The organism is Winogradskya humida (assembly GCF_016862215.1).
GTDB classification, from domain to species: Bacteria; Actinomycetota; Actinomycetes; order Mycobacteriales; family Micromonosporaceae; genus Actinoplanes; species Actinoplanes humidus.
In genome coordinates this window covers 1-56599 of record NZ_BOMN01000037.1, presented here as the reverse complement: position 1 = coordinate 56599, position 56599 = coordinate 1, and the positions used below count along the sequence as shown (strand labels likewise).

At 68.3% G+C, this 56599-nt stretch carries 53 protein-coding genes, 2 tRNA genes and 2 pseudogenes (1 of these 57 cut by a window edge); 31 read left to right on the top strand and 26 right to left on the bottom strand.

The genetic code is table 11. The annotated features are described in order from the left end of the window. Positions 1 to 1485: the 3' portion of an ATP-binding protein gene (locus tag Ahu01nite_RS15665; protein WP_203837251.1), read on the top strand. 948 nt of this gene lie to the left of the window's left edge; 1485 of the gene's 2433 nt are visible here — the last part of the coding sequence; its start codon lies beyond the left edge, outside the window; the stop codon is at positions 1483 to 1485. Between the two features lie 322 nt (positions 1486 to 1807). Here the strand turns inward: Ahu01nite_RS15665 and Ahu01nite_RS15660 are convergent, their stop codons facing one another. Continuing rightward, positions 1808 to 2317, bottom strand: coding sequence for a MarR family winged helix-turn-helix transcriptional regulator (locus Ahu01nite_RS15660; protein ID WP_203837250.1), 510 nt, complete (start codon positions 2315 to 2317; stop codon positions 1808 to 1810). A gap of 94 nt (positions 2318 to 2411) precedes the next feature. Here Ahu01nite_RS15660 and Ahu01nite_RS15655 point away from each other — a divergent pair, with 94 nt between their 5' ends. Next, entirely contained in the window at positions 2412 to 2981 is a 570-nt protein-coding gene (locus tag Ahu01nite_RS15655) for a YceI family protein (RefSeq protein WP_203837249.1), read from the top strand. 88 nt (positions 2982 to 3069) lie between these two features. On the opposite strand, the gene Ahu01nite_RS51360 is transcribed toward Ahu01nite_RS15655, so the two are convergent. Continuing rightward, positions 3070 to 4587 carry a DUF2339 domain-containing protein gene (locus tag Ahu01nite_RS51360; RefSeq protein WP_203837248.1) on the bottom strand — a complete coding sequence of 506 codons (1518 nt, stop codon included), beginning with the start codon at positions 4585 to 4587 and terminating at the stop codon, positions 3070 to 3072. 108 nt (positions 4588 to 4695) lie between these two features. On the opposite strand from Ahu01nite_RS51360, the gene Ahu01nite_RS15645 reads away from it, so the two are divergent. Beyond that, positions 4696 to 5523 carry a PASTA domain-containing protein gene (locus tag Ahu01nite_RS15645; protein ID WP_203837247.1) on the top strand — a complete coding sequence of 276 codons (828 nt, stop codon included), beginning with the start codon at positions 4696 to 4698 and terminating at the stop codon, positions 5521 to 5523. A 103-nt stretch (positions 5524 to 5626) separates the two neighbouring features. Here the strand turns inward: Ahu01nite_RS15645 and Ahu01nite_RS15640 are convergent, their stop codons facing one another. Beyond that, positions 5627 to 5926, bottom strand: a complete 300-nt coding sequence (locus Ahu01nite_RS15640; protein ID WP_203837246.1) for a hypothetical protein — start codon at positions 5924 to 5926, stop codon at positions 5627 to 5629. A 465-nt stretch (positions 5927 to 6391) separates the two neighbouring features. Between Ahu01nite_RS15640 and Ahu01nite_RS15635 the strand changes: the two genes are divergently transcribed. The 3 genes from Ahu01nite_RS15635 (at position 6392) to Ahu01nite_RS15625 (ending at position 8820) form a co-directional block, all read left to right on the top strand. Further along, a complete protein-coding gene (locus tag Ahu01nite_RS15635; RefSeq protein WP_203837289.1) occupies positions 6392 to 7273 on the top strand; it encodes a helix-turn-helix domain-containing protein in 882 nt (293 codons plus the stop codon). Continuing rightward, complete coding sequence (locus Ahu01nite_RS15630; RefSeq protein WP_203837245.1) at positions 7237 to 7461, top strand: DUF397 domain-containing protein; 225 nt, start codon at positions 7237 to 7239, stop codon at positions 7459 to 7461. Before Ahu01nite_RS15635 ends, Ahu01nite_RS15630 begins: the two co-directional genes overlap by 37 nt. Positions 7462 to 8340: 879 nt before the next feature. After that, entirely contained in the window at positions 8341 to 8820 is a 480-nt protein-coding gene (locus Ahu01nite_RS15625; protein WP_203837244.1) for a hypothetical protein, read from the top strand. 1 nt (position 8821) lies between these two features. Here Ahu01nite_RS15625 and Ahu01nite_RS15620 read toward each other — a convergent pair whose 3' ends face one another. From Ahu01nite_RS15620 to Ahu01nite_RS15605, 4 genes are all read right to left on the bottom strand, one after another. Continuing rightward, positions 8822 to 9490 carry a hypothetical protein gene (locus Ahu01nite_RS15620; protein WP_203837243.1) on the bottom strand — a complete coding sequence of 223 codons (669 nt, stop codon included), beginning with the start codon at positions 9488 to 9490 and terminating at the stop codon, positions 8822 to 8824. Between the two features lie 327 nt (positions 9491 to 9817). Next, complete coding sequence (locus Ahu01nite_RS15615) at positions 9818 to 10624, bottom strand: WecB/TagA/CpsF family glycosyltransferase (RefSeq protein ID WP_203837242.1); 807 nt, start codon at positions 10622 to 10624, stop codon at positions 9818 to 9820. A gap of 55 nt (positions 10625 to 10679) precedes the next feature. After that, positions 10680 to 11753 carry an NAD-dependent epimerase/dehydratase family protein gene (locus Ahu01nite_RS15610; RefSeq protein ID WP_203837241.1) on the bottom strand — a complete coding sequence of 358 codons (1074 nt, stop codon included), beginning with the start codon at positions 11751 to 11753 and terminating at the stop codon, positions 10680 to 10682. A gap of 424 nt (positions 11754 to 12177) precedes the next feature. Then, a tRNA-Leu gene (locus Ahu01nite_RS15605) sits at positions 12178 to 12260 on the bottom strand. Between the two features lie 168 nt (positions 12261 to 12428). On the opposite strand from Ahu01nite_RS15605, the gene Ahu01nite_RS15600 reads away from it, so the two are divergent. The 7 genes from Ahu01nite_RS15600 (at position 12429) to pknB (ending at position 21300) form a co-directional block, all read left to right on the top strand. Then, the gene (locus Ahu01nite_RS15600; RefSeq protein ID WP_203837240.1) at positions 12429 to 13211 is read left to right on the top strand and encodes an FHA domain-containing protein; all 783 of its coding nucleotides are present in this window, start codon (positions 12429 to 12431) and stop codon (positions 13209 to 13211) included. A 5-nt stretch (positions 13212 to 13216) separates the two neighbouring features. Continuing rightward, positions 13217 to 13702, top strand: a complete 486-nt coding sequence (locus tag Ahu01nite_RS15595) for an FHA domain-containing protein FhaB/FipA (protein WP_203837239.1) — start codon at positions 13217 to 13219, stop codon at positions 13700 to 13702. Next, complete coding sequence (locus tag Ahu01nite_RS15590) at positions 13699 to 15123, top strand: PP2C family protein-serine/threonine phosphatase (protein WP_203837238.1); 1425 nt, start codon at positions 13699 to 13701, stop codon at positions 15121 to 15123. The genes Ahu01nite_RS15595 and Ahu01nite_RS15590 overlap by 4 nt, the downstream gene beginning before the upstream one ends. Before the next feature lie 82 nt (positions 15124 to 15205). Next, complete coding sequence (locus Ahu01nite_RS15585) at positions 15206 to 16654, top strand: FtsW/RodA/SpoVE family cell cycle protein (protein WP_239158867.1); 1449 nt, start codon at positions 15206 to 15208, stop codon at positions 16652 to 16654. After that, positions 16651 to 18144, top strand: a complete 1494-nt coding sequence (locus Ahu01nite_RS15580; RefSeq protein ID WP_203837236.1) for a peptidoglycan D,D-transpeptidase FtsI family protein — start codon at positions 16651 to 16653, stop codon at positions 18142 to 18144. Before Ahu01nite_RS15585 ends, Ahu01nite_RS15580 begins: the two co-directional genes overlap by 4 nt. A 1-nt stretch (position 18145) precedes the next feature. Continuing rightward, entirely contained in the window at positions 18146 to 19495 is a 1350-nt protein-coding gene (locus Ahu01nite_RS15575; protein ID WP_203837235.1) for a serine/threonine-protein kinase, read from the top strand. Further along, positions 19492 to 21300 (top strand): Stk1 family PASTA domain-containing Ser/Thr kinase, encoded by a 1809-nt coding sequence (pknB, locus tag Ahu01nite_RS15570; RefSeq protein ID WP_203837234.1) that lies wholly within the window; start codon positions 19492 to 19494, stop codon positions 21298 to 21300. The genes Ahu01nite_RS15575 and pknB overlap by 4 nt, the downstream gene beginning before the upstream one ends. A gap of 54 nt (positions 21301 to 21354) precedes the next feature. On the opposite strand, the gene Ahu01nite_RS15565 is transcribed toward pknB, so the two are convergent. Continuing rightward, positions 21355 to 21987 (bottom strand): winged helix-turn-helix transcriptional regulator, encoded by a 633-nt coding sequence (locus Ahu01nite_RS15565; RefSeq protein ID WP_203837233.1) that lies wholly within the window; start codon positions 21985 to 21987, stop codon positions 21355 to 21357. A gap of 81 nt (positions 21988 to 22068) precedes the next feature. Here Ahu01nite_RS15565 and Ahu01nite_RS15560 point away from each other — a divergent pair, with 81 nt between their 5' ends. Then, positions 22069 to 22827, top strand: a complete 759-nt coding sequence (locus tag Ahu01nite_RS15560) for an MBL fold metallo-hydrolase (RefSeq protein ID WP_203837232.1) — start codon at positions 22069 to 22071, stop codon at positions 22825 to 22827. A gap of 64 nt (positions 22828 to 22891) precedes the next feature. Further along, entirely contained in the window at positions 22892 to 23329 is a 438-nt protein-coding gene (locus Ahu01nite_RS15555) for a nuclear transport factor 2 family protein (RefSeq protein WP_203837231.1), read from the top strand. 160 nt (positions 23330 to 23489) lie between these two features. Here the strand turns inward: Ahu01nite_RS15555 and Ahu01nite_RS15550 are convergent, their stop codons facing one another. Both Ahu01nite_RS15550 and Ahu01nite_RS15545 read right to left on the bottom strand, forming a co-directional pair. After that, complete coding sequence (locus Ahu01nite_RS15550) at positions 23490 to 25631, bottom strand: (Fe-S)-binding protein (RefSeq protein WP_203837230.1); 2142 nt, start codon at positions 25629 to 25631, stop codon at positions 23490 to 23492. A 285-nt stretch (positions 25632 to 25916) separates the two neighbouring features. Further along, the gene (locus Ahu01nite_RS15545) at positions 25917 to 26180 is read right to left on the bottom strand and encodes a cell division protein CrgA (RefSeq protein WP_203837229.1); all 264 of its coding nucleotides are present in this window, start codon (positions 26178 to 26180) and stop codon (positions 25917 to 25919) included. 202 nt (positions 26181 to 26382) lie between these two features. Between Ahu01nite_RS15545 and Ahu01nite_RS15540 the strand changes: the two genes are divergently transcribed. The 4 genes from Ahu01nite_RS15540 (at position 26383) to Ahu01nite_RS15525 (ending at position 31002) form a co-directional block, all read left to right on the top strand. Next, positions 26383 to 27192: a DUF881 domain-containing protein gene (locus Ahu01nite_RS15540; protein WP_203837228.1), complete on the top strand. Its 810-nt coding sequence runs from the start codon at positions 26383 to 26385 to the stop codon at positions 27190 to 27192. A gap of 1289 nt (positions 27193 to 28481) precedes the next feature. After that, on the top strand, positions 28482 to 30044 hold the full coding sequence (locus Ahu01nite_RS50375) for a class E sortase (protein WP_239158866.1): 1563 nt from the start codon (positions 28482 to 28484) through the stop codon (positions 30042 to 30044). Between the two features lie 9 nt (positions 30045 to 30053). Then, positions 30054 to 30335: a hypothetical protein gene (locus tag Ahu01nite_RS15530; RefSeq protein ID WP_203837227.1), complete on the top strand. Its 282-nt coding sequence runs from the start codon at positions 30054 to 30056 to the stop codon at positions 30333 to 30335. 19 nt (positions 30336 to 30354) lie between these two features. Continuing rightward, positions 30355 to 31002 carry an aminodeoxychorismate/anthranilate synthase component II gene (locus Ahu01nite_RS15525; protein ID WP_203837226.1) on the top strand — a complete coding sequence of 216 codons (648 nt, stop codon included), beginning with the start codon at positions 30355 to 30357 and terminating at the stop codon, positions 31000 to 31002. Positions 31003 to 31023: 21 nt separating this feature from the next. On the opposite strand, the gene Ahu01nite_RS15520 is transcribed toward Ahu01nite_RS15525, so the two are convergent. Beyond that, positions 31024 to 31686, bottom strand: a complete 663-nt coding sequence (locus Ahu01nite_RS15520) for a GOLPH3/VPS74 family protein (protein ID WP_203837225.1) — start codon at positions 31684 to 31686, stop codon at positions 31024 to 31026. An 89-nt stretch (positions 31687 to 31775) separates the two neighbouring features. Between Ahu01nite_RS15520 and Ahu01nite_RS15515 the strand changes: the two genes are divergently transcribed. Genes Ahu01nite_RS15515 through Ahu01nite_RS15490 form a run of 6 tightly spaced genes read left to right on the top strand, consistent with a single transcriptional unit; the run spans position 31776 to position 36625 of the window. Next, positions 31776 to 33101: a hemolysin family protein gene (locus Ahu01nite_RS15515; protein WP_203837224.1), complete on the top strand. Its 1326-nt coding sequence runs from the start codon at positions 31776 to 31778 to the stop codon at positions 33099 to 33101. Further along, the gene (locus Ahu01nite_RS15510) at positions 33094 to 34107 is read left to right on the top strand and encodes a hemolysin family protein (RefSeq protein ID WP_203837223.1); all 1014 of its coding nucleotides are present in this window, start codon (positions 33094 to 33096) and stop codon (positions 34105 to 34107) included. Before Ahu01nite_RS15515 ends, Ahu01nite_RS15510 begins: the two co-directional genes overlap by 8 nt. Before the next feature lie 45 nt (positions 34108 to 34152). Continuing rightward, entirely contained in the window at positions 34153 to 34962 is an 810-nt protein-coding gene (locus tag Ahu01nite_RS15505) for a LamG-like jellyroll fold domain-containing protein (RefSeq protein WP_239158872.1), read from the top strand. A gap of 19 nt (positions 34963 to 34981) precedes the next feature. Continuing rightward, positions 34982 to 35776 carry a calcium-binding protein gene (locus tag Ahu01nite_RS15500; RefSeq protein WP_203837221.1) on the top strand — a complete coding sequence of 265 codons (795 nt, stop codon included), beginning with the start codon at positions 34982 to 34984 and terminating at the stop codon, positions 35774 to 35776. Positions 35777 to 35798: 22 nt separating this feature from the next. Then, positions 35799 to 36128 carry a hypothetical protein gene (locus Ahu01nite_RS15495; protein WP_203837220.1) on the top strand — a complete coding sequence of 110 codons (330 nt, stop codon included), beginning with the start codon at positions 35799 to 35801 and terminating at the stop codon, positions 36126 to 36128. Positions 36129 to 36184: 56 nt separating this feature from the next. Next, positions 36185 to 36625, top strand: coding sequence for a hypothetical protein (locus Ahu01nite_RS15490; protein ID WP_203837219.1), 441 nt, complete (start codon positions 36185 to 36187; stop codon positions 36623 to 36625). Between the two features lie 15 nt (positions 36626 to 36640). Here Ahu01nite_RS15490 and Ahu01nite_RS15485 read toward each other — a convergent pair whose 3' ends face one another. From Ahu01nite_RS15485 to Ahu01nite_RS15465, 6 genes and pseudogenes are all read right to left on the bottom strand, one after another. Beyond that, a complete protein-coding gene (locus tag Ahu01nite_RS15485; RefSeq protein WP_203837218.1) occupies positions 36641 to 36829 on the bottom strand; it encodes a hypothetical protein in 189 nt (62 codons plus the stop codon). A 168-nt stretch (positions 36830 to 36997) separates the two neighbouring features. Further along, positions 36998 to 38071 (bottom strand): threonine aldolase family protein, encoded by a 1074-nt coding sequence (locus Ahu01nite_RS15480; RefSeq protein ID WP_203837217.1) that lies wholly within the window; start codon positions 38069 to 38071, stop codon positions 36998 to 37000. 9 nt (positions 38072 to 38080) lie between these two features. Beyond that, entirely contained in the window at positions 38081 to 38959 is an 879-nt protein-coding gene (locus Ahu01nite_RS15475; RefSeq protein ID WP_239158876.1) for an XRE family transcriptional regulator, read from the bottom strand. A gap of 150 nt (positions 38960 to 39109) precedes the next feature. After that, positions 39110 to 39292 (bottom strand): annotated as a pseudogene (locus Ahu01nite_RS50370) (helix-turn-helix domain-containing protein); the annotation flags it as partial. Between the two features lie 773 nt (positions 39293 to 40065). Then, positions 40066 to 40136 (bottom strand) — tRNA-Gly (locus Ahu01nite_RS15470). Positions 40137 to 40763: 627 nt separating this feature from the next. Next, positions 40764 to 41171 (bottom strand): annotated as a pseudogene (locus Ahu01nite_RS15465) (pyridoxamine 5'-phosphate oxidase family protein); the annotation flags it as partial. Positions 41172 to 41246: 75 nt separating this feature from the next. On the opposite strand from Ahu01nite_RS15465, the gene dcd reads away from it, so the two are divergent. Both dcd and Ahu01nite_RS15455 read left to right on the top strand, forming a co-directional pair. Next, the gene (gene dcd / locus Ahu01nite_RS15460; protein ID WP_203837215.1) at positions 41247 to 41825 is read left to right on the top strand and encodes a dCTP deaminase; all 579 of its coding nucleotides are present in this window, start codon (positions 41247 to 41249) and stop codon (positions 41823 to 41825) included. Between the two features lie 19 nt (positions 41826 to 41844). After that, entirely contained in the window at positions 41845 to 42132 is a 288-nt protein-coding gene (locus Ahu01nite_RS15455; RefSeq protein ID WP_203837214.1) for a YciI family protein, read from the top strand. Here Ahu01nite_RS15455 and Ahu01nite_RS15450 read toward each other — a convergent pair. Then, complete coding sequence (locus Ahu01nite_RS15450) at positions 42129 to 42659, bottom strand: phosphoribosyltransferase family protein (RefSeq protein ID WP_203837213.1); 531 nt, start codon at positions 42657 to 42659, stop codon at positions 42129 to 42131. The genes Ahu01nite_RS15455 and Ahu01nite_RS15450 overlap by 4 nt on opposite strands. Before the next feature lie 83 nt (positions 42660 to 42742). On the opposite strand from Ahu01nite_RS15450, the gene Ahu01nite_RS15445 reads away from it, so the two are divergent. After that, a complete protein-coding gene (locus Ahu01nite_RS15445) occupies positions 42743 to 43870 on the top strand; it encodes a PP2C family protein-serine/threonine phosphatase (protein WP_203837212.1) in 1128 nt (375 codons plus the stop codon). A 496-nt stretch (positions 43871 to 44366) separates the two neighbouring features. Then, positions 44367 to 46223, top strand: a complete 1857-nt coding sequence (locus Ahu01nite_RS15440; RefSeq protein WP_203837211.1) for an acyl-CoA dehydrogenase — start codon at positions 44367 to 44369, stop codon at positions 46221 to 46223. Positions 46224 to 46291: 68 nt separating this feature from the next. On the opposite strand, the gene Ahu01nite_RS15435 is transcribed toward Ahu01nite_RS15440, so the two are convergent. Beyond that, positions 46292 to 46807 carry a SixA phosphatase family protein gene (locus Ahu01nite_RS15435; protein WP_203837210.1) on the bottom strand — a complete coding sequence of 172 codons (516 nt, stop codon included), beginning with the start codon at positions 46805 to 46807 and terminating at the stop codon, positions 46292 to 46294. A 103-nt stretch (positions 46808 to 46910) separates the two neighbouring features. On the opposite strand from Ahu01nite_RS15435, the gene Ahu01nite_RS15430 reads away from it, so the two are divergent. Further along, positions 46911 to 47210, top strand: coding sequence for a DUF6458 family protein (locus tag Ahu01nite_RS15430; protein WP_203837209.1), 300 nt, complete (start codon positions 46911 to 46913; stop codon positions 47208 to 47210). A 121-nt stretch (positions 47211 to 47331) separates the two neighbouring features. On the opposite strand, the gene Ahu01nite_RS15425 is transcribed toward Ahu01nite_RS15430, so the two are convergent. After that, positions 47332 to 48177, bottom strand: coding sequence for an SDR family oxidoreductase (locus Ahu01nite_RS15425; protein WP_203837208.1), 846 nt, complete (start codon positions 48175 to 48177; stop codon positions 47332 to 47334). Positions 48178 to 48299: 122 nt separating this feature from the next. On the opposite strand from Ahu01nite_RS15425, the gene Ahu01nite_RS15420 reads away from it, so the two are divergent. Next, positions 48300 to 48656 (top strand): winged helix-turn-helix transcriptional regulator, encoded by a 357-nt coding sequence (locus Ahu01nite_RS15420; RefSeq protein WP_203837207.1) that lies wholly within the window; start codon positions 48300 to 48302, stop codon positions 48654 to 48656. Between the two features lie 2 nt (positions 48657 to 48658). On the opposite strand, the gene trhA is transcribed toward Ahu01nite_RS15420, so the two are convergent. From trhA to Ahu01nite_RS15390, 6 genes are all read right to left on the bottom strand, one after another. Continuing rightward, positions 48659 to 49336: a PAQR family membrane homeostasis protein TrhA gene (trhA, locus tag Ahu01nite_RS15415; RefSeq protein ID WP_203837206.1), complete on the bottom strand. Its 678-nt coding sequence runs from the start codon at positions 49334 to 49336 to the stop codon at positions 48659 to 48661. Positions 49337 to 49397: 61 nt separating this feature from the next. After that, complete coding sequence (locus Ahu01nite_RS15410; protein ID WP_203837205.1) at positions 49398 to 50270, bottom strand: CU044_5270 family protein; 873 nt, start codon at positions 50268 to 50270, stop codon at positions 49398 to 49400. Further along, positions 50263 to 50841 (bottom strand): RNA polymerase sigma factor, encoded by a 579-nt coding sequence (locus Ahu01nite_RS15405; RefSeq protein WP_203837204.1) that lies wholly within the window; start codon positions 50839 to 50841, stop codon positions 50263 to 50265. The genes Ahu01nite_RS15410 and Ahu01nite_RS15405 overlap by 8 nt, the downstream gene beginning before the upstream one ends. Before the next feature lie 66 nt (positions 50842 to 50907). Then, complete coding sequence (locus Ahu01nite_RS15400) at positions 50908 to 52683, bottom strand: NHL domain-containing thioredoxin family protein (RefSeq protein ID WP_203837203.1); 1776 nt, start codon at positions 52681 to 52683, stop codon at positions 50908 to 50910. Between the two features lie 66 nt (positions 52684 to 52749). Beyond that, a complete protein-coding gene (locus tag Ahu01nite_RS15395; RefSeq protein WP_203837202.1) occupies positions 52750 to 53700 on the bottom strand; it encodes a hypothetical protein in 951 nt (316 codons plus the stop codon). A 51-nt stretch (positions 53701 to 53751) separates the two neighbouring features. Further along, positions 53752 to 56599, bottom strand: a 2848-nt coding sequence (locus tag Ahu01nite_RS15390; RefSeq protein WP_203837201.1) for a hypothetical protein, incomplete at its 5' end; no start/stop codon positions are given.

Here is a 56599-nt window from a genome sequence, read left to right as displayed (position 1 = left end):
GAGATCCTTGATCGGTACGGTGACCGCGTCCTCGACCTCTCCGGGCGCCCCGAGGACGGCGGCGTGGTCTCGGTGCGCGACGCCGTGGCAGCCAGTTACCGGTTGCTCTCCACCGACGAACAGGCCGCGCTGCACCGCGTCGCCACGTTCAGAAACCGCTGGTCGCTGGACCTCGCCGAGCAGATCGTCGACGGGCGCCCGGCCACCGACGTCGTGCACCTGCTCGACCGCTTCCTCGAGTTGGGCATGCTGAGCGCCCGGGGCGCCCGGGCGTTCCGTTTCCGGCTGCTCGACGTGGTCGGCGACTACGCCCTCGAACAGGCCGCGACCCAGGGCGATCTGCACGCCGCGCGCAGCCGGCATGCGGAGGTGATGGCCGAGATGGTCCGCGGCATCGCCCCGGAGCTGAAGGGCGCCCGGCTGGCAGAAGCCGCCGCTCGCCTCGACGACGTGGCCGGTGACCTCGGCGCGGCGCTCAACTGGGCGGCGAAGGAGGACCCGCACACCGCCCTGCGCATCGCGGCCTGCCTGCCGAGGTGGTGGCGCTTCCGCGGCCGGGACGTCACCGGACGGCAGTGGCTACGACGGCTGCTGGCAGACCCGCGGACGGCCGACGCCGACCCGGCCACCCGAGCCTGGGCCAAGGTGGGGCTCGCCCAGCTGGCCCTGGAGCACGGCTCCGGCGCCGAGGAGATCGGCTCGGCGGAGGCGGCGCTGGCCGACTTCCGTGACCTGGGTGACGTCTCCGGGCAGCTGACCGCGCACACCCAGCTGGCCGCGCTGTGGATGACCACCCGCGTCTTCGACCGGGCCAGGGTGCACGGCGAGGCGGCCCTCGAGCTGGCCCGCTCCAGCGGGCGCATCCGCGACATGGCGGTCGCCGAGAACAATCTGACCTGGCACGAGATCCGCCGCGGCGACCTGGCCGCCGCCCGGGCCCGGCTGGCCGAGGTGGATCGCCTGGCCAGCCGCTGTGGCGAGCATCGGTTGCGCGCGGTCGCCGCGGCCAACCTGGCGGAGGTGGAACGTCTCGACGGTCACCTCGAGGAGGCCGCCCGGCTGGGCCGGCACGCCATCTCCGAGCTGGAGGACGTCGGCGACCCCGGGCATCGTCGCCGGGTGCTGGCCTCGATCGGCCAGGCGCTGGCGGAGTCGGGTCGCGACGACGAGGCCGCGGAGGTGCTGGAGGACCTGCACCCGGGCGACTCGCCGCTGCCACCGGACGGCCCGGCTGCGATCGTCGAGGCGGCCCTGGCGCTGCATCGCGGGGAGCAGAAACGCGCGGCGGAAGCATTTGCCGCCGCTGCGGACGCATACGCCAATGCCTACGATCCGAGGGATGTCGTCGAGGCGTTGATCGGTCAGGCCAGGAGCACGCCGGATCCGCAGGAACGGGCCGACGTGCTGCGACGGCTGGAGGAGATCTGTCGCAGCGGGGGTATCGAGCTGCTGCCGCGCGAGAAGGAGTGGCTCGGCCTGTCGTAACGTGCGTGGACGGCCGGTGTTTTACGTGCCCCCCACAACACCGGCCGTCACAGCGCCCCAGTTAACGCGGCGAGAACGAGGGCTCCCCCGATGTGCCCCGCCCCGGCCTCGGCCGCGCCGCGTCCCCCTGCGGAGATCACCCTATCCGCGCGGTGCGGGTGAAATGCCTGGATAGACGGGTTTCGGCCTGGGTGCACGGCGGTTCTGCCGGTAGTTCTGCCGGTTACTCACGCGTCAGTGGCTGTGGACAGTTACTCGCTGTGGAGGCGAATCGGTAGCGCCCGCCGCTCACATCCCGCAGTCTGGGGAAGTCGGCTCCGAGTCAGGCTGCTGACGCGGTGCTTTCGACCTCTGTTTCGTCACTGCCGGCGGTGGCACAGGGGTTGACCGCGTCCCGGATCCGGCGCAGCGATTCCATCATCTGGTCGAGCTCGGCCGGAGAGAGCTGGCCGATGAACCACTGCTGCATGAGGTCCAGGTGGCCCGGGAGCACTTCCTCGAGGCGCTTGATGCCGGCCTCCGTGATCACCGCGTATGAGCTGCGCCGATCGCTGGCGCAGGCCTCGCGCCGGATCAGGCCCTCGCGGTCCATGCGGTCGACCACGCGGGTCACGCCGCTGGTGGACAGCGAGGTCTGCCCGGAGAGGTCGGTCATCCGGAGCCTGTTCTGGGGTGAGCGGGCCAGGCGCAGCAGCACCTCGAACTCGACCGAGGAGAGCCGGTGCTGCTCGAACTGCGCGGCGAAACGGTTGGTGAGCCCGGTGAACGCCTCGGAGAACAGTCCGAAGGCGGTGAAGCGGGGGTCGTCGAAGTCAGGTGCCACGCGGCCCATGGTAGCGCGTTCTCTTGACAGGTGGAATATTGCTTGGCATATTGTTGCTCCGTCAGACAACTACTGGCTCTGCCCCAGGAACGAGGATCCAAACATGAGTGACATCCGCACCTTCGAAGGCCTCCAGATCCCCGCCGCCGGCACGTACGAGCTGGACGCGGCCCACAAGCGCGTCGGCTTCATCGCCCGGCACCTCATGGTCAGCAAGGTCCGCGGCCAGTTCGCCGAGGCCACCGCCACCATCACGATCGGCGAGGACCCGCTGCAGTCCTCGGTCACCGCTGAGATCAAGACCGCCAGCGTCGAGACCGGCCAGGTCGACCGCGACAACCACCTGCGCACGGGCGACTTCTTCGAGGCCGAGAAGTACCCCACGATCGTCTTCCGCAGCACCGGCATCAAGTCCCACTCGGGCGCCGAGTTTGTCCTCGACGGTGAGCTCACCATCAAGGACGTCACCAAGCCGGTCGAGCTGGTCGTCGAGTTCGAGGGTGCCGCCACCAGCCCCTACGGCCAGTCGGTCTTCGGCTTCAGCGCGAGCACCGAGATCGACCGCGAGGACTGGGGCCTGACCTGGAACGTCGCCCTCGAGACCGGCGGCGTGATGATCGGCAAGAAGATCAAGATCGAGATCGAGGGCGAAGCCATCCGCCAGGCTGCCTGACCTCGGCTCGAAGTAAACAAAAAGCGCCGCCCGATCCGGGCGGCGCTTTTGGCGTACATGGAGCCTTTGTGCAGGTAGAGCAGTCGCTTTACGGGTTGTCGCTCGTGCCGTCGGTGGCGGGGTTCTCCGGCGGGACGTCGCTCGGCTTGGCCTTCCGCGGCGCGCTCTTTCTTGCGGGGGTGGCTTTGGCCGGTTGCCCCGGAACAGCAGGCTTGGGCTGCGCACCCGGGGCGGCCGGGTTCGCCTTCTTGGCCGGGGTCGAAGCACTCTTTGACGGAGCGGTCGCCGGCCTGGCCTGCCGGGGTGTCGTCGTGGTCGCCGCGGTGTCGGGCACGGACATCGAGGTCTGCCCGGGCGCGGCCTTCTTGGCCGAGACGGTCTTCCTCGCCGGGGCCTTGTCAGCTTCCACCGGGTCGGTCTGCCCCCGTCCGGCAGCCTTCTGGGCAGGCGTCGCAGACCCGCCTGAGGCCGACGACGCAGCGGAACCGGCTCCGGAGGGCAACGGCGCGGATCCGGCTTTGGCGGACGACGGAGGGTTGATCTGGGCGACGGTGGGCGAGTCCGGGGGTGGGGTCACCGTGGAGGTGCGGGGGCGGGGAGTCACGGGTCCGCCGGCCCAGGCGGGGCGTTCGGCGGGGGATTCCGGGGCCTTGGCGCGGCCGGTCACCACCGCGGGGCTCTCGGTGCCCTTGGAGCGGCGGGTTCGTCGCTGGCGGGGTGGCTGCGGCGGGCGGTTGGCGCGGGCTGTGCGGCGTTCCGCGGCGCGGCGGCCGACCGAGACGGTCAGGGCGGAGCCGGCGAGGCCGGCGAGGACTGCGTACGGTGCAGTCAGGTAGGCCGATTCGAGCGGGCCGAGTGAGCCCGTGAGCTGGGGGGCGAGCACGAAGAACGCCGTAGCCACCAGCAGGGGGCCGACCGCGCCGGAGGATGCTGTGCCGAGCCCGAAGTCGCCGCGCCGGGTGGCGGCCCAGGCGCCCAGGATGCCGAGCACGAAGGCGGCGAGGAGCGTGAGCAGGGCGCTCGGCCAGTAGATGGTTCCCACGACCGCGCCGGGGTCCGTGCCGGTGAACTGCCAGCTGGTCAGGTAGGTCGCCGAGGGTTGGTGCCAGAAGACATCCATCACCACCGCGGCGATTGCCAGGGCCCACAACCAGGTCGCCGTGGCGATGAGGTTGGCGGCGACCGGGCGTGTGAAGACTGCCCAGTAGGCGAGTGCCATTCCTAGAAGTACGCCGATCAGGGCGTACCCTCCGGCTGTTGATTGGGGGGTGTACTCGTCGGGGTGCACGGCGGCGCGGGCGGGCAGCGCGACCAGCGCGACCGTCAGCAGTGCCCCGACCGACGCTGAGGCTGCGAGCGCGAAGCGCCACAGACCGCCCGAGACCTGACCCAGCCGGCCGGCGATCACGGCACCGAACACCGTGGCGCTCGCCGCGATCCACGTTGCCCAGCCGAGACTGCCCAGCCAGACGCTGTCGTCCGGGGTCGCCGTCGCGGGCCACACCACCACGCCCAGGCCGTAGCCCAGCCCGAGCTGGGCGGCACCTGTCCCCGCGGCCACCCCGGCCGCGGCTGCCACCTGCGTTATCCAGCCCTTAGCGGCCATGCCGGGCACTGTAGCGGTCGTTGACGATGCCTGCGAATCGATGAGCGAATGCTTCAAGATTGGTTAAGTTGATTTCTTAGAGGGCGGACCAGGGAGGAAGGTACGGCGATGTCCGATGACACCGGCGAGTTCTTCCCGTTCCGCGACGAGGATGAGATCAAGCCGAACGGGCGTACCGGAGCGGGTGACAGCGGGGCCGACGATGAGACCCGGGTCCTGCCGCCTGTCCCGGCAGACGCCGACGTGACCTCGGTTTTTCGACCGGTTTCGGACAACGACGCGACGTCGGTTTATGCGCCGGCCAGTGGGGGCGCGTCCGGCTGGGACGACGAGGACCAGATCTGGGCGGGCCGGGCCGGGGTCCGTGCGCCAAGACCCGCCGACGATGCCACGCGTACGGACTGGGCGGCCGTTCCGGAGGATGAGCCCCGCGGCAGATGGTGGACGCCGATCCTCGTGGGGATCGTGGCGTTTGTGCTGCTCGCGCTGCTCGGCTGGGGGATCTATCTGATCGCGAAGTCGAATGGTGGAACCGATCAGGGGACCCCGGTGGTGACCGCCACGGCGACGCGCGCACCGGCTGCGACCGCTACCACCGAGCCGACGGCGAAGCCATCGTCGGCCGCTCCGACCTCGGCAACCCCGTCCAGTGCGGCGCCGAGCACGGCCAGCGACATCACCATTCCCGCGCTGCGGGGGCTGTCCCTGGACGAGGCCAGAAACGCGTTGAACCGTAAGGGTCTCAACTACCGCCTGCGCTACGTGGCCAGCACGGATGCCCCGCCGGGAACGATCATCGGCAGTGACCCGGCCGAGGGTCAGCAGGTGCCCGGTGACACGATCGTGAACCTGATCATCGCGAGTGAGCCGACCGCCACCACGACGCCGCCGTCCACTCCTACCACCACGCCGTCCGTCGACTACGACGAGGACTGACTTCGTCACCCGGCCCTGAGTTACACAGCTACGAGTTACACGGCCATGAGTCACCCGGTCGTGGGGCACTGGGCCGTGGGGCACCCGGTCGGCAGAGGTGAGCTCAGCGGTTGGCGCGCAGGGCACGGGTCGGGATCGCACCCGAGGTCAATCCCGGCTGACGGGCGTTGCGGGCGCGCGGGTCGGGCGCCTTGCCGACCTGGCGCAGACCGCCGACCTGCACAAAGATGGAGCGGCGCTCGACGGCGTCGCCGCCTGCGTTGAGCTCGTAGCCGTCCAGCCAGATCCAGCCGTCGTACGTCGGCCAGTCATGAACTCGGATGACGCGGAAGAGCATGGGCGATGAGAATTGGACACTCGCCGCCTTCGTCACATGGATGACATCGCCGGACCGAGGAAGCACGCCATCTCCTGTCCTGAACCCAAATTTGGGGGCAAACACCGATTTGCCACACGGTGAACACAGATGCTCCAGTGTGCCCGGCTCGTACGTCTTGGCAACCTTGTGAGGATGCCAATCATCACAATGGTGCCGTAACGACGCGACCGGTCCGCTGGTAGCCGGTGGAGTAAACCCCCGCGACTTATCGGAGTCCACGTAGGACAATTGAGGATCAGGCAGGCCGCGATCGAGATCTGGACGTTCATGGACTGCCGGGCAGGGCACCGTCACCGTTAGTGCGGTGACGAGCGCCATACCCGAAAGATTGCACCACGCCTGCAATCGATGCAAGTTGCATGTCAGCCGTCCGTGACGAAGTGATCACTGTCGACGCTTGAAGGATCAAGAGATCAACAGCCAGACTGGAGCCGACAAACGCCGTACGGCGGAGCAACTTGCCGGTTCCGCCACCTACCGGAGGTGAGCGTGAATCCGCGCCGAAGCCCAACCATCCGTCGTCGCCGACTCGGCGCCGAGCTGCGCAAATATCGCGAAGCGGCGGGCGTGACGATCGACGTGGTGGCCGACCGCCTCGGCTGCTCGCCGTCCAAGGTGTCCAGGATCGAGACCGGCCACACCAGCGCCACCCCACGTGATGTGAAGGACATGGTGGACATCTACCGCGTGGACGGCGCGGTGTCCGACGAGCTCGTCCAAATTGCCCGTGAAGCTCGGCAAAAAGGCTGGTGGCACCCGTTTAGCACGGTTCTGACCGGCGCTTATGTGGGGATGGAGGCCGCCGCCCGATCCGTTCGGGCGTACGAGCAGCAGGTGATTCCCGGACTCCTCCAGACCGATATGTACGCAGATGCTTTGATTCGGGGCGCCCGACTGAGTGACACCGACCAACAAATCGAGCAACGGGTACGAGTCCGAATGGCGCGCCAAGCGTTATTGATTCAGGACGATCCGATCGATCTTTGGGTGGTGCTCGATGAGGCGGTGGTGAGTCGCCCGGTCGGCGGCGACGACGTGATGAGAGATCAACTTTTCCGTCTGGCCGAGATGGCCATGCTGCCGAACGTCACTCTGCAGATCCTGTCCTTCGCGGCAGGGGCGCACGCCGGCATGGATGGCACTTTCGCGATCCTCGACTTCCCGGATGCCGAGGACCCGGACGTGGTGTTCGTGGAGAACGCGACCGGCGGGCTGTTTCTGGAGAAGGTCGACGAACTGAGCAAGTACAACTCAATCTTCGATGCCATCCGATCGACGGCCCTCCCCCCGGAGGAGTCCAGGAACATGATCGCATTGCTGGCAGAGGAGCCATTGTGGAAGTCGAAACCAAGGGTTTCCGGATCAATCTGAGCCGTGCACAGTGGTTCAAGAGCACCCGTAGCGGTCCTAATTGCGACAACTGCGTAGAAGTAGCATTTGTTGACAAGGCGATCGCGGTGCGCGACTCGAAGAACCCGACCGGCCCCGCGCTGATCTTCACCGCGGACGAGTGGGACGCGTTCGTGGGTGGCGCCAAGGACGGGGAGTTCGATCGGTAACCCTGCCTGGTAAAACGCCGGCCCCACGGCCGGGGAGTAGTACGCCGGTCCCGCACGGCCGGCAACGCAACGTCGGCTCCGCACGGTCGACGGCACGACACGACACCGGCCCCGCACGGCCGGTTGCAACACCCGGGCCCCGCACGGCCGGTTGTAATACGTCGGCTCCGCACGGTCGGCGGTACGGTGCCGGCTCTGTATGGCCGGTTGTCATACGTCGGCTTCGTATGGTCGGCGGCACGGTGCCGGCTCCGCACGGCCGGTTGTCATACGCCGGGCTTTGGGTGCCGGTGGCAGTTCGCCGGCGCTGTACGGCCGGTAGTAGTGCATCCGGTCTCGCGCGGCCGGTTCAGCAACAATCGGCCGGTCGGCCTCGAAAGGGTGCAGCGCTCTGAGGGATTCCGGGTCCTGAAAGCGTCCGGGCCTCGATGAGGTGCAGACCGGCCCACCAGGTCCATGTTCGCCTGACCTGGACGCGCGACCAGGTCAGGCGAGCGACCAGGGGCAACCTGCCGGTGGCCATCGCCGACTTGGAAACGGCGAGTGACCGCTGGCAACCAGCCGGTGTTTGTTGCCGGCCCAGAAAGCCCGGGCCGATCCTGGACCCGATCTCCCGGGTGGGGCTGGAGGACGGCTGAGTGTGGCCATGAGCCCACGCCCGCAGCTTTCGCGGGCCGTGGGCTGTTATGCGTAATTTAAGGATTTTGTACCGTCGCCGTATGCGCGTCACCTCGTTGAACGCCTTAAGTGCGGGCCGGACTGCACTGACGTACCGCTGTCGCCCGTACGGCTGACTGTCTCCCTCGCGTGACGGTGCGGGCAGGGCCACCTCGTGACGGTGCGGGCAGGGCAATTCAACGAGCGAGGCAGGGCGAACACATGACGATCGGTTCCGACAACCTCAGCAGCGGGAACCCGAGCGCGCAGGACCGGTTCAGCGGGGGTGTGAGCGCGTACCGGCAGAATCGGCGTGAGGGGTCCATGTCGGGGGAGCACGGCGAAGCGGAGCTGATGGGGCGTGGTGGGCACGGCCCGCTGTCGGCGGCCGGTCTGCCGACGCGTAATCCGATGGACCAGGACCGCACGGGGCAGATGCCGGCGCTGGACATGCAGGGTCTGACCGAGCCGGTCTTCCCGCCGGGTGGCTGGATCGACTCGACGGCGACCCCCACCCCGTTGCCGCCGCAGCTCGGCTCGGCGCAGTCGATGGCTGACCACCCGTTGCTGCGGGGTCTGTTGATGGAGCTTCCGGGGCGTGGCGCGATGCCGGCCTCTGACTGGCTGGACCGCTGGTTCGAGGCGGCCCGGTCGATCCTCGAGCTGCTCTACGTGCAGGAATCCAACCGCGGCAAGCAGTAGGTCAGGCGGCCAGATCGACCGCGCCCGCACCGATGGCGCGGTCGGTCGGCGTCTCCTCGGGCAGCGGGGTGTAGCGCTCGGTGCGCAGGACGGGCGCGTGGCGCATCCGCCCGAGCGGGGCCAGCACCGCGAGGTTGAGCCGGCTGTGCCGGATCGCGTGCCGCAGGACCAGGGCAAGGGCCGCGACCCCGACGATGCCGATCGCGATGCCCGCGAAGTCGGCACCGGGCACTTCCACAAGATCAGCAGCGATGGGTACGCCCAGCAGCGCCGCCAAACCGGTCACCTGCAACGGAACGGCGACCAGCGGGTGTGCGGCGGCAGCACGCAGCGCGGGCGGGGCCGGTGCGTGCGGCGCGGAGGCGAATGCGCCGGCACCGCGCCGGACCTGGCCGAGGCGCCGGGCGGTCATGGTCAGCACGAACAGTGCCGGGACCGCCGGGAAGAGAGCCGCGGCGGGCGCGGCCGTGTCGCCGGGGAACAGCCCGGTCATGACGAGCACCGCGACGAACAGCCCGGCACCGACACCGACCACAGTGGAGAGCAGCCGGGCGCGCCGACGGAGCTCGCGGGCTGTGCAGGCAACCGGGAGCGCGTCGGCGAGCAGCCCGGCGGTGAGCCAGACCACGGCGAGGGCGCCGATGAGAATGAGGTCCGTCGTGGTGTTCACGTCCACAGACTTCACCTGTCGCGCAACTCGCAAAACCGGGAAATCACCGGACCGGAAACCCGTAGGGGTCACGCTCTGACTCTGCGTCGCCAGATGATCACGGTACGCCCTCAGCCCAATGGGCGAAGTGGACAATGCCCCCTGTTGCGACCGTGACGCGTGTCCTAGTGTCGGGTGTCAGACGACCGGCACGGGTGCTCGCAGAACGTTCACCGGTCGTTGCGTGCTCGACCTGGGGAGGTCGGCCGGGATCCCCTCAACTCCGCAAACGCGATGGGGTCCCGGCACTCCCTCAGACGCTCAGGCCGCTCAGACCGCTCAGACCGCTCAGACCGCGAACTTCTGCACCTTGTCGGTGGTCGGCGCCGGCGGGGTCGCCTTCCACAGCCCGGCCTTCTGCGCCGCGAGCCGCGACACGTAGGCGGGGTTGAGCAGGATGTAACGCTTCCACAGCCGCTTGGGCTCGAGACCAAGGCGCCACAGCCACTCGAGGGCGTACTTCTGCATCCACGCGGGCGGGTTCTTCAGCAGACCGGCGTGGTAGTCGAAGGCCGCGCCGACGGCGAGCAGCGGCATGTCGAGCAGCGGGCGCATGGCGTACGTCCAGATCTCCTGCCGGGGGCAGCCGAGGCCGACCAGCACGATCCGGGCACCGGAGGCCTTGATCCGGTCGGCGATCTCAACGTCTTCGCCGGGCTCGTTGCCGCGGAACTTGGACGCCTCGACGCCCGCGAGCTTCAGCGCCGGGAACATCTGCTCCAGCGCCGGGACCAGCTTGTCGAGGGTGGGCTGCGTCGACCCGTACAGGTAGACGGGCAGGCCCTCGGCCGCGGCCTCGCGCAGCACCCGCAGGGTCAGCTCGGGTCCGTAGACCCGGTCGGCGAGGCCTGCATGGTCGAGCAGGTTCATGGCTCCTCGCACGGGCTGGCCGTCCGGAGTCACCAGGTCGAACGAGTTGAGCCGGGCATTGTGGGCCTTGTCCTGCACGCCGGTCATCACGCCGTGCACGGCGAGGGCCGTCACCGCATAGTGCTTCCGCTCGCGAGCCGCCTCGATGATCTTGGCGGTGGCCGCCTCGTAGTCGACCGCGTCGACGAGCACGCCGAGGACGTTCTTCTTCCCCAGGTCGATCATGCTGTGCCTCCTGGGCATGCCTTCTTGGCCCTCCGCTGCGCTCCGGTGCAGTCAGTCATGCCGCTGGCACCCACTTGTCCACGTTCGCGTCGTGAATCTCCTGCAGGATCATCGGGACGTCGTAGACCTGCTTCCACTGCGGGTAGTCGGCCTGGAACGCCGCCATCGAGCCGATCCACCACTGGTGGTCGCCGATCCGGTTGTCCTCGACGTACTCGGTGATCATCTCGGTGCCGCTGATCCGGCCGGCGATCGCGAACGCCTCGAGGTTCGACACGTTCGAGTGCCGCCCGCCACCCAGGTTGTAGACCTTGGCGGAGCCGGGGTTGCGGAAGAACGCCTCGAACGCGCTGAGCACGTCGTGGCTGTGGATGGCGTCGCGTACCTGCTTGCCCTTGTACCCGAAGATCCGGTACGTCCGGCGTTCCATGTTCGCGCGCATGACGTACCCGAGGAAGCCGTGCAGCTCGGTGGCCGAGTGCGCCGGCCCGGTCAGCGTGCCGCCCCGGAAGATCGCGGTCTTCATCCCGAAGTAGCGGCCGTACTCCTGGGCCATCACGTCGGCGGCGACCTTGGACGCGCCGAACACCGAGTGCAGTGTCTGGTCGATCGACATGTCCTCGGTGATGCCCTCGTAGTAAGGGTGCGCCGAGTCGAGCTCCCAGCGCGTCTCCTGCTCGACCAGCGGAAGCCGGTTCGGCGTGTCGCCGTACACCTTGTTGGTGGAGCAGTGGATGAACGGCGCCTCGATGCAGTGCTCGCGCGTGTTCTGCAGCATCGTGAGCGTGCCCCCCGCGTTCACATCAAAATCAGTGAACGGGTCCCGCACGGCCCAGTCATGCGAAGGCTGCGCCGCCGCATGGATGACAACGGCGATGTCCTTGCCGTACTTCTCGAAGATCCTGGCCACGGCATCCCGGTCCCGGATGTCGACCCCGTGGTGCGAGTACTGCGACCCGAGGTCAGCAGTCAACCGCTGCACGTTCCATGCAGTAGACGCCTCAGCCCCAAAAAACTCCTGCCGCATGTCGTTGTCGATCCCCACGACATCCAGCCCAAGCCCAGCAAAATGCCGAACAGCCTCGGACCCGATGAGCCCACCTGATCCAGTCACCAGAGCAACGCCCACGAGCAACTCTCCAAAGCCCTCGACACCAAGAAATCAGTCGAGAGCATAACGCCCCCCGGCCCACCCGCTCTTCCACAACCCACAGCGCCCCCGCCGCCCAACTTCACCCAAACGACCCCCCGGCACCGACGCCGCGCCCGGCCGCCCCCAACTCGGTAACAACTTGATCCCGCTCGAAAACCGGCAAAAGGGACCCCGCGGCCAAAGGATGTGACGCATTCGGCCCCCGCCAACAAGGATTTTGATCGAGACTCAGCGACGCCCGCGAGCACTTCGAGGTTCAACGACCGCGCGGGCGCGACCACCGCAGGGGGTCACCGGGACCACCGCACCGCGGGGCTTCCGGGGGCTCGGCCCCCGGAGCAGATATGACGAGGGGCCCCCGGCTCGCGCTTTCGGCGAGCATGGAGCCCCTGGTCACTCGTGGGGATGGGGGGAGTTGAACCCCCACGTCCTTTCGGACACACGGACCTGAACCGTGCGCGTCTGCCATTCCGCCACATCCCCGTGGCATTCAGTTAGCCGGAACAGACTACGCTGTCCCTCGTTACATCGCGAGCAGGTGTTTCCCCGCGACGCCAGGAAGACTAGCACGGCGTCGGGGGGCGTTATACGAGGGTCAGGAGCGACCGGTCGCTCGTCGCAGAGATGCGCAAGCGGCGGCCGGATACCATCATGTCCTCGGAACCCGAGGAGGAGCCGGTGAGCGTGCTGCAGCGCTTTGAGAAGCGATTGGAAGGCCTTGTCGAGGGGGCCTTCGCCAAGGTGTTCAAGGGTGTCGTGCACCCGGTGGAGATTCTGAATGCCATGCAGCGGGAGGCCGAAGCCCACAAGGCTATTCTCGCCGGTGGCCGGACTCTCGTGCCGAACCGCTACGTCATCGATCTGTCCCCCTATGACCACAGCAGGCTGGCGCCGTATGCCGCCGCGCTGGCCCAGGAACTGGCCCAGTCGCAGGCGGAGTTCATCGGCGAGCAGGCCTGGACGGTCTACGGGGACGTGATCGTCGAGATCGAGCGGGGCGATGGGCTGGACACGGGGATGTTCCGGGTCACGGCGGAGGTGTACACCGGCGGCGAGGTCGCTCCGGTGCAGCAGCCCGCCTATGACTCACAGCCCGCGTATTCGCCTTATGACCAGCAGCAGGGTGGTTACCAGCAGCAGGGGCACAACGGTCGCAGTGTCGGCCTTGTCTCCGGCGACGGGCGTACCTATCCCCTGCAGATGGGGTCGACGGTGATCGGCCGCGGCGACCAGGCCAACCTGCGTCTGCCCGATGTCGGCATCTCCCGCCGCCACGCGCGGCTGGACTACGACGGCAGTCAGGTCGTGTTGACGGATCTGGGTTCGACCAACGGCACCATGGTCAACGGCCAGCGGGTGTCGGCGGTGGCCCTCAACCCGGGCGACATGATCCAGCTGGGGACGACGACGTTGACGTTCCGAGTGGACGGCTAGGCACCTTGCCTGAATTCGTCCTCACCGTCGCTCGTTTCGGCTTCCTCATCCTGCTGTGGATCTTCGTGTTCACGGTGGTCGGGGTGATCCGTAAGGATCTCTTCGCCGGTGTCCGGTCCAAGAGCATCGTGGCTACGCCCCGGGGGGTGGGCGGCGGCGTGGTGCCTCAGGGCCGGCCGGCGAAGGCGAAACGCGGCAAGGCGGCCCGGCAACTGGTCGTGACCGCGGGTCAGCTTGCCGGCACCAGGATCACTCTGGGTGAGGCTCACATCACGATAGGGCGTGCCGAGGATTCGACCCTCGTCATCACGGACGACTTCGCGTCGGCCCGGCATGCCCGGCTCGTTCCGCGGGACGGCCAGTGGTTCGTCGAGGATCTCGGCTCGACGAACGGAACTTATCTAGATCGCGGTAAGGTCTCCGGACCTACTCCCGTCCCCCTTGGCGTGCCGATCCGGATCGGCCGCACTTCCCTTGAGTTACGGCCATGACCCTGACTTTGCGCTACGCCGCCCAGAGTGACCGCGGTCTGATCCGAGACGGAAACCAAGACTCCGTCTACGCCGGCCCGCGGCTCCTTGCCGTCGCCGACGGCATGGGCGGCATGGCCGCCGGTGACGTCGCCAGCAACATCGTCATCGCGGCCATGGCTCCGCTTGACGAGGACGTTCCCGGCGATGCGCTGGTGGACGCTCTTCGGCATGCGGTCGGCACGGCCAATCAGACGCTGCGCGACACCGTCGATGCCAACCCCGCGCTCGAAGGGATGGGCACGACGCTGACCGCTGTGCTCTTCTCGGGCAGCAAGATCGGGATGGTGCACATCGGCGACTCGCGCGCCTACATGATTCGCGCGGGCGAGTTCGCCCAGATCACCAAGGACGACACGTACGTCCAGATGCTGGTGGACGAGGGCCGGATCAGTCCGGAGGAGGCGAGCAGCCACCCGCAGCGCTCGCTGCTCACCCGGGCGCTCGACGGGCGGGACATCGACCCCGAGTATTCGGTTCGTCAGGTGCTCAAGGGCGACCGCTATCTCATCTGCAGCGACGGGCTTTCCGGTGTGGTCAGTGCCGAGACAATCGGCGAGAGCATGCGGGACATCCCCGATCCGCAGATGTGTTGCGAGCGGCTCGTGCAGCTCGCGCTCCGCGGCGGCGGCCCCGACAACATCACCGTGGTGGTGGCCGACGCGACGGACGCCGACATCGTCGAGCAGGCGCCGATCGTGGGTGGCGCTGCCGCCCTTGACCGGGGCAACTCGACCGTGGCCGACAGCTCCAGCGCCGCCGCCCGTGCGGCCGCCCTGCAGTCCCCGCCCCGTCCGGCTCAGCCCGAGGGGCCGGCCTACGAGCGGGACGAGCAGGAGCAGCCCAAGCGGCACCCCGTGCGGACCGGTCTGCTTGTCCTGTTGCTGCTCGCCGTGCTCGGTGGCGGGTTGTGGACGGGCTGGCGTTACACCCAGGACCAGTTCTACGTGGGCGCGACCGAGACGGGCGAGCTCGCGATCTTCCAGGGTGTGCCCGGGCAGATCGCCGGTCTTGATCTCTCCAGCGTCAACGAGACCACGACGGGTCGCCTCGAGGACCTCACGACGGTCGCACAGGACCGGGTGAAGCAGGGCATCCACGCCGAAAGCAAGGCCGATGCCCAGGCCAAGGTGCGCGAGCTGACCAGCGAGGACCCGTCCAACCCGAATCTCAAGCCGGTATGTGCACCGAGCAGCGCCGCTGCCTCGATCACACCGTCGGCGAACCCCTCGGTCTCCGCTTCCGCGGGGAAGAGCTCGGGGCCCACCAAGAACACGAACTCCTCGGCGCCGACCGAACCCACCACCACGCCGGACGCACAGCCTTCGGACTCGACCCCGCCGGTCACCAGCGACCCGGTCGGGTGCCGGCCCGTCGACTGAGTGCCGTGCCCGACCGACGTCTGGGGACTCTTTCTTGACCGCGCCCGCCATACCGGCTCCCACACCCGCGTCCACGGGTGAGATGCCGCGCGTCCCGGGCACGAGGACGGGACGCAACGCGGAGCTCGGGCTGCTCGCCTTCGCAATGATCATCGTGGCGCTCTACGGCGCCATTGTGGAGGCGAACCAGCTCGGCAAGATCACCACCACGTTCTGGGTGCCGGCCGCGTTGCTGAGCATCCTGTTCCTGGGCCTGCACCTGGTGGTCCGGTTCACCGCGGCGTGGGCCGACCCCGTGCTCATTCCCGCGGTGGCGCTGATCAACGGGCTCGGCGTGGGGTTCCTGCGCCGGCTGGACATCGCGCGGACGATCTCGAAGAAGCTGCCCGAGCCGGGTGTCTTCTCCGGCATCGGCGGCCGCCAGCTCGCGTGGACGCTGGTCGCGTTGATCCTGGCCGCGGTGCTGCTGCTGATCGTTCGCGATCACAAGGCGGTTTCGCGGTATGCGTACACGCTGGGCCTGGTCGGTATCGTCCTGGTGATGATCCCGGCGGTCCTGCCGGCGTCGATGTCCGAGATCAACGGCGCGAAGCTCTGGATCAAGATCGGCGGGTTCTCGCTCCAGCCGGGTGAGTTCGCGAAGCTGGCGCTGGTCTCGTTCTTCGCGTTCTACCTGGTTCGCAAGCGCGAGGTGCTGTCGCTGGCCAGCCGCCGGGTCCTCGGCATCGACTTCCCCCGAGGCCGCGACCTGGGCCCGGTCATCACGGTCTGGCTGCTGTCGCTGCTGGTCCTGGTCTTCGAGAAGGACCTCGGCACGGCGCTGCTCTACTTCGGTCTCTTCGTGGTCACGCTCTATGTGGCCACCGAGCGGGCGAGCTGGCTGATCATCGGCCTGGTCATGTTCTTCGGCGGCGTCTACGTGGCTTACCTGCTGGGCGCGTCCGTCGGCGGGCCGTTCGCCAACTTCTACGACCGTGCCTCGATCTGGCTCGACCCGTTCGCGCCGCAGTATGTGTCGAACGAGGGCTATCAGCTGGTCCAGAGCCTGCTGGGGCTCGGCACCGGCGGGTTGTTCGGCACCGGTCCGGGTGCGGGTTCGCCGGGCTTCGTGCCCGAGGTGCAGACCGACTTCATCTTCGCCGGCATGGGCGAGGAGATCGGCCTCTTCGGCCTCTCCGCCCTGCTGGTGGTTTACCTGCTGATCGTCGAGCGGGGCCTGCGCGCGGCCATCCTGGTGCGCGACTCGTTCGGCAAGCTGGTCGCCGGTGGCATGGCGTTCACCCTGGGTTTGCAGGTCTTCGTCATCCTTGGTGGCATCACCGGGCTGATTCCGCTGACCGGTCAGACGACACCGTTCCTGTCGGCGGGCGGTTCGTCACTGATGGCCAACTGGTTGCTGATCGCGATGCTGCTGCGGATCTCGGATGCCGCTCGCAAGCCCGCGACCGGCGGCCCGGCGGCCCAGGCCGGTGGCCCCAAGCAACCGCCCGCACAGCTGCACGGCGCCATGACGGAGGTGATCAAGCCGTGAACGCACCCCTGCGCAAGGCCGGCGTGGTCGTTTTCGTCCTGTTCGGACTGATCTTTGCGAACCTGAACTGGGTTCAGGCCTACAAAGCTGACAAATACCGCACCGACGATCACAACGCTCGCGTCCGCGTGGCGGAATACAACACGCCGCGCGGTGTCATCGAGGCGGACGGCAAGGCGCTGGCCGAGAACAAGGCCACCGACGACACGTACAAGTACCTGCGCGAATACCCCGAAGGGGATCTGTACGCGCCGGTCATCGGCTACAAGGGCGTCAACCTCGCGGCCACCGGCATCGAGCGCAGCGAGAACGAGTTCCTCTCCGGCACCAGTGACAAGCTCTTCGCCGACCGGGTGAGCTCGATGTTCACCGGTGACGAGGCCCGCGGCGGCAACGTCGTGCTGTCGCTGAAGACCAAGGCACAGGAAACCGCCTGGAAGCAGCTCACGAACAACGAGCGCGGCGCCAAGTTCGGTTCCGCTGTCGCGATCGACCCGCGCACGGGTGCGATCCAGGCGATGGTCTCCATGCCGAGCTACGACCCGAGCCCGCTGGCCAGCCACGACACCGAGGATGCGGCGGCGGAGTACAACAAGCTCAACGCCGACAAGGACAAGCCGCTGCTCAACCGGGCCACGTCCGAGACGTACCCGCCGGGTTCGACCTTCAAGGTCATCGTCTCGGCGGCGGCGTTGCGGGCCGGCTACAAGCAGGACACCGAGATCCAGGCGGGCGACGAGTACATCGCCCCCGGCTCAGGCGCGCCGATCCACAACGCCGAGGCGGAGACCTGCCCCGGCTCGAAGATCAGCCTGAAGGAAGCCCTGACCGAGAGCTGCAACACCGGCTATGCCCGCCTCGGCGTGGACCTCGGTGGTCAGAAGGTCCAGGACGAGGCCAAGGCGTGGGGCTTCGAGCAGGAGGACCTCACGGTCGGCGACCTGAAGGACGGCGGCCTGCCCGTCGCGGCGAGCCACACCGGTGACCTGACGGTGGCCAACGACCAGGGTGGCCTGGCCCAGTCGTCGATCGGTCAGAAGGACGTCCGGATGACCACGGTCGAGGGCGCGCTGATGGCGGCGACGGTGGCCAACGGTGGCGTGCAGAAGCGCCCCTACCTGGTGCAGCAGCTGCTCACCGCGGACCGGCGGCCGATCTACACCGCCAGCCCGGAGACACTGCGTACGCCGGTGAGCGGATCGATCGCCGGCGACCTCAAGGACATGATGATCAGTGTCGTCGAGAACGGCACCGGTAAACAGGCCAAGATCAGCGGTTATGACGTCGGCGGCAAGACCGGCACGGCGCAGAACGCCGAGGGTGCCGACCCGCACGGCTGGTTCATCGGATTCGCCTTCAACGACAAGGGCGAAGCGGTTTCCGCGGTATGCGTCATGCTTGAGAACGTGAGCGGCGGTCATGCGAGCGCCGAGGCTGCCCGGATCGCCGGGCTCATCATGAAGGCCGCGGCCGGTGGGGGAGGGGACTGACGTGATCAGCCCTGGGGTGACCCTCGGTGGCCGCTACCGTCTGGACGAGCGGATCGCCGGTGGCGGCATGGGCGATGTCTGGCGCGGCACCGACGAGGTGCTGGGCCGGACCGTCGCCGTCAAGATCCTGCTGCCCGCGCTGCTGGACGAACCCGGCTTCGCCGAGCGGTTCCGCGGCGAGGCCCGGACCATGGCCACGATCAACCACCCCGGTGTGGTCGATGTCTACGACTACGGCAGCGACCAGCAGCTCGCCTTCCTCGTCATGGAGTACGTCGAGGGCGACGCGCTGTCGCGGACGCTCAGCCGCGTCGGACGGTTGACGCCCGCGCGAACCATGGCGCTGGTGGCGCAGGCCGCCGACGCACTGCAGGCCGCACACGCCAACGGGATCGTGCACCGCGACGTGAAGCCCGGCAACCTTCTCGTACGCCCGAACGGCACCCTGGTCCTCACCGACTTCGGCATCGCCCGCTCGGCGATAGTGGGTCAGCTGACCGTGGCGGGCTCGGTGCTCGGCACGGCGTCCTACATCTCACCCGAGCAGGCGTCCGGCGCGACCGCCACCGCGGCCTCCGACGTGTACGCCCTGGGCGTCGTCGCCTACCAGTGCCTCTCCGGCCACCGCCCGTTCGACGGCGCGACGCCGATCGAGATCGCCATGAAGCACGTCCGGGACCGCCCGCGCCCGCTCCCGGCCGACATCCCGCCGTCGGTCCGCGCGATCGTCGACCGGGCCATGTCCAAGGACCCGACGGCGCGCTGGCCCACGGCCTCGGCGATGGCCGCTGTGGCCCGTCAGGCGGCGTCGTCGCTGACCACCCAGGTGCACCAGCCGGCCGTCAACGGCTCGGCCCCGATGATCCGGCCGCAGTCCGGCGCCGGCCCGTCGAACCACCCGCAGTCCGGTGGACCGGCGGTCAACAACCGCCCCTACTCCGGAGTTCCCCAATCCGGTCCTCCCGTGCCAGGGTCGGGCCGTCCGCCCTACCCGCCCGTGCCCCGGCCTGTTTCCGGAGCTCAGGGTGCGCGCGGCGCTGCCTCGGTCCCCCCGGCGCAGCAGCAGCCCTACCGACACCCGTCGGCCCCGCCGATGTCGCACCCCCAGATGGCTCCGGCCAAGCAGGGTGACGGCTCGGGCGGCCGGCAGGTCCTCATCGTGCTGGCCGTCGTGCTGGCATTGCTTGTCCTGCTCTGTGCCGGTGTGATCTCGTTCCTTCTGAAGAACGGCAACACCAGCTCACTGGGCGCGGCCGATCAACGTGCTGCGGCGGCGTCGTACCGTCTTACGAAGCAGGCCGGTGCTCCGCACCGCCTCATCCCCGCGACCGAAGGACGACAGACGTTATGACGGCGCCCTCCCGCCTGCTCGGTGGCAGGTACCAGGTCGGCGAGCTGCTGGGCTACGGCGGTATGGCCGAGGTGCACCGGGGACGCGACCTGCGGCTCGGCCGCGACGTCGCCATCAAGATGCTGCGGACCGACCTGGCCCGCGACGCGACATTCCAGGAGCGCTTCCGCCGCGAGGCGCAGAACTCCGCTGCGCTGAACCACCCCGCGATCGTGGCTGTCTACGACACCGGCGAGGAGATCTCCGCGGCCGGGGAGAAACAGCCGTTCATCGTCATGGAGTTCGTGCCCGGTAAGACGCTCAAGGAGGTGCTCGCGGCCGAGCAGCGCCTCCAGCCGCGTCGCGCCCTCGAGATCCTCGCCGACATCGACGCCGCGCTGGAGTTCAGCCACCGGCACGGCATCATCCACCGCGACATCAAGCCCGGCAACGTGATGATCACGCCGAACGGGCAGGTCAAGGTCATGGACTTCGGCATCGCCCGGGCCCTGGCCAGCGGTGCGACCACGATGACGCAGACCAGCGCGGTCATCGGCACCGCCCAGTACCTCTCGCCGGAACAGGCGCGCGGCGAGTCCGTCGACGCCCGCTCCGACGTGTACGCAGCGGGCTGTGTGCTCTTCGAGCTGATCGTCGGGCACCCCCCGTTCGTCGGCGACAGCCCGGTCAGCGTGGCGTACCAGCACGTGCGGGAGCAGCCCAAGGCGCCCAGCGACATCGTCCACGACCTGCCGCCCGAGATCGACGCGATCGTTCTCAAGGCGCTCGCGAAGAACCCGCTCAACCGCTACCAGAGCGCCCAGGAGATGCGCGCCGACGCCTTGCGCGCGGTTGCGGGCCGCCCGGTCATGGCCCCCGCGGTGATGACCGAGGCCGAGACCATGGCGATGACCGGCGGCATGGGCGGCGCGCCGACGGCGATGACCCGCCCGATCCAGGCCGGGTACGGTCCCCAGCGCGGCGGCCCTCAGCAGCCGCAGCGCAAGACCTCGTCGTGGGTGATGGCCGCGCTGGCCGCGCTCGGCGTGCTCGCGGTGGTCGCGCTCGGCATCGGGCTCGCCCTCGCCGGCGGCAACGACGACAACAACGACGCTCCCGTGACCAAGGCCATCCCCAAGGTGACCGGCCTCTCTGAGGGTGACGCGAAGACCGCCCTGACCCAGGCCGGCTTCACCAACGTCAGCGTCGGCGACTCCATCCCGAAGCAGGACTGCAAGGAAACCGTCGAGCGGCAGACGCCGGTCGAGAGCACCGCGGTCCCGCTCGACCAGCAGATCACCATCCAGGTCTGCTCGCCGCCGGAGCAGATCCGGGTGCCGTCCGGCCTCAAGGGCAGCACGCAGAGCGTCGCGGTCGAGGCCATCGAGTCCAAGGGTCTCAAGACGGACATCGCCGAGAAGGACAGCTCGTCGGCGAGCGGCACAGTGATCGACGTCGAGAAGGAAGGCGAGAACGTCGACCCGGGGACGACCATCACGATCACGGTCTCCCGCGGCAACCTCGTCGCCATTCCGGACGTCAAGGGCCAGACCGAGGACTCGGCCAAGGCCGTGCTGAAATCCTTCGGCTTCACCAACGTGACGACCGAGGAGAGCAACGAGGACGGCACCCCGGGCACGGTGGTCAGCCAGAGCCCGAGCGCCAACAGCAAGAAGTCCAAGTCGACGAAGATCGTGCTCACGGTCATCGCCGAGAAGGAGCCGGAGCCTTCCGACCCGCCGAGCAGCGACCCGGGTGCCTCGAGCCCCCCGCCGGATGACGGCACAGGTGGCGGCGAAGGCACAGTCGACGACCTTCTCAATTAGCTTTTGGTACGCCCGGAGCCCGGCAGCTGATTCAAGCAGCCGGGCTTCGTCGTGTCATCGCTCCGGCAGGATCCGGCGGACGGCGTCGAGCTCTCCGCTGAGGTGGAGGCCTTCCCGCTCGGCGTCGTGCAACGACAGCCCTCCGGTCAAAAGCGCGGTCAGCACCTGGGGTGTTCCGGTGAGCGTTGCCGCGGGCTCGTCCACGCGGCCCGGATGGGTGTGCACGACGCCGTGGTTCACCTCGAGCACCAGGTCCTCGTTGCCTTCGGCGTGCAGCTGGATCGCGACCGGCGGTTCGTCGGGGGTCCGATCCGTCAGCGCCCGGGCGGGCTGCGCGAGCCAGTGCGTGCGGAAAGTCCCCAGGCCGGTGGACTCGTGGAGCAGGGGGACACCCCAGCGGCTGAGCTCGCGGAGCACCGACTCCAGCTCACGGCCGCGGTCGGTGAGCGTGAACAGGGTGGTGGCGACGGGTGGTGGCGCTGCCTCCCGGCGGATCAGACCGGCCTCCTCGAGCTCGCGGAGCCGGTCGACGAGCAGGTTGCTGGCTATGCCGGGCAGCCCGTTGCGCAGGTCGGTGTGGCGGGACGGGCCGAGGGCGAGGAGCTCCCGGACGATCAGGAGGGTCCACCGGTCCCCGATGAGGTCCAGTGCCTTCGCGATGCCGCAGAACTGACCGTAGGTGCGCACGGGGTCAGCCTAACGATCCTTGTTGAGAATAGAAAGTTGCTTGTTGACTTTCTCAACAACAAGGTTCTAGCGTCGTCGGGCATGAGCCACACTTTGCGCGTACGCCGGCTGGCCTGGGCCGGTCTTGAGATCAGCCTCGGTGACGCCCGGCTGCTGATCGACCCGTTGGAGAACGCCGAGCCGCTCGCGCCGGCGATGGGCGTGCCGAGGCGGCCGTTGCCGCCGATCGAGATTTCGCCGGGCACCCATGCCCTGATCACGCATCTGCACCCGGACCACTACGACCATGGGGTGCTCGCCCGGATCGGCGGCGGGGGGACCGTCGGCTGCCACGAACCGGTCGCGGCAGCGTTGATCGACGCGGGCCTCCCCGTGGTGGCCCAGGAACTCGGGCAGGCGCGGGACCTCGGCGGGCTGACCGTCACGCCGGTGACCTCGCTGGACTGGCGAGGCAACGACGCCGACCAGGTCGCCTGGGTTGTGGAGGGTGGCGGGCGGCGGATCATCCACTGCGGGGACACCATGTGGCACGGGAGTTGGTGGCAGATCGCCCGGGATCATGGGCCGTTCGACGTTGCCTTCGTGCCGGTCAACGGGGTGGTCGCTCGGTTCGAGGGGTACGAGGCGAATGTGCCGGTGACCATGACGCCGGAGCAGGGGGTGGAGGCTGCGGTGGCGCTCGGTGCCGGAGCTGTCTGCGCGATGCACTACGGGCTGTTCGACAACCCGCCGACCTACGTCGAACAGCCGGACATCGAGAACCGCTTCCGTCGCGCCGCCGCGGAACGGGGCATCACCGCGATTCTCAATGCCGAAGGCCAACTGGTCGATTTGCGCTGATCTATCGGCGTGATGCGGTGTTAACGTCGGTCGTCGCGTATCCGGCTAGGTGTATGGAGTTGCGATGGTTCTGACCGCCGATGACAAGCTGGCGATCCACGAGGTGATCTCACTTCACGGTCACCTGTGCGATGCCACTGCGTATGACCGGTTCGATCTGGTGTTCACGGCCGATCTTGTGGTTGACACGAGCGATCTCGGGCTTGCTCCGGTGCCGCATGCGGGGCCGTCCCAGGAGCGCCTCGACACGTATATCGGGGTCGCGCACAGCCGGGGGCCTGGTGACACGGTTGCTCTGCATGTCACCAATGTTCTGGTTGTCGAGGATGGCGACGGAGCCAGGGCTTGGTCGAAAGCGCTGGCGCTGGGAAGGGACGGGTCGGTTGCCAGTTATACATACGCGGATCGGCTGGTGCGCACCGATTTGGGATGGCGTATCAGGCACCGGAAAGTGTCGCCTCGGCGGGAGCCCGGGGTGGGGATCGAACCGCTGATCATTTAGCGGTTGGTGCGGGGTTTGGTTTTGGGTTTTGGGGGCGTGGCGGTCTTGGGCCGCCACGGCCGGATGCGCGCGTGACGGCCTGGGCCGGGGAATGGTCGCGGGCGATAGCCGCCGGAGGCGGGGTTCGGGGCTGGTGCGGTTGTGGGTGCGGCGGGCGTACTTATGAGATTGCTTTTTCGCCCTTGATGCTCCGGAGGAGAACGGTGGCCACATCGATGACTTCGACGTTGTCCTGCTCGCCCTTGCCGGTTACGCCGTCGCCGATCATGGTGTAGCAGAAGGGGCAGCCGACGGCGATTGTCTTCGCGCCGGTGGCCAATGCCTCCTCGGTGCGTTCGACGTTGATGCGTTTGCCGATTTTTTCTTCCATCCACATGCGGGCGCCGCCGGCTCCGCAGCAGAAAGAGCGTTCCGAGTTGCGGGGCATTTCGGTGAGGCCGCCCTCGATGGCGCTGCCGAGCACCTCGCGGGGTGCGTCGAAGACTCGGTTGTGCCGGCCCAGGTAGCAGGGGTCGTGATAGGTGACGCCGCCGTCGACCGGCTGGACCGGGGTGAGTTTGCCCTCGGCGACCAGGTGGGCCAGGAGCTGGGTGTGATGGACGACCTCGACCTTCAGGCCGAGCTGTTCGTATTCGTTACCCAGGGTGTTGAAGCAGTGCGGGCAGGTCGCGACGATGCGCTTGACCTTCGCTTCCTGCAGCGTTTCCACGTTCTGCTGGGCGAGCATCTGGAAGACGAATTCGTTGCCGATCCGGCGGGCGGGGTCACCGGTGCAGGTCTCGCCCTCGCCGAGAATGGCGAAATCGACGCCGGCCTCGTGCAGCAGCGTGGCCACGGCGCGGGTGGTCTTTTTGGCCCGGTCCTCGAAAGCGCCGGCGCAACCGACCCAGAACAGGTAGTCGAAATCGGCCTCGCCGACCCGCTTGATCTCGAAGTCGAGGCCCTTGGTCCAGTCCTCGCGGGTGTTCTGCGGTGCGCCCCACGGGTTGCCTTTGTTTTCCAGATTGCGCAGCATGACGCCGGCCTCGGCCGGGAAGCTGGACTCGATCAGCACCTGGTAGCGGCGCATGTCGACGATGTGGTCGATGTGCTCGATGTCCACGGGGCACTGCTCGACGCAGGCGCCGCAGGTGGTGCATGACCAGAGGACGTCGGGGTCGATGATCCCGCCCTCTTCCTCCGTGCCGATCAGGGGCTTGTTGCCCTCGGCCAGCGAGAGGACGTCCATGTGTGCGAGCTGGGCCGCCGTGGCCTTTTCCTCGCCCGTGAGGTCTTTACCGCCACCACCGATCAAATACGGAGCCTTTGCGTACGCGTGATCGCGCAGACTCGTGATCAGCAGTTTCGGGGAGAGGGGCTTCGCGGTGTTCCAAGCGGGACACTGCGATTGGCAGCGGCCGCATTCGGTGCACGTGGAGAAGTCCAGCAGACCCTTCCAGGTGAACTGCTCGACCTGGGCGACGCCGAACTGGTCCTTCTCGGGGTCGGCCTCCTCGAAGTCGAGCGGCTTGCCCTGGCTCATCATCGGGCGCAGCGCGCCGAGACCGGAACCGGCCGGCTTCTCCGGGGCGCGCTTGAAGAAGATGTTGAAGAACGCGAGGAAGCGGTGCCAGGCCACGCCCATCGTCACGTTCAGCGCGATGGTGATCAGCCAGCCCATCGAGATGAACAGCTTGACCAGCGCGACCCAGGTCGGACCGTCCTCGGCTGCGGGGAGCAGCGCGCCCACACCGTGGCTGAGCGGGGTGGCCCAGGCCGGGAACTCGAAGGTGTCGTTGGCGACCTTGAAGCCGCGGATCAGGAAACCGCAGACCAGGACCCCGACGATGATCGCCTCGACGAAGTACGCCTGCCACATCGTGGAGCCCGTGAAGCGGCTGCGGGGCTTCCGCCTGGCCAGCTGCCGGATCACGATCAGCACCACGATCCCGGCCAGGCCGAGGATGCCGATCAGCTCGGTGCCCAGCCCGTAGATCAGCCAGTGGCCGATGATCGGGAGCCCGCCGGTCGGGTCGACGACCTCGAAGTAGGCCTCGACCACCAGCAGGAACAGCACCATGAAGGAGACCATCACGAACCAGTGCGCCCCGCCGACGACGCCCCACTTCAGCATCCGGGTGTGACCCAGGGTCTCGACCAGCATGGTCTTCGCCCGGGTGCCCTTGTCCTCGAAGCGGGCCGGGTCTGGTTGACCCTGCCGGATCACTGCCGTCATCTGGATGACAGCACGCACCGCGAGGACGACGGCCACGAGAGTGATCGTGCCGGCCAGAACGGTGGCGATGATCTGCGCGACGCCCATCTGCGTTGTGCCTCCTCGGTCGGGTGCCGACCTATGTTACCCACGGGTAATCGCTTTGCGCGCGGGTGTCGCCGCTTTCCTTCACAGCTTGGTCCACAGCTTGGTCCACAGCTTGGTCCACAGCTTGGTCCACGGCTCGGTTCGCGGCTTGGTCCACGGCTTGGTTCGCGGTTGGGTGAGCGCGAAAAGCGCACCCCGCTGACCGCTGTGGGTCGGGGGGTGCGCGGCTTTCGCTGGTCGACGGCCGGATTTCACCGGCCGACGGTCAGCTTTCGCTGCCGGCGGTCAGCGCCAGCGGGAAAGGATGCCCAGGGAGGCGACCATGCAGCCGAAACCGACGAGAAGGTTCCAGTACTGCCACTGCTCGACCGGCCACCGCTGCTCGGAGAGGTAGTAGACCACCAGCCAGGCGATGCCGAAAACGATCAGGAAGACAGCCGTGATGGGCAGCCAGACCGGACTCGGCTTCTTGGACGTGGCCGCACTGGCCGGACGGATGTCCGTCGGCGGCGTGTAGACCTTCTTCTTGCGAACCTGTGACTTCGGCACGGCGCTCTCCTGAGGGCAACAAGTGGTGAACAACCCACCCCTGAGCGGCTCCGGGGACACCGAAAGCTGCCCTTGGCGAATACTGTTCGATAGCTAGCGTAGTCAAGGCGGCACGCTCATAGGCACCCGGCGGTTGCCTTGAGCCAAAAACATGCGGAATCAGCTCGGGAAGTCTCGAGTAGCTCGGGGAGGTAAGACCGACGTGGAGTACACCACGGGGACGCCCTCGTGGCGACTTGTCATGCGCCGGGCCATTCGCGGCCTTCGGCCCCGACGTCGCGGGCAGCGTCAGCGCGGCTGGGGAATGGTGGTGCCGCTGATCGCCCTCGCGGCCGGCCTGCTGTTCACCACGTCGGCCACCACGGCCGACGGGACGGCGCTGCGTGACGACCGCCGGCCTCAGCTCGCCCAGCTCATCACCGACAAGCGCGAGCGGCTCGACGAGCGCGACGCCGAGGCCACCGCCCTGCGCGCCAAAGTCGATGACGAGAGCCGCCGGTTCGCCGAGGTGGACGAGCCGGTCAACGAGGCCCGCAAGCGCGCCGACGCCCTGCGCGAGCAGGCCGGCTTCACCGCCCTGCACGGCGAGGGCGTCACCGTGGTCCTCAACGACTCCTCACGCCGCCCCACGGACACCGGCGCCGACGCCCCGCAGAACGACGACCTTGTCGTTCATCAGGGTGATGTCCAGGCCGTGGTGAACGCGCTATGGGCAGGCGGTGCGGAGGCAATGTCGATCATGGATGTCCGCGTCATCTCGACCAGCGCGGTACGCTGTGTCGGCAACACGCTGCTGCTGCACGGCCAGGTTTTCTCGCCACCATTCAAGATCACAGCGGTGGGCAATCCCGCGGCGATGCACCGGACCCTGGACTCCTCCGAGGGCGTCCAGCAGTTCCGGGACGCGGTCGCCGACTTCGGCCTCGGCTACACGGAAACCGTCGAGAGGAACGCGACAGTGCGGGCGTACGGCGGGTCGAGTGACCTCCGATCCGCCGAGGTCACCAAGTAATGGCCCCGGAAGCCACCCCGGGTGGCAACGCCAGCTCCGGGCGACACCGCGCGCCCGACGGCGACGCGCAGACCGCATACATCCCTCGGATCACCGACGCGGTGCCGGACGGTATCCCGGGCGGGCCGATCAACTCGGCGGCCGGCAGTGGTTGGCCTGAGCCGGTTGTTCCCGAATCTCCCGCTGCGACTTCCGTGGAGCCTGCTGCGAAAAGCGTACAATCGGACTTTTCGGGTGACTCGGGTGATGGTGGCGCTGACGGGCCGGCTGGGATTGACCCGGTGGTGGCTCGGGCGGCTGCGGCTGCTCGCGCTCGGTCTGCCACTCCCGCCGTAGGTGCGGCTGAGGGTGAGTTCGCTTTCTTCGCTGGGGGCGTTCCGCCTGCGGCTCCCTTCGCGCCGCCCGCACCTGCTGTTACGCCGCCGGCGACTTCTGCTCCATTCACGCCGCCTGCGGGTGGTCCGGCTTCGGCGCCAGCTGCTCCTTTCGCGCCGTCTTCGGGTGGTTCGGCCTCGGGGCCTGCTGCCGGCCCGGCCGATGCGCCTCGTGTTTCTGCGCCGCTGCCGACTTCTGGGATGCCGCAAGCCGCTGCGCCGATCTCGCCGCAGAGTGCCGCGCCGGGATCGCCTGCCGCGGTGCCTCGTGCTGCTGCTCCGGCGTCACCTCGTGGGGCTGCTCCCGGTTCGCCGGTCGCGTCTTCTCGGGCTGCTGCGCCGGTCTCGTCTCAGCTTGGTACGCCGGTCTCGTCTCAGGGTGCTGCGCCGGTCTCGTCTCGGGATTCTGTGCTGGGCTCGCCTCAGGGTGCTGCTCCGGGCGCTGCGCCGGTTTCGCCTCTTGCGGCTCCTACGGCGGCGCTTCCCGCGATGGTCTCGCCTCGTGTTTCAGCGCCGGCGGCTTCCAACGGAATGGCGCCTGGGTCCGGTGCGATGGCGCCTGGGTCCGGTGTGATGGGGCCTGGTCCCAATGCGGTGACGCCTCCGCCCAACTCGACGACGCCAGGGCCCAACGGGATGACACCTTGGTCCGGGGGGATGGCGCCTGGAGCTGGTGGGACGGCGTCTGGAGCTGGTGGGACGGCGTCTGATGGCGGCGGGGTTGTGCGGGAGGCGCCGGCTGCCGCTGGGGGTAACGGCATCGAGCAGGACGCGTATCGCGGTGGACGGCGGCGGGCCTCGGAGCCTCAGTCGCCGCAGGCCGCTGAGGCCCAGATGGCAGCGCGTGCACCTCAGGCCCAGTCGGCGCCGAATGCGGTGGGTCGGCAGGATCGTGGCAGTGACGCCGGGGCCTGGGTGAACGCCGGCAACGAGACCGCGGCCTGGTCCCAGACGGCCCCGGCCGGAACGCGCGGTGACTCGGGCACCGCCTGGTCCACGGGCGCCGAGACCGGAGCCTGGGCCGGCGCGAGTGACACCGGCGCCTGGGGCAGCAGCGATCTGCGCTCGGGACAGGGCAGCGATCTGCGCTCGGCACAGGGCGGTGATCTGCGCTCGGGACAGGGCAGCGACTTGCGCTCGGCACAGGGCGGTGATCTGCGCTCGGGACAGGGCGGTGATCTGCGCTCGGGACAGGGCGGTGAACTGCGCTCGGCGCAGGCCGGCGGGCTCGCCAATGACCCGCGTCTGCCTCAACCCGTGAGTGGCGATCCGCGTCTGCCCCAACCCGTCAGTGGCGATCCGCGCTTGGCGCAGCAGACCGGTGGAGTCGCCAGTGACCCGCGACTGCCCCGAACCAACCCCCAGGACCCGCGGTCTGCGCAGGTCGGGGGCGTGGAGGCTGCTGATCGGTGGAACCGGCACGGTGGGCCGGGAGTGGTGGGGCAAAATCGGGGGCAGGAACTTCGGAACGGCGACCCGTCGGCGACGGCGATCATCCGTACCATCGACGCGCCGACGGGGCTTCTTCCCGCCGTGCCGTCGATGACGCAGCCGTCGGCGAAGCAGGAGGCGATTCCGGCGGTTCGGACCCCGTTGCCGAAAGACACGGGGGACGCTGTCGGTGCGGTCTCCGTGGCCGCTGTCGCTGCAGGCGCGGCGGCCAGCCGGGAGGCCGGCGGTGAACCGGCCGAGGAGGTCAAGGCGAAGCGCGGTGAGAAGGTCGTCAAGCTCCGGCCCGAGCAGACCGGTGAGGGCTACAAGAGTGTTTACTCGGAGCTGACCCGGCCGACGCTGGGGTCCCGGATCCGGTCCGGCATCCGGGTGTCCGGCGAGTTGATGATCACGTTCGGGCTGGTGGTGCTGCTGTTCGCCGGGTACGAGGTGTTCGGCAACTCGGCGAAGGTCCAGGACGAGCAGGACAGCCTGTCTGATCAGCTGGCCGAGCAGTGGAACGACCCGACCGTGGCGCCGAGCACCGGTCCGACCAAGAAGGCTCGGGCGGCGCCCGGGGATGACCTGGTGGGGCGGCTCTACATTCCGAAGCTGGGGATGGACTGGGTTGTCACGAACGGTGTGCGGCCGCAGGACATCCGCTACTCGCCGGGGCACTACCCCGATACGGCCATGCCGGGCGAGGTCGGCAACTTCTCGGTTGCCGGGCACCGGATCCGCAAGATCTTCTGGCGGCTGGACGAGTTGAAGCCGGGTGACGTGATCGGCGTCGAGACCCAGGGCGACTGGTATACGTACAAGGTTCGCAACAGCGAGGTCGTGAAGCCGACCGCCGTCCAGGTTGTCGCGCCCGTGCCGAACAAGCCGGGCAAGAAGGCGACCGAGGCGCTGTTGACGCTGACGACCTGTAATCCGAAGTTCAACAACTATCAGCGTCTCATCGTGCACGCGGAGTTGGTGGACACCGTCAAGCGTGACAAGTCGCTGCCGCTGGACGGTAAGCCCACCGACTTCGGGAAGGCGTAGGGAGACGGCGTGTACGCCTGGATCTGGCGAAAACTTCCCTTCGGGCTGTGGGGCAAGCTGACCGGCTCACTCGTACTGAGTGTGACGATCGGCGCTCTGCTCTGGTATTGGGTCTTTCCGTGGGCGACGCCGCTGCTGCCCTTCGACGACGTGCAGGTCGGCACCGGCACCGAGCAGAGCGGCCCGGCGCAGCAGGACCCCAACGCGGTGCCGGGTGACGATTCGATCCTCGGGCCGGACGAGATTCCGTACAACACGGCGTCGAACGATCCCCACCCCTCCCCGAGCTGAGCTGAGCCAGGTGACCCCCGTGCGCATCCTCGTGATCGACAACTACGACTCGTTCGTCTTCAACCTCGTGCAGTATCTCGGCCAGCTGGGTGCCGAGTGCGAAGTGCGACGCAATGACGAGATCTCGGTCGAGGAGGTCGGCACGTTCGGCGCGGCGGGGGTCCTGCTCTCACCCGGTCCGGGTACGCCGGAACGCGCCGGCATCATGATGGACGTGATCCGGGCGTACGCGGGGAAGTTGCCCATGTTCGGGGTCTGTCTCGGTCACCAGGCGATCGGGGCGGCTTTCGGAGCGACGGTCACCCGCGCCCCGGAGCTGCTCCACGGCAAGACGTCATCGGTGCAGCACAAGGGTGAGGGTGTGCTCGCCGGCCTGCCGGATCCGTTCACCGCGACGCGCTACCACTCGCTGGCCGTGCTCCCCGACACCCTTCCGGACGAGATCGAGGTCACCGGCTGGACCGAGTCGGGCGTGGTGATGGCGATGCGGCACCGCACGCTGCCGATCGAGGGTGTGCAGTTCCACCCCGAGTCGGTGCTCACCGAGGGCGGCCACACCATGCTGGCCAACTGGCTCGCGTCCTGCGGCCTGCCCTCGGCACTCGACCGGGCCCCGGAGCTGGCGGCCGAGGTGGAGCTGCGCCGTCGCTCGGCTTTTGCGTCCTGACGGAGTCAAAGCCTGTCGGAGTTAGGAGGTCGCGGCCGCCGTGCTGGTGGCCGCGACGATCGACACCATGATCGCGGCCTGGATGCTGTCGATCGTGCTCTTCACGGCCGCGGCCGCCCACGAACCCTCGGAGATCTCCTTCAACCGCGCCTTGACCTCCTTACGGTCCAGTTCACGGAAGATCTTGCGGTCCAGGTCGGTCGCGCCGACCAGGGCACACAGCGCAGCCGTACGCGGATCCGGCACGGCAGAAGTGGTCACCGCCGCGGTCAAACGCTGCCGGGCCTCGGTCTCGGGCGTCGGCTGAACGCCGTGCGGAGCGGGATAGCGGGTGCGGTTGAAGACGAGCAGCACCTTGTCCTTCTGCTTCTCCAGCACCTCGGTCTCGACCAGGCGCTCCATGGTCCGTTTGCGCGCGTCCTTGGCGAGCTTCGACACCCAGTGGCTGGGTTTGCGGTTCTTCTCATCCGCGGCGATCCGGGCGAGCGCGTCGTCCACAAGCGGGTCGCCGGTCGGCGTCGCGTCGCGGATGACGACGTTCTTCTCCTCGATGTCAGCGCGGCCCGCCAGCGCCAGCTCGAGCAGCAGGGCGCCGGCAAGCCCGTTGTCGAGGTGAATGCCGTCCGTCACAGGCGCACCGTCGTCCCCGTACGCGAGCAGCGCGAATTCCTCGGCCAGGTTCATCCGGCGAGCCTATCGAAAATCGTGGCATCGACCGGGGGCACGCGCCCGCTGCCCGGGTCCGGCACAATAAGGGCCGAGGTGAACCGATCATGGACGGCCTGTTCCTGACCGCGGTGCTTCCGCTGGGCGCCTTCGTGCTGCTCACCGCGGGCAACGCGTTCTTCGTGGCAGCCGAGTTCGGGCTGGTCACGGTCGACCGGGCGGAGATCGAAAAGCGGGCCGGGGCGGGTGACCGGCGGGCGCAGACGGTCCGGCACGCGCTGCACGAGCTCTCTTTCCAACTCTCGGGTACGCAGCTTGGCATCACGCTGACCGCTCTGCTGACCGGATATCTGGCCGAGCCCGCGCTCTCCCGGCTTTTCACGCCGGCGATCGAGCCGCTCGCCGGCGAGCACACCGAGGCTGTCACGCACGTGCTCGCGCTGGTGCTGGCGACGCTGGTGTCGATGCTGTTCGGGGAGCTCGTACCCAAGAATGCGGCCCTTGCCCGTCCGATGCGGGTGGCCCTGGCGACGGCCGCGCCGCTGCGGAGCTTCTCCCGCACGTTCAAGTGGATGATCGGTGCGCTCAACGGCTCCGCCAACTGGCTGGTGCGCAGGCTCGGCATCGAGCCGCAGGAGGAGCTCGCCAGTGCCCGGTCGCCGGAGGAGCTGGGGTTGCTCGCCGCGATCAGCGCCCGGGCCGGCGCCCTGCCGACCGAGACCGCCAAGCTGCTGCGACGCACGATCCGGTTCGGCGAGAAACGCGCGGCCAAGGCGATGACCCCACGCGTCGACGTGGTCGGGCTCAAGACCACCGCGAGCGTCGAGGATCTGATCACGGTCGCGCGCAGCACAGGACACACCCGATTCCCCGTGTACGAGTCGACGCTCGACCTGGTCGTCGGTGTTGTCGGGGTTTCCGACGCGCTCGGCGTGCCACCCGAGCGCCGGGCCACGACTCCGGTCTCCACGGTGGCTCGCGAGCCCGTCTACGTCCCGGAGAGTCTCGGCCTCGACAAGGTGCTCTCCGCGTTGCGGGCCGCCGACGCCGACCTGGCGATCGTGGTCGACGAGTACGGCGGCACCGACGGTGTGGTCACGGTCGAGGACCTGATCGAGGAGCTGGTCGGGGAGATCGCCGACGAGTACGACGTGGATGCCGAGCCGGAGCTGACCGCGCCGGGCGGTGCGCGTACGTTCCTGGTCGACGGTTTGCTCCGGGAGGACGAGATCGTCGAGCAGACCGGTTTCCGGCTCCCCGACGGACCGTACGAGACGCTGGCGGGCTTTCTGCTGGCCAAGTTCGGGCACATCCCGGTGGCCGGGGAGACCAGCACCGATGAGGGCTGGGAATTCACCGTGCTGGAGGTCGACCGGCACCGCATCGAGCAGGTGCGCGTCGTCGCGCCGGCGCCGGAGCCCACCGATGACTGAAGTGCTGGTCACGATCGTGTTGTTGCTGGGTAACGCGCTCTTCGTCGGCGGTGAGTTCGCGTTGATCGCGTCCCGGCGTACGGCGCTGGAGCCCCTCGCCGAGACCTCGCGGCCGGCCCGCTGGGCGCTCTCCGCGATGAACCAGATCCCCCTGATGATCGCCGGTGCCCAGCTCGGCATCACGATCTGCTCGCTCGCCCTCGGTGCTGTCACCGAGCCCGCGCTCGCGCACCTGCTTGAGGGGCCGTTCGCAGCGGCGGGCCTGCCCGAGAACGCGCAGCACCCGGTCGCCTTCGTGCTCGCCCTGGTCGTCGTGGTCTTCCTGCACACGGTGATCGGCGAGATGGTCCCGAAGAACATCACCCTGGCCGGCCCGGAACGTTCCGCTTTGATTCTCGGGCCCTTCATGCTTGCTTTCTGTACGGCGACCAGGCCGCTGCTCACCGCGATGCGCTGGGCTTCCCGCCTGGTGTTGTCGCTGTGGAAGATCGAGGCCACCGACGCGGTCAAGACGGTGTTCACGGCCGAGGAGCTGGCGGGCATGGTCACCCAGGCCCGCGCCGAGGGACTGCTGGGGACAGAGCAGTACGAGCGGATCCACGCGGCTCTCGGGCTCAACGAGCGCAAGGCCGGTGACCTCGTGACCCCCTGGTCGGGTGTCACCACGGTGGCGGACGACGCGACGCCCGCGGCGATCGAGGCGGTGGCCACCCGGAGCGGGCGGTCCCGTTTTCCGGTGGTGCAGCGCGAGTCACGGCGGGTGCTCGGATTCGTACACGTCAAGGATGTCCTGGGTTATGCCGGCGCCGAACGCAGCGAGCCGATCCCCGCGGAGCTGATCCGGCCGCTCGCGGTGGTGCCCCCGGAGCGCAACCTGGCCGACCTGCTGCTGACCATGCGGCGCGACCGCCGGCACATCGTCCTGGTCAGCGACGGGCGCCGCCCGCTCGGCGTGATCGCGCTGGACGACGTCCTGCACGCCGTGGTGGGCGAACCCCCGAGTTGATCGTTTCGTTAGGTCTGGATGCGTGTCAATCGTCGGACCTTGTTCGTGGCACTCCTCGCCATCGCTGTCCTCGCAACCGGCGTGTTCACGGCCGCTCATTTCTCCCGACGTGGGGATGCCGCGCCACGGCTGGCCGTCCTGCCGGCAGCGGGCCTCCTTATCTCGGTTCCGGGGTCGGCTGACATCCTTGCGGCGGGCGACGTCGGCGTGGCGGCGGCACCGGTTTCGATCCGCTACACCTTCGACGGCGGCGTATCCCGGCCGATCACCGACGTGCACGGCGGCTACCAACTGACGCCCGTGGGCCAGAACGGCGGCGCGCTGAGCCTGATCCCGCAGGGCGCGGGCCTGGCGGTGCAGTACCCGGCGCGCTGCACGTCCGTGCCCGAATCCGACTGCCCACGGGCGATCCTCGAAGGCGTACGCGACGACAACCTGAACCCGGGAACGCGCCCGCTGCGCTACGGCGCGTCGATCCTGATGACCCACGCGGACCTCGCCGACGGCGCGAACATCGTCCAGAAGGGCTACTCGGTCGGCGGTGGCAGCCAGTTCAAGGTGCAGGTCGACCACGAGAAGGGCCACCCGAGCTGCGTCATCGCCGGCCGCAACAAGATCTACCGCGCCGAACCGCAGCTGGACGTCGCCGACGGAACCTGGCACGACCTGGCCTGCACCCGCGAAGCCGCCGCTCTGAAGTTGACTGTGGACGGTGTGGAACAGGCGTCGGTCCCGATCCCGCCCGGCCTCTCGATCGCCAACCCCGCGCCACTGCGCATCGGTGGCAAGGGCGCCAACAGGGGAAACGACCAGTACGCCGGCCAGATCGACAACGTGTTCCTCTCCATCGACTGATCCCTCTACACTCCCGGTCATGATCCTTCGCTTGGCCATCGCCGGCTCCCTCGTCGCTGCCCCCTTCCTGCTGGCGAGCCCGGCTCAAGCGGCCGCGACCGGTGCCGCATCGGTCGTCAGCAGCACGAAGGTGCAGTACACCGCGGGATCGGGAAAGACCAACAAGGTCACGATCACCCGCTCGGGACGCACGGTCACCATCGACGACAAGGTCACCATCAAGCCCGGCAAAGGCTGCAAGCGCGTCGGCAAAGACGTCACCAAGGTCCGCTGCACAACAAGCAAGACCCCCACTTGGGTACGTATCCACCTCGGCGACCGCAACGACTGGCTGCAGAACAAGAGCGACCTGGGCATCTCTGTGTACGCCGGGAGCGGCAACGACACCGTCTACGGTGGCCCGCGCGCCGACTCGCTCTACGGCGACTCCGGAAAAGACAAGCTCTGGGGCAGCGGCGGCAACGACCGGCTCGACGGCTCGGACGGTAATGATCGTCTCGACGGTGGCGCCGGCAATGACAGCATCAACGGCGGCACCGGCGCCGACTCGATCCTGGCTCGCGGTGGCGACGACAAGATCTGGGGCATGACCGGCAACGACACCATCTGGGCCGGCCCCGGCGCCGACACCATCTGGGACGACCTGCCCGGCCGCGAGTCCGGAGCCGACTACTACTCGGGTGGCGCCGGCCGCGACAGCCTCTACTACGTCCGCGACGAAAAGGTCTGGCTCGACGCGGACGGTGTCAAGGGCGACGACGGTGCCAAGGGCGAGCACGACACGATCGCCAAAGATATCGAGGTTCTTAGCTAGCTCCGTCTCATAGGCTGAGTCCGTGGCCGGATCCGTAGTTGACGTACACATCGAACACGCAGGTGGGCAATACAGCCTCTACCTGCACTGGTCCGACGGCGAGCTGACGGTCACCCGCGGCTCGGACGTCGTCGGCGGCCTGCGCCACCCCGGCGACGTGCTGCTGCACCTGCTCGCCCGCAAGGTCCCGATGCAGGACGCCGCCCGCTACCTCGAAAAGGTCGAACCGGCCTTCGACGCGTACGCCGAGCTGCAGCGCCGCTCCGACACCGACATGGCCGCCTGGCGCATGGCCGACCACCTTCGCCGCGAACAACTCAAAGAGGAATTCCGCCGTACGCGGGAGGGCTGATTTTGGCTCGTTCCGGGGCTTGACTCTCCAGTTGGTGGAGGCAGCAGGGTGGACGCATGACAGCTGACACCCTGGAAAGACTCACCGAAGCCGTCAAGGCGGGCCGAGCCGGCGCCAAAGGTCCGGCCCGTGCGGCCCTGCAGGAGCTCTGGACCGAGGTCGGGGCGGCCGGTGACCCCCTGCATCGGGCCAGCATCGCCCACTACCTGGCCGATCTTCAGGAGTCCGTCGCCGACGAGCTGATGTGGGACCAACGCGCCTTGGCCGCGGTGGCCGACCTCGGCGACGAGCGGGCCCACGCCTTTCTGCCCTCGCTCCACCTCAACCTGGCCGACGCCCATCGACGTCTCGGCGAGCGGGCCCCTGCAGAGCAACACCTGGCCGAGGCCGCGAGCCTGGCCGGCACGTTGTCGGGCGATGAATACGGCGCGCTCATTCGCACGGGCATCGACAACGTGGGCAAGTTGCTCGCCGTCGGCTCCACGGCACCGCTGTGAGCGTTGCCAGCTCCGTCAGTTCGCTTGGTCCTCGGTGGGCTGTTTGGTGCGGGGGAGCAGGAAGGTGCGGTTGTGATTCCAGCGGGCAGGTAGGCGGCCGCGGCGGCGTAGGACGTGCAGCCCCTCCTCCGTCAGGTAGATGCCGAGGATGGCGGCCAATCCTCCGACGACAGGTTCTGCGAGGTCTGCCCACGTGAGATCCACATGCGTTCCTTCCGGCTCCAAGGTCCGTTGGTCAGTGTGCCGCCCGCACGTTTCCAACACCGCCGTTTTGGTCCACGCCGAGTTCCTGCCGGCCCGGGGTGCCTCTTGGTGGCCGGCGGCGACTTCCTACCGGTCCACGCCGAGTTCCTGGCAGATTGCGGCGGCTTCTTACCGGTCCGCGGCGAGTTCCTGGCAGATTGCGGTGACGAAGGTGTCGATGTCGGCCTCGGTGGTGTCGAAGGAGGTCATCCAGCGGACCTGACGTGCTGCCCGATCCCAGTCGTAGAAGCGGAACTTCTCGCGGATGCGGTCCGCCGCGTCGTTGGGCAGCTCGGCGAAGACGGCGTTGGCCTGCGTGGGCTGGCTGAAGCTCAGGCCGGTGATCTTCCCGGCGGCGACAGCCTCGTCGAGCGCTGCCCGCAGCCGGGTAGCCATGGCGTTGGCGTGGCCGGCCGAGCGCAGATACAGGTCGTTCTCGAAGAGCGCGAGCAGCTGTGCGCTGACAAACCGCATCTTCGAAGCCAGCTGCATGTTGAGTTTGCGCAGGTAGATGAGTCCGTCGGCGACCGCCGGGGTGAGCGCGACGATCGCCTCGCCGTAGAGGATGCCGTTCTTGGTGCCGCCGAAGCTCAGGATGTCGACACCCGCATCGGTGGTGAACTCCCGCAAGGGCATCCCCAGGGCCGCGGCCGCGTTGGCGATCCGGGCGCCGTCCATGTGCAGGGTCATCCCCTTGGCGTGGACGCGCTCCGCGATCGCCCGGATCTCGCCCGCGGTGTAGAGCGTGCCCAGCTCGGTGGTCTGGGTGATGCTGGCGACCAGAGGCTGCGCCCGGTGCTCGTCACCCCAGCCCCAGGCCTCCCGGTCGATGAGCTCAGGGGTCAGCTTCCCGTCCGGGGTGGGGACCGTCAGCAGCTTCAGCCCACCGATCCGTTCGGGCGCCCCGTTCTCGTCGGTGTGGATGTGCGCCGTGCTGGTGGCGATGACGGCACCCCACCGCGGCAGCAGACTGGTCAACGCCGTGACATTGGCACCCGTGCCGTTGAAGACCGGGAAGACCTCGGTCTGACCGCCGAACTGCTCGCGGATGACGTCCGCCAGGCGCTGTGTGTAGACGTCTGCGCCGTACGAGACCTGATGTCCGCCGTTGGCGGTGTTGATCGCTGCGAGAACCTCAGGATGCGCCCCGGCGTAGTTGTCGCTGGCGAATCCCCGATATTCGATGTCATGAAGCTGCTCCACAGCGGCAGACTAACTGCCCCCGACCTGCATACGTTCGGACAACCCGCGCAGCTCGGACCCGCCGGCCTGCCGCCGCGACCGATCGAGCAGCACGCGGATGGGTTCGACGAGCTCCGCTGCTGTGCGTACGTGCTGGGGTGCGATCCGTTCCGCGGTGAGCAGATAGCGAACCGCCTCCCGATCCCGTCCCCCGATGCGGGTCAGGGCCCGGGCAGTGTCGGCGTAGTAGAAAACCTGCCGCACCCCGGCCGGGATCCTCGCCGCGTCGGTCCGCTGAGCGATCTCCACCACGAGCCCTGGGTCGCCATCGTCGACCTCGATACTCATGCGCCAGATGTCCACGTTGGTCGGCCCGAAGAACATCCCCATCGTGTTGGTCTCTCCCGTGCGCCGGGCCAGCACAGCAGCCTCGGTCAGCGACTCCCGGCTGTCATCGATTCGGTCCCGGCACCGGCTGGCCAGCGCGGCAACCAGATGCAAAGAGCCGAGCGTCTCCGGTCCCCCCGGCCGCCCAAGATGCTGCCCCAGCTGATCCACGGCTCGCTCAGCGATCGTCTGCCCCCGCTGATACGACCCGCAAGCAATGGAAGCCCTGGCCAATATGTACGCCGAGTGCCCCCGCAGCACCGGATCCCCGGACGCCTCCGCCGCGTCCCGGCACCGCTCCGCACCCAGCCACGCGTCCGCGGGAAACCCCAAACTCCGCAACACCGACGAGGCGTTGGACGCGGCATCACACAGCAGCCGCAACGCCTCCACATGATCCGGCCCAGCCGTCTCCGTATGCAGGTCCCGCAGCAGCCCCGGCAGCACCCGGGTAGCGCCGGCATAGTCACACGCCTGGTGCAGGGCCTCGACAAGAGCAACGGTGCGCTTCAACTCAGCCAACGGCGGCGCAGACCCAGCCGGCGCCTCACTCAGATCAATATCAACTAACGCCCGCCGCAACCCGAGCACCCCAGCCCTCGCGGCCGCAGTGGCCCGATCGGACGCCGGCACCCCCACCCCAACCAGATCAACCGGAGCACACTCCAAAGCCCCAGCTATGTCCGCCAACATGAACCGGTTGTCAGCCCCCTGCAGCCCCCGCTCAATCCGACTCCACGTCGCATGCGAAACCCCAGCCCGACTAGCCGCAAACCGAACACTCCACCCCCGCCCCAACCGCCGCGCCCGAATCCGCTCCCCGACCCCAGGGTCGGTCCCTCGTCGTGGGGCCATGACCCCGACGCTAACGCCCGCCCCTGATCAAGTGGTCCATCCCCGTACCACCAAACGGGCACCCCACCGTGCCCGCACGTGGCCACAGCGCAGACAACACGATCAGCCCTCGCCGCGGCCTCCTGCCCATCGCCTCCACAGCAGCAAAATTCCACAGCCACTTCAGCGCGAGCAGGCATGAACAACGCTGTCGTACCCAGCGTCTCGTTCATCGCTGCCAGCTGAAATTCGCCTTCCAAGTCGCCGGCGGTGCGGTCATCGGCGGTGCGGCCGCCGGGGGTCTGCTGATCCCTGTCGTCGATGTCGTAGAGCCGATGCTTGAGGACGGTGGACCCTGGCTCGGGCGGCCGCCCGGAATGGACTCAGGACCGTCAGCTCGAGACCCGTCGTCAGCAAGGACCAGCCCGGCCGCGAAACACAACCCGATTTGCCTTCCACGCCGACGCAGAGTTCGCGGCGCTGCAACGGTGGCGGTCGTGTCGTTCGCGCCGGACCATCCAGTGCGGCGATCGCCCAAGACAACGGCGCTCCACGCCAAGGAGGCAGCAAGCACGAACGCCCACTCAGCGATTCACGGCCGCACCCCGAACCACTGAAGCCCCCAGACCGCGCCCGCCCCCAGACCGCGCCCGCCCCCAGACCGCGGCTGCACAGAGCGCCCACCCACCCACCGCAACAATCCGCACCGTGGGGGTTTGGGGGCTCGGCCCCCATCGCAGAATGCGAAAAGTCCCCCATCTGCGCACTCCGCAGATAGAGGACCCCTAACTTTGAGCGGGTGACGGGAATCGAACCCGCGCTGTCAGCTTGGGAAGCTGATGTTCTGCCATTGAACTACACCCGCAGCGGGACCACTGTACCCGATTAGTGGGGGTGGTGTGGTTGCGGGTCGAGTAGACGTCGGCCGGGTGTGGCGCTGCCCAGCTTCCTCCTGGCCTGGCAGCGCCCCGTTTGGTGCTTGCGGGCCCGGCCGACGTCTACGTTTTGTGGTCTTTCGGTTCGAGTCTTGGGTGTTTTGCTTCCGGTTCGATCTTGTTGTGCGCTGCTCAGACCGCTCTGCGGGGCGGGTGCTCAGCCGGCCTCGGGGAGTGTGGCCGCGGGTGATCGCTCAGATGTGTGCGGTCAGCTGGGCGATTGAGCGGTCGGCCGAGGCTGAGGCCGCGGGGTCGGTGATGGTGCGGGTGACGCGATCGGGCGTTCTGCGAGCGGAGCTGTTGGGGTCGGGCGCGCTGGATCTGGCAGGGGCGGGCGCCGAGCCAGAGGCGGGCGCGGGCGAAAGTGCGGGCACGGGCACGGGCATGGGCATGGGCACGGGTGCGAGTGCGGCGGGCGTCGCTAGTGCTGGCTTCGCGCGCGTGGGGGTCGGGGAGAGGGAGACCGTGGTGGTGGAGGGGGATGACGGGTGGGTGGGGGATTGCCACTTGAGGGTGATTGGAGGGAAGCGGAGGGTCATGGCTAGGGGGAGGGCGCCGGCGGGGCCGTGGCGGCGGAGCATGGCTGAGTCGATGGAGAGCTCGAAGAGGCGCCAGTCGACGGCGGGGGAGGCGTTGAGGGCGTCGGCCAGGTGGGTGATGACGGCCGGGTTGGTGACGGGGTGGGCGTGGCCGGTCAGGTAGGCCTCGTCGTCGCTTTCTTCCGGGGGGTAGGTGTGGAGGGCGTAGCGGCCGTCGCGCTCGAGGTCGGTGCGTTTGGCGGAGTTGACGATGAAGCAGTAGAGGCCCTCGTCGGTGATGACGGGGGAGACCGGGTGGACGCGGGGGCCGCCGTCGGCGCGGACGGTGGCCAGGTAGCCCATGCCTGGGCCGTACTGCTGGAGCAGCGCGCGGATGGCCGAGGCGAGCTCGGGCTCGGCGGTGGCGAAATCGGACCAGGATGCCATGGGGTGATTCTATCGAACATTTGTTCGATTAGACCACCCGACCAGCGTTTTTCACCTCACCGGTATGGTGTTGCGATGCTGCTCTCCGACCGTGACCTGGTCTCCGAGATCAAGTTGGGCACCCTCGCTCTCGAGCCGTTCGAGCCGGAGCTTCTGCAGCCGTCCAGCATCGACGTGCGGCTCGACCGCTTCTTCCGGGTGTTCAACAACCACCTCTACACCCACATCGACCCGGCGGAGCAGCAGGATGACCTGACCGCTCTGGTGGACGTGGCCGACGGTGAGCCGTTTGTGCTGCACCCGGGCGAGTTCGTGCTGGCTTCGACGCTTGAGGTGATCACGCTCGGCGATCAGCTGGCGGGGCGGCTCGAGGGTAAGAGCAGCCTGGGGCGGCTCGGGTTGCTGACGCACTCGACGGCCGGCTTCATCGACCCGGGGTTCTCGGGGCATGTCACGCTGGAGCTGTCCAACGTGGCCAATCTGCCGATCAAGCTGTGGCCGGGGATGAAGATCGGGCAGCTGTGCATCTTCCAGCTGTCCAGCCCGGCGGAGCACCCGTACGGTTCTAGTGTCTACGGCTCCCGTTATCAGGGGCAGCGCGGCCCGACCCCGAGTCGTAGCTCGCACAACTTCCGTACCTGGAAGACCAACTGAAGCCTGGGAGAATCCCGCCATGTACCTGATGATCTCGACCTATCTGGCGCCGCTCGAGACGGTGGACGAGGCTCGCGACGATCACCTGGCGTTCGTCGCCGGGCTCGAGGAGCGCGGTCTGGTGCCTTCGGCGGGCCGGCAGGACCCGGTGACCGGCGGCATCATCCTGCTCGCTGTGGACACCCGGGCCGAGGCGGAGGCGTTGATCGCCCAGGACCCGTATGTCCTGCGTGGCCTGGCGGAGTATGACGCGATCGGCTGGCAGCCCACCCGCGGCGTGCTGGCTGATTGGAAGAGCCCGGCTTAGAGGTCGGCTCCGTCGAGCAGGCCGCGGATGTCGTCCACGGACGGGGGACATTCGTTCACGATCACGGCGGTGCCGATGACCGTGGCGCCGAGACTCCGGATGAGTGTGGACAGGGCTCGGGACTGGGCGCCGGTCGAGGCCCAGTCGTCGACGATGAGCACGCGGTCGTGCGTACCGATCAGATGGGTTCGCACGCCCAGGTGCTGGGGCTCCCCGCGGTGATCCGCGGGGATCTCCACCCAGGTCATCGGCTCGGCGATCGGGCGCCGGGCCCCTTGCCGGTACGCCTCCACGAAGCCCGCGCCCGCCGCACGCGCGACCAGCGGTCCGATGAGAAACCCCGTGACCTCGGGCGACACGACGACGGTCGGTGAGCCGGGGAAGAGGCCGGCGAGCGCGGGACCCAGGCCGTCCAGGATCCGGGGATCGCGCCACCATCCGGACCGGTCGCTGACGAGGACGGCACCGCCAGGGGGATCGGTCCAGCGGAACGCGGCGATCAACAGGGCGCGGAGATCAGCTGACACTCCGTGAGAGTGTAAAGGTACGACCGGTTAGAACCCGATCGGACAACGGGTCAACTTGGTGCCGTTGCTCAAGTCCATCAGGCATGCTGTTCGGCGTACCCATGCCTACATTGCCGTCGGGTCGTCGCCCGATCACTCCAGGTTCCCGTGCCGGTATCGGCGCGGCCCTTGTGCTGCTCGTGGTCATCGCCGGACTGTCAGCGGCGGATCACGGCCTGTCGAGGTTCGTGGGTCTCTTTGCGATAGTGCCGATCGTGGCTGCTGTGTTCGCATACTGGCAGCCCGTGGTTGGTGTGGGTGTGCTCGCCACCGTGGTGGGGGCCGTCTTCGTCGCGACCAGCGGCAACGTGGATCCGGCGGCGATGGTCAACGTGCTCGCGATCGCGCTCGGCACCGGGCTCGCGGCGGTTGTCGCGCGCACCCGGCAGCGGCAGGACCTGCGGATCGAGGAGCTGCGGCGGCTGGCCGTGGTGGCCCAGCAGGCGGTACTGCGCCCGCTGGGTCCGCAGATCGGGCCGCTGGCGGTGGCCGACCGCTACATTTCCGCATCCACGGCCGCTGACATCGGCGGGGACCTGTACGAGGCCCTGGACACGCCGTACGGCGTACGGATCATCATCGGAGACGTACGAGGCAAGGGCCTGGACGCCGTCCGCCTGGCCAGCATCGTGCTCGGGTCCTACCGGCACGTCGCCTATGAGCGGGCCGATCTGCGCGCCATCGTCACCGACCTGGACCGCGCCGTGGCCCGCAGTGTCGGCGACGAGGATTTTGTGACCGCCGCCCTCATCGAGGAGCGCGGCGGCACGCTGACCATCGTCAACTGTGGACACCCGGCGCCCCTCCTTCTGCGCCGGGGCCAGGTGATCGCGTTGGAACCGCCGTCGCCCGCGCCGCCGCTGGGCTTCATGCCCGTGGCCCGGCCCCGGGTCGAGCGGCTCGAGCCGGGCGACCGGCTGCTGCTCTTCACCGATGGCCTGGGCGAGGCGCGGCGGGACGGCGAGTTCTTCCCGACGGCGGATCGGGCGTGGCGGCTGCTCGGGCACGGCACGGTCGGCGACGGTCTTGCGTCGTTGGAGACCGCTCTCGTCGACTGGGTGCGCGGGCGGCTCGAGGACGACATCGCCCTCGTGCTGCTCGAGTACTCCGGGCCTGACGGAGGTCCGGGCGTACCGATGCCGAGCTGGGAAGTTGGCGCGGCCGGCAGTTAGGCCGCGGGCTCCTCGACCGGTTCGCCCGGATCGTGGGAGTCACTACCAACACTGGCCAGGGAAACGGGCGAATCCGGCGCCGTTGCCGGGATCGACTCGTGGGACGAGGGCGCTGCAGGGGCCGGCACGACGGCCCTGGCGGAGACGGTCTCAGGCTGCCGGTGCCGACCTACGTAGTGGCGCGGCTGGTCCGCCTGGCGAGGCTCCGGAATCAGACTCTTGATCGTGGCGAACATGACGTGACCTCCCCGGGTCTGCGTACGTCCTGCGCGTACACACGGAGAAACGAGCCTCTTCCCGCGTCGATACGTCCCGGGGGTGCGGTCGCTCGCAAATGTCCGAAAGGTTGTCGTGCCTCCCACCCGATCGGAGACGTTTAGCCCCCAAGTCGGCGCACAACCTTTTGATCGGCGGCGACTTGTCGATGACTACTGCGCGGTAATACAGTGTTAGTTACTGACGGGTAACTCGCGTCCTGAGAGCGGGGCCAGAACACATGACTCACTACAAGAGCAACCTGCGTGATCTCGAATTCAACCTTTTCGAGGTCTTCGGGGCGGATCGTGCGTTCGGCCAGGCGCCGTACGACGGCATCGACGCGGAAACCGCGCGCGACGTCCTCACCGAGGTCAACCGGCTCGCCCGGGAGGACCTCGCGGCCAGCTACACCGACTCGGACCGCAACCCGCCCAAGTTCAACCCGGCGGATCACACCGCGCCGCTGCCCGAGTCGTTCAAGAAGTCGTATGCCACCTTCATGGCGTCCGAGTTCTGGCGGCTCGACCTGCCCGAGAGCCTCGGCGGCACGCTCGCGCCGCGGGTGCTGTGGTGGGCCATCGCCGAGCAGGTCCTGGGGGCGAATGCCCCGGTCTGGATGTATTCCTCCGGCCCTTCCTTCGCGCACGTCGTCGAGGTCGAGGGCACCGAGGCGCAGAAGAAGTGGGCCAAGCTCTTCGTCGACAAGCAGTGGGGCTCGACGATGGTGCTCACCGAGCCCGACGCGGGTTCCGACGTCGGCGCCGGCCGCACCCGGGCCATCCAGCAGGAGGACGGCTCGTGGCACATCGAAGGGGTGAAGCGCTTCATCACCTCGGGTGAGCACGACCTCACCGACAACATCATCCACTACGTGCTCGCGCGCCCGGTCGGCGTCGACGGCGTGGGTGGCCCCGGCACCAAGGGCCTGTCGCTGTTCATCGTGCCGAAGTTCCACTTCGATGCGGAGACCGGCGAGCTGGGCGAACGTAACGGCGTCTACGCCACGAACGTCGAGCACAAGATGGGCCTGAAGGTCTCCAACACCTGCGAGATGACCTTCGGCGAGCACGGCACCCCGGCCAAGGGCTGGCTGCTGGGCGACGTCCACCAGGGCATCCGGCAGATGTTCATGATCATTGAGTACGCCCGGATGATGGTCGGCACGAAGGCGATCGCCACCCTCTCGACGGGCTACCAGAACGCCCTGGAGTACGCGAAGAACCGCGTGCAGGGCGCCGACCTGACGGAGAACTCCAACAAGGCGGCACCCCGCGTCACGATCACGCATCACCCGGATGTGCGGCGCTCGCTGATGCTGCAGAAGGCGTACGCCGAAGGCCTGCGCTCTCTGGTCATCTACACAGCGACCTGGCAGGACAAGGTCGCGATCGCCCAGGCCGCGGGAGACACCGAGGCGGCGAAGGCGGCCAGCCGGGTCAACGACCTCCTGCTCCCGCTGGTCAAGGGCGTCGGCTCGGAGCGGGCGTACGAGATGCTCGGCCACGAGTCGCTGCAGACCTACGGCGGCTCCGGCTTCCTGCAGGACTACCCGCTCGAGCAGTACGTCCGCGACGCCAAGATCGACACGCTGTACGAGGGCACCACCGCGATCCAGAGCCTCGACCTGATCTTCCGCAAGATCGTGAAGGACGGCGGCGTCTCGCTGGCCACCATCGCGACCGAGATGCAGGAGTTCATCGACAGCGAGGCCGGCAACGGTCAGCTCAAGGTCGAACGGCAGTCGCTGGGCAAGGCACTGGGCGAGCTGCAGGCCATCCTCGGCATCGAGATGACCTGGCTGCAGGCGGTGCAGGGCGGTGACACCCGCGAGCTCTACCGGGTAGGGCTGACCTCACGCCGGGTGCTGCTGGCCCTGGGTGACGTCACGGTCGCGTGGCTGCTGCTGCGCGGTGCCGAGGTCGCCCTCAAGCAGCTCGGCACCGAGCTGACCACCAGTGACAAGGCCTTCTACGAGGGCAAGGTCGCGGCGGCGCGGTTCTTCGCCCGCGAGGTCTTGCCCCGGATCGGCTCGGACCGCCGGATCATCGAGAACACCACCCTCGACGTGATGGACCTTCCCGAAGAGGCCTTCTGAGCAAAAGCGCAAGGACGAAAAGCCGGCGGACAACGGTGTCCGCCGGCTTTTCCATGCCTGGAAGAAGGTCAGCCGCGCGCGGTGTGCGATGTGATCAGGGGTAGCGCGCCGGGCTCGGTGTCGGACCACGAGCCCTCGAAGCGGTGCACGGCGAGACCGGACGTCTTCAGACCCTCGACAACACCGCCACCCTCGTACGGGCGTAGCAAAATAGACACATCGGACATGGTCGGATTGTGACCGATGACCAGGACCGTGCGTACGGTGTCGGGGACGGCGCGGAGCAGGTCGATGACCTCGGTACGCCCGCCGTCGTACAAGCCGGTCTCGTAATGGACCTCGGACGACCCGTTGTCCGGTGCGGCCTGAGCCAGCGCGACCGACACTCCCTGCCACGTCTGTCTGGTCCGGGTGGCCGGCGAACAGATCACCAGCCGCGGATTCAGCCGCTCGTCGGCCAGCCAGGCTCCGGCGGCGTCGGCGTCCGCACGTCCGCCGTCGGTCAGGTGACGCTCGAAGTCGAGCAGGTCACCGGGGTCCTCCGCCTTGGCATGGCGCAACAGGACAAGGGTTCTCGCGGTCATGGGTCCAAGCTTGCCTGATTGAGCCTTCCGTCACGTGGGTAGACACACGTATCGACATATTGCCGCGGCTCGAAGCGGCAGCGACGAGCCAGGGAGGTCCATCATGGGCATCGGCGGAAGCATTTTCCTACTGGCGCTGGGAGCGATCCTCGCGTTCGCGGTCAACGCCAACATCAGCGGCCTGGACATCAACGTGGTGGGCTACGTGTTGATGCTGGCCGGACTGGTCGGTCTTGTTCTCACGCTCTACTTCTGGAACAGCCGCCGCCGTCCCGCAGCGGTGGTCGACGAGCGCCCGGTCATCCGTGAGGAGCCGGTCTACCGCAACGACGGTGAGGTCGTGCAGGAATACCGTGAGACCACGCGGCGCAATCCCCCGCCGCCGCCGAGCTATGGTGCCTGAGTAGGGCGTAGTAAAACGTACGGCTGAACGAGGGGCCGGCTCAAGATGGGCCGGAAGTGGGCAGTCGTTACAAAGGGGCGTCACCGGTAATCCGGTGACGCCCCTAAAAAAATCCCTGAAGCTAGGCGAGGGCGCCGCGGACCGCCTCGGCGATCGGGGTCACCGGGCGGCCGAGGAGCTTCTCCAGGTCGGCGGTGCCGGTGTTGAGGGCGCCCTGCGATGCCGCGCGGTCGACGTCGGCGAGCACTACCGCGAATTCCTGCGGCAGGCCGACGCTGACCAGGAACTCGACGTGCTTCTCCTCGGTCAGGTTGGTGTACGTGACCTCGCGTCCCGACACCTCACTGACCTGCGCAGCCAGCTCGGCCAGCGTGACGCCTTCGCCGCCCAGCTCGTACACCTTCTGGTCGACGCCATCCGCGAGGATCGCGGCAGCGGCGGCCTCGGCGTAGTCGGACCGCGGGGCAATGTTGATCTTGCCCTCGCCCGCGCCGCCGACCAGGCCGTGGTCAAGGGCGGTCGGGAGGTTGTAGTTCTCGACATACCAGCCGTTGCGGAGGAAGACCGACGGGATGCCGGAGGAGGTCAGGGCCTCCTCGGTGGCACGGTGGTCGGTGACGAGGATCGCGTCACTGGTGGCGGCGAACGGTGCGCTCGTGTAGACGATCTTGCTGATGCCCGCGGCCTTGGCGGCGTTCACGACGTTCGTGTGCTGCGGAATGCGCCGGCCCGGCTCGCTGGCCGAGATAAAGAGCAGCTTGTCGGCGCCCGCGAACGCCGCGTCCAGCGACTCCGGCTCGTCGTACGACGCCTTCTTGACGACCACACCCTTGTCCGCCAGGTCCTTGATCTTCTCGACGCTGCGGCCCACCGCGACGATCTCGCCGGCGGGTACGCCCCGGCTCAGCAGGGACTCGATGGCGAGGCGGCCGAGGTGTCCCGTGGCTCCGGTGACGACGATGGTCATGACGATGACTCCCTAGCTCGGTGAAAGGCTTTCGATTCCCACAACGAGGCAGGTCAAGGATCACTTCCCAAAGGAGAGTGAGCACCTTGAAGTGCAGTACTCACCTGAGGGATAGTAACCAGGTGGAAACGGATGTGTACGCGAAAAACTGCCCCAGCCGCCAGGTGCTCGACCGGATCGGCGACGCGTGGAGCGTACTGATCGTGTCCTCGCTCAAGGACGGCTCGCTGCGATACACGGAGCTGGCCCAGCGGATCAACGGCGTCAGCCCCAAGATGCTGACCCAGACCCTGCGCGGGCTGGAACGGGACGGGATCGTCACGCGTACGGTGCACGCCGTGGTGCCGCCCCGGGTTGACTACGCGCTGACCACGCTGGGGCGCAGTCTGCTCAGCCTCTGCAACGCGCTGCAGGACTGGGCGGAAATGCACATCGGCGACGTCCTCGACGCGCGCGAGGCCTACGACAGCCGGGTCTGAGGCTAGGCGTAGAGCGAGAAGTAGATCGCGACGTGGTGGCAGAGCGCCGCGATCAGGGTGCACGCGTGGAAGAACTCGTGGTGGCCGAAGACGGTCGGCCACGGGTTCGGGCGGCGCAGGGCGTAGAAGACCGCGCCGACGCTGTAGATCACGCCGCCGGCCGCGAGCAGGACCAACGCGGTGACGCCACCCTTGTGCAGCACGTCCGGCAGGATCGCGACCGCGCCCCAGCCCAGGGCAAGATAGAGCGGCGCACCCACCCATCGGGGCAGGTGCGGCCAAACGCTCTTCAGTGCGACCCCGCCCAGCGCGCCGACCCAGATCAGGGTCAGCATGACCGTCGCCTTACCGGAACTCAGCAACAGGACGCAGAACGGTGTGTACGTCCCCGCGATGAAAATGAAGATCATCGAGTGGTCCAGCCGCCGCATGATCTGGTAGCCGCGTTCGGTCCAGGTCCGGCGGTGGTAGAGCGCGCTGATCCCGAAGAGCCCGCAGACCGTGACGCTGTAGATGAGACAGCTCACGAACGGTGACATCCCTGGTCGGGTCAGCGCGATCGAGCAGAGGACGACGCCGCAGACGAGTGCGACGAAGAACGCGTACTGATGCAACCGCCCGCGCAGACGCGGCTTGCCAAGATCGGCGGGCTTAATCTGGAAGGGGGTTTCGGTTGTCACGGGATAAGGCTACGACACCGTAGGTTGCCGGGAAGTAGTCCAAACGCCCTTGACAAATGACCTACCTGTCGCGAACCGCATCGACCAGGGCCACGTCGGTGGTGGTGGTCTGTGAGCCGAGGAACACGTTGGTCTCCGGGTCGAAGATCCACATCGCTTGAGCGCCGTATGTCCAGGCCACCCCCGTTCCCTTACGTCCGGCCGGATCCGTCACCCCCTCGATCACCTTGAGCCCGGGCACCGTCGCGGCGGCCCGATAGACCGCAGCCCGCTGCTTCGGCGTCAGCCAGAACTGCTCCGCGTAGTACCAGAGATCTTTGGCGATGGCGTTCGTCCGGGCCTCCTCCGTGTCCTGGTTGGCGTCCTTCTCGATCTGCTTGAGCAGCTTCTTGGGATCGGTCGGGAAATCCGGCAGGTAGTGCGCGTCCGGCTTGCAGTCGTCGCCCTCGATCGTCTTCTTGCCCGGACGGCAGGCCTCGAGGACCGTCTCGCCTTCATCGGAGCGGATGGCGAGCCCGTCATGCTTGCCGTCGATGGAGAACCACCCCTCGTACACAACTTTGCCGCCGGCGCCGCGCTGCGAAAGGTACAAGAACTGGTCGGGTCGTGGAACGACCGTCTTCTGCCGCAACGCGGCATCTGCTGCCTCGTCAAGGACCTGGGATGCCAGGCGGAGGGGCCTTTCCGTAGGCGCCAGCGCAAGTGGAGGTGCAGGTGCAGGCGTCGGCGCGGGCGCTTTTGCGGCAGCGACAACAACAATGGCGGCTGCGGCAAGACCCGCCGTCCCCGCGAAGGCGATCCGGCCCATGCTCCAGAAACGCTTCTTCGCAAGACCGGCCTCGGCGATGAAAGCCGCGCGGGCCGGTGCCAGCCGCTTCGCGTTCGGCAGGACCGCATCCTCGGTGAGATCGCGGATCAAAGTCAGATCATCCATGGCGTACGCCCTCCTCGAACACAACCAGCGGATTGCTCCCGCCCAACGCGGCACGTACGGCGACCCGCGCCCGATGCAGCCGCGACCGCACCGTGCCCACCGGGATCTCCAACGCGGCGGCGACCTGCTCGTACGTCAACTCCTCCTGAGCCACCAGGAGCAGCACGTCACGATCACCGGAATTCAGCTCGGCCAGCGCCGACTGCAACGTGTCACGCAGGGCCGCGGCGCTCAGATCGGTCGCCACCTGGTCGGCGTGATTGATGACGTCGGCGCTCGGCGCGATCGAGGTGCGCAGGCGGAAGTCACGCGCCTCGTCCCGGCGGTGCTGGGCGACCAGGTTCGTCGCGATCCCGTAGAGCCAGGGACGCGCATCGGGACGCGTACGGTCATAGCCGTCACGTCGCCGGAACGCGACCAGAAAGACCTCACCGACCAGGTCGTCGGCGCTCTGATCGCCCAGCCGCCGCGCCAGATAGCGGTGGATGTGCGGTGCGTGCCGGTCGAAGATGCCCGTGAAGGCCTCGGGTCTGCTCCTCGACCGGCCGATGAGCTCGGCATCGTCTGCCATGGTGCCCCTTTCCACTCGCAGGGTGACATCTCTTATCCGTCACCGGAGCGGAAAGGGTTCGCGGTTTTATACGTCCAGACCGCGCAGGATGAGCGGCAGCCGGCTCGGAGCCGCGGGGTCGATCACGATCGGCACACCCCAGTCCTGCCGGGTGAGGTGGCACGCCGCATGCTCGACGTCCGCGTCACACGTCGCGGCCTGCGCCACGACCTGCAGCACACCCTTGGGAACATCGGGGTTGAGCACGAGCCGTCGCGACAGCTCCGTGCCGGTGCCCTCGCCCTCGAGCAGCAGCTCAGGCGGGGCAGCCGAGACGACCAAACGCGTCGACGGACCGAACGTCGTGTCGAGCTTCTGCCCCGGCGGCGGAGTGAAAACGATGTCCAGGGTGACCTCGCCCGGCGCCAACGGCGATGCCGGCCGCTCGGTGCGATGCCGCTCACCCTCAACCGTCCGCACCGCGCCCGGCGCCAGCTTCACCAGCCGATGCGCACCCGACTCCACCACGAGCACCTCGCCGGCCCGCGTCACCAGGATGTCGCTCGGCTCCGCCAGCCCGGAATCAACCGTCGACATCTCATCGGTCGCCGGATCGAACCGCCGCACCGCACCGTTGTAGGTGTCGGCGATCAGCACCGACCCGTCGGCCAGCGCCCCGACACCGAGCGGATGCTGCAGCAACGCCTGCTTCGCAGCACCATCAACATGCCCGAAATCAAAGAGCCCCTGACCGACAGCGGTGTGCAACTCACCCTTCTCGATCCAGCGCAGGGCCGACGTCTCACTGTCCGCAATCCAGAGCCTTGCACCGTACGCCGAGAGCCCCGACGGTTGCGCCATCCACACATCCGGAACAGCCCCGTCCCGCAGCGACTCCACGGTCGTGCCCGCGTAGACACCAAGCGTCCCCAGCTCGGGATCGAACCACCACAACTGGTGGATCCCGGCCATCGCGATGATGATTCGATTCTCGTACCACGCCAGATCCCACGGCGACGACAGCGCCACCCCGTCGTCCTGCGCGGAACGCCACGGCCGCCCGGTGCCGGCCAGCGTGCTGACCTCACCGGTCTCCAGGTCGAGCCCGCGCAACAGATGATTGACGGTGTCGGCGACAACCACCGTGCGACCGTCGGGCAACAGGCAGAGCCCCTGCGGCTCGGAGAAACTCGCAACGCCCGCAGGCCCGTCCACCTGGCCCCGCCGCCCGCTGCCGATCCGCCGGACCAGCGTCTCGCCGTCGGGGGCCAACTCCACCAGCGAATGCCGGGCCGAATCGGAGACCAGCAGATTGCCGCTGGGCAGCTCGATGGCCTTGCCGGGGAACCGCAACACGGTCTCATCAGCCGCCGGCGGGACGTAGGGCCCGTCCCCGCGGTGCAGGGTGCCCTTCGCCTCGTGCACGGCGATCAACTCGTCGAGCAGCCGGACCAGCCCCTCGGCATGCCCCTCACCCGCCATCGACGCGACGACATACCCCTCGGGGTCGACAACGCTGAGCGTCGGCCACGCCTTGGCCGCGTATTGCTGCCACATGACCATGTCAGCGTCATCAAGAACCGGGTGATGCACGCCGTAGCGCTCGACGGCGGCCGCCAGCGCCTCGGGATCCCGCTCATGCTCGAACTTCGGCGAATGCACGCCGATCACCACAAGAACGTCGCCGTACTTCTCCTCGAGCGGCCGCAGCTCATCCAGGACATGCAGGCAGTTAATACAGCAAAAGGTCCAAAAGTCCAAAAGGACGAATTTGCCCCGAACATCGGCGAGCTTCAGCTCCTTGCCGCCGGTGTTCAACCAACCCCGAGCCCGAAACTCGGGAGCCCGCACGCGCGCATCCATGTGAGCAATTTTGCCCCGCGCCCCGGCCCGTCGTGAGCCGGGGCGGCGAGGCGAGGGTCACTGTTCTCAGGCAAACCTGTCGCTGTCGTCAGGGACCGGGAACAGCGATGTGGCCAGGGCGACCATCGCGAGCAGGAGCAGTGCGGCGAGGATTGCGGGCTTGGCGCGGGGCCACGAGTCCGCTCTGTCCTCGGCGAACGGTGACCCGGTGACCGCATCGATGTCGGCGATCTTCGGTGGGGCGGGGAGCGGGTCCAGCGTGGCCATGCCAAGGGAGCCGCGGGCGGGCATGCCGTACGCGTCGCCCTGAGAGAGTTGCCAGAGGTTGAGCACGGAATCCCTGTCCAGGACGGCAACCGGCGGTGCGGGGCGGGGCTTTCTGAGCAGGTCGTTGTCCGGGATCTGCACCAGGGCGATCAAGACGAGCACCAGGACGGGGAACAGCCCGGCTCCGGCCCGGGTCATCGGGCCGCGCGAGGCCAGCGTGGTGGTCATGACGAGGCTGAGTGCGAGAACGATGACGATGGACAGCGCGAGCAATGGGCCGAGCGCCGTCAGGTCCGGCATCGTGTCCCGCGACACCACCGAAAACCGTCCGTGTTCGCAGACAGCCCAGAGGACAAGGACAGCGCCGATCGCTGCGGGTGGATGCCACCATCGCGGACGGAGCCGGGAGCGGTCCAGCACAGCCACGGTCAGCGCCCCTGCGGCCAGGATCAACGAGCCGGACTCGGCCAGCGCGTTGAGGTCGCTGCCGCCGGGAAACTCCGCCGGCCAGCCGAAACCGTCGGTGTCGGCATCCACCAGGCCGGCGGTGAGGGCCAGGGACGCCAGGCCGATGAGACCGGCCCGGCGTGATCTTCCCTCCACCCGCGGCGTGGCCAGGGCGAACGCCAGCAGGGCGGTGAGTGCCAGGGTGCCCGCGTACGGCATCAACTGGAGGTCGAGGTAAAGCCCACCCACCTGGAGAGCACCGGCGGTCAGGAAGACCCGGGACGCCCATTTTTCAGCACGCACCCGGCGATGGTGCCGAACCAGGCTCAAGCCTGGTTCAGCACCACGTCAGGTTCAGGACTTCGGTTTGAGACAGAGGACCTGGGACTTGTTGTCGCTGGTCGGGTTGACGACGTACGGCTGGTTGACGTCGGGGCACTGGTCCTTGGTGTCGACGATGGCCGTCACCTCGAACGAGCCGGCGTCGGTGCAGTTCGCGGCGACGGCCTTGTCACCGTCGCGCTTGACGCAGTCGCCGGCGCTGACCGAGAAGCCGCCGCTGTCCGAGCCGCGGGCGATCAGCCAGGTGATGCCGAACGTCAGGCCGACCAGCAGGCCGGCGCCGAGGATGACACCCAGGAGCACGGGCAGCATGCGTACGTGCGGGGTCTCGGGCTTGGCGACCTCGGTCACCGACTGGCTGGTCTCGGGCTTGAACGAGCTGAACGGGTCCGGGCCGCCCGTCGCCTCGGTGCCCGGCCAGCTCGCCGTGGCGTCCGGGTCGGGCGGGGTGACCGTGGCCCGGCTGGCGGGGCCGCCGAACGCGTTGTTGCCCTGGGGGCGCTCGCCGAACGGGTGCGTCGAGTCGTTCGGCGGCGGGAAACCATTTTCGAACGGCTGCGACGCGTGCATGGCCGGCAGGGCGGGCGCAGGCACGTACGGGTCCTGGCCGCGGCCCGACACGTCGATCGTGTGCTCGCTGAAGTCCGGCGGCATGGTACGGCTCGCCGGGTTACCCGGAACCGGGCCCGGGTGGTTCGGCTGCCCCGGACGTCCCCGACCGGCGAGGTCGGAGGTGAACTCGTTGTAGCCCGACTCCGGCTGCCCCGACGAAGGCGCGGACGACGGGAACGCCTGCCCGGACGTCGGCGCGCTCGAGCCGTAGCTTCCGGACGTGGGCGCACTCGCACCGTACGTCCCGGGCGCCGAGCCGTAACTGCCCGAGGTCGGTGCGCTGGAACCGTACGTTCCCGGGCTGGAACCGTAAGTGCCCGACGTCGGCGCGTTGGCCGGGAAGCCGTGACCACCGGACTGCTCGGAGTCGAACTCCTGACCCGACGTCGGCGCGCTCGGCGGGTAACCCTCGCCCGGAGCAGACCCCTGATTCGGTACGGACGCCGCGCCCCCGAAAGCAGCAGGCTGCCCGGACGTCGAGGCTGCCGCGGGCGAACCCGGCGCGAACGGCTGCGAGGGGGGCGACACGCGGGCACTGCCCGAGCTCCGGCCCGCATTCCGCGAATCACCGTCGGCAGGCGAACCGAAACCGTCGCCCTGGGGTGCATAACCGCTGTCAATGGCCGCGCCGTAACTGCCGCTTGAGGACGCACCGTACGCGTTGTCGGGTGCATCGTCCGAGGCTGAGCTGTACGGGCTGCCGTAGTCGCCCGACGAGGGGGTGCCGTAAGCGCCCGAGGTCGGAGCCGCGTCCGGGGTGCCCGGCATCGCGCCGCCGTAGGTGCCGGAGCGGCCTGCCGGGGCACCGAAGCTGTCCCGTTCGTCAGCCTGACCGAAGCTGTTGTTCTCGTGCTGGCTTGCTGGGGGGAAGCTGTTGTTTTCGGGCTGGCCGAACGTGTTGCGATCAGCTTCCGGCTGGCCGTAGGCGCCCGAGGTGGGTGCTGCGCCGAAGGGGGCGTGTCCGTCTTCGCTCTGGCCGGCCTGCTCGTCCGGGCTTTCGGGCTCCGGGGGGCGGCCGTACACGCGGGACTGGGGGTTCGCTGCCGGCGGGGCGCTTTCTTCGGCGTCCGGCGGCGGGGATACGCGGCTGGAGACCGGGACGGAGGCGCTTGCGGAGACCGGGCGGGCGGTGCCCTTGGCCGGACCTGACGGCGTGGGGCCGGCGTGGTCTGCGGCTTCGGGCGCTTCGGCGGGGTCACGCGGGTGCGGGACCGCGGCGGGGCGCTGTTCGGCTACGACGGGGGCGCCGCCTGAGCTGAGGGCGCCGCCGGTGCTGAGCGCCGCGCCGGGGACTCGCTGCGGGTAGCCGCTTGACGTTTCGGGCTGCCCGTTGTCGGGGGCCTCGAAGGAAGCGCCCGGAACGCGCTGCGGGTAGCCACCCGAGCGGGAGTTGTCGTCACCGCCGAACGGGGCCGCCGAACCCGCCGTACCGAACGACGGGTCAGAGCCCGCCGTACCGAACGGGGAGTCGGAGCCGGGAGTTCCGTACTGCGAGTCGGAGCTTGGAGTTCCGTACGGGGAGTCGGAGCCGGGAGTTCCGTACTGCGAGTCCGAGCCTGCCGAGCCGAACGGGGAGTCCGAGCCGGCGGAACCGTGCTGGGAGTCCGAGCCGGCGGCACCGTGCTGGGGGTCGGAGCGCGAACTGCCGAACTGGGAGTCGGATCCGGCCGAGCCGAACGACGAATCAGAGCCGGCCGCACCGAACGAAGAGTTGGAATCCGCCGAGCCGTGCGCGGAGTTGGAACCCGCTGAGCCGTGCGGGGAGTTCGGATTCGCTGCGCCGAACGGCGAGTTTGAACCCGCTGCTCCGAACGGTGAGTCGGAGCCCGCTGAGCCGTGCTGGGGGTTCGAGCCCGCGGCACCGAACGGGGAGTCGGAGTTCGGGTTGCCGTAGGGAGAGTTGGACCCTGCGGCGCCGTACTGGGAGTCGGAGCTTGGAGTGCCGTACTGGGAGCCGGAGTTCGGGGTGCCGTACTGGGAGTCGGAACCCGCCGGGCCGTACTGGGACTCCGGGCCGGTCGGGGCGAACGGCGAGTCAGCGCTGGGTGAGCCGTACTGGGTGCCCGAGGCTTGGGCGCTTGGCGTTTGGGCGCCGGGAGTCGGGGTGCCGTACTGGGACTCCGGGCCGTTGGATCCGAACGGGGAGTCGGAGTTGGTCGTTCCGAACGGGGGGTCCGACGGGGGCTTGCCGTAGGGGGTTCCGGCGTCGCGGCTGAATTGCGAGTTGGCGTCCTGGGGCGGGGCGAAC

Excerpts from the sequence above, each read along its gene's own strand:
- Ahu01nite_RS15660 (WP_203837250.1), bottom strand. The coding sequence starts at position 2,317 with ATGGGCCGCGTGGCACCTGACTTCGACGACCCCCGCTTCACCGCCTTC.
- Ahu01nite_RS15655 (WP_203837249.1), top strand. The coding sequence starts at position 2,412 with ATGAGTGACATCCGCACCTTCGAAGGCCTCCAGATCCCCGCCGCCGGC.
- Ahu01nite_RS51360 (WP_203837248.1), bottom strand. The coding sequence starts at position 4,587 with ATGGCCGCTAAGGGCTGGATAACGCAGGTGGCAGCCGCGGCCGGGGTG.
- Ahu01nite_RS15645 (WP_203837247.1), top strand. The coding sequence starts at position 4,696 with ATGTCCGATGACACCGGCGAGTTCTTCCCGTTCCGCGACGAGGATGAG.
- Ahu01nite_RS15625 (WP_203837244.1), top strand. The coding sequence starts at position 8,341 with ATGACGATCGGTTCCGACAACCTCAGCAGCGGGAACCCGAGCGCGCAG.
- Ahu01nite_RS15615 (WP_203837242.1), bottom strand. The coding sequence starts at position 10,624 with ATGATCGACCTGGGGAAGAAGAACGTCCTCGGCGTGCTCGTCGACGCG.
- Ahu01nite_RS15600 (WP_203837240.1), top strand. The coding sequence starts at position 12,429 with ATGTCCTCGGAACCCGAGGAGGAGCCGGTGAGCGTGCTGCAGCGCTTT.
- Ahu01nite_RS15590 (WP_203837238.1), top strand. The coding sequence starts at position 13,699 with ATGACCCTGACTTTGCGCTACGCCGCCCAGAGTGACCGCGGTCTGATC.
- Ahu01nite_RS15585 (WP_239158867.1), top strand. The coding sequence starts at position 15,206 with ATGCCGCGCGTCCCGGGCACGAGGACGGGACGCAACGCGGAGCTCGGG.
- pknB (WP_203837234.1), top strand. The coding sequence starts at position 19,492 with ATGACGGCGCCCTCCCGCCTGCTCGGTGGCAGGTACCAGGTCGGCGAG.
- Ahu01nite_RS15560 (WP_203837232.1), top strand. The coding sequence starts at position 22,069 with ATGAGCCACACTTTGCGCGTACGCCGGCTGGCCTGGGCCGGTCTTGAG.
- Ahu01nite_RS15555 (WP_203837231.1), top strand. The coding sequence starts at position 22,892 with ATGGTTCTGACCGCCGATGACAAGCTGGCGATCCACGAGGTGATCTCA.
- Ahu01nite_RS15550 (WP_203837230.1), bottom strand. The coding sequence starts at position 25,631 with ATGGGCGTCGCGCAGATCATCGCCACCGTTCTGGCCGGCACGATCACT.
- Ahu01nite_RS15520 (WP_203837225.1), bottom strand. The coding sequence starts at position 31,686 with ATGAACCTGGCCGAGGAATTCGCGCTGCTCGCGTACGGGGACGACGGT.
- Ahu01nite_RS15515 (WP_203837224.1), top strand. The coding sequence starts at position 31,776 with ATGGACGGCCTGTTCCTGACCGCGGTGCTTCCGCTGGGCGCCTTCGTG.
- Ahu01nite_RS15510 (WP_203837223.1), top strand. The coding sequence starts at position 33,094 with ATGACTGAAGTGCTGGTCACGATCGTGTTGTTGCTGGGTAACGCGCTC.
- Ahu01nite_RS15500 (WP_203837221.1), top strand. The coding sequence starts at position 34,982 with ATGATCCTTCGCTTGGCCATCGCCGGCTCCCTCGTCGCTGCCCCCTTC.
- Ahu01nite_RS15490 (WP_203837219.1), top strand. The coding sequence starts at position 36,185 with ATGACAGCTGACACCCTGGAAAGACTCACCGAAGCCGTCAAGGCGGGC.
- dcd (WP_203837215.1), top strand. The coding sequence starts at position 41,247 with ATGCTGCTCTCCGACCGTGACCTGGTCTCCGAGATCAAGTTGGGCACC.
- Ahu01nite_RS15455 (WP_203837214.1), top strand. The coding sequence starts at position 41,845 with ATGTACCTGATGATCTCGACCTATCTGGCGCCGCTCGAGACGGTGGAC.
- Ahu01nite_RS15445 (WP_203837212.1), top strand. The coding sequence starts at position 42,743 with ATGCTGTTCGGCGTACCCATGCCTACATTGCCGTCGGGTCGTCGCCCG.
- Ahu01nite_RS15440 (WP_203837211.1), top strand. The coding sequence starts at position 44,367 with ATGACTCACTACAAGAGCAACCTGCGTGATCTCGAATTCAACCTTTTC.
- Ahu01nite_RS15435 (WP_203837210.1), bottom strand. The coding sequence starts at position 46,807 with ATGACCGCGAGAACCCTTGTCCTGTTGCGCCATGCCAAGGCGGAGGAC.
- Ahu01nite_RS15430 (WP_203837209.1), top strand. The coding sequence starts at position 46,911 with ATGGGCATCGGCGGAAGCATTTTCCTACTGGCGCTGGGAGCGATCCTC.
- Ahu01nite_RS15425 (WP_203837208.1), bottom strand. The coding sequence starts at position 48,177 with ATGACCATCGTCGTCACCGGAGCCACGGGACACCTCGGCCGCCTCGCC.
- Ahu01nite_RS15410 (WP_203837205.1), bottom strand. The coding sequence starts at position 50,270 with ATGGATGATCTGACTTTGATCCGCGATCTCACCGAGGATGCGGTCCTG.
- Ahu01nite_RS15405 (WP_203837204.1), bottom strand. The coding sequence starts at position 50,841 with ATGGCAGACGATGCCGAGCTCATCGGCCGGTCGAGGAGCAGACCCGAG.
- Ahu01nite_RS15400 (WP_203837203.1), bottom strand. The coding sequence starts at position 52,683 with ATGGATGCGCGCGTGCGGGCTCCCGAGTTTCGGGCTCGGGGTTGGTTG.